The organism is Ramlibacter sp. WS9, assembly GCF_003797765.1.
In the GTDB taxonomy this organism is placed as follows: domain Bacteria; phylum Pseudomonadota; class Gammaproteobacteria; order Burkholderiales; family Burkholderiaceae_C; genus Ramlibacter.
Genome location: NZ_RKMB01000028.1, coordinates 1 through 57,671, shown reverse-complemented (window position 1 = coordinate 57,671; position 57,671 = coordinate 1). Strand labels below are relative to the sequence as shown.

The window sequence follows — 57,671 nt, the reverse complement described above, 5'->3', positions numbered from 1 at the left end:
TTCCTGCGGCAAGGCTTCGCGGCCACGTCGATGGACCAGGTGCGGCAGGAGGCCGGCGTGAGCAACGGCAGCCTCTACCACCACTACCCCACCAAGGCGCTGCTGGCCGACGCGCTCTACGCGCACACGCTGCGCGACTTCCACGCCACGCTGATGACGGCCATACACGGCCGAGCGACCGCGCAGTCGGGTGTGAAGGGCCTGGTGCGCAATTACATCCAGTGGGTGGTGGATAACCCGTTGAGTGCCCGCCTGCTGCATGAATTGCGGCGCAGCGGCTTGGCCGATGTCGGCGAATGGACCACGGCCAACGCCGAAGGCTTCGATGTGCTGGCCACGTGGTTGCGGCAGAAAGTCGATGCCGGCGAGATGCGCGACCTGCCCTTCCCCATCTGGACCGCCGTTGTGTTCTCTCCGGCGATATCGCTGACGCCGCACTGGGCGCGTCAGTCCAAGCCGGAAGTGGTGCCCAAGGTGCGCGCGGCGCTGGAGCATGCGGCGTGGATGGCGGTGGCGCCGTGACTTGAAAGAAGCCAATGAAAATCGTCAACGTCCACCAGCGCCTGCTGTACGCCAGCCCCGAGCAGGTCGGCGCGCTGATCGCTGCACTGTCGTCGCCCGAAGACGTGCTGTGGCCCACCGACACCTGGCCGCGCATGAAGTTCGATCGCCCACTGGGCGTGGGTGCCACCGGTGGCCACGGGCCCATCGGGTACTTCGTCGAAGCCTACGTGCCGGGCGAGTCGATCCGCTTTCGGTTCACGGAACCCAAGGGATTCAACGGCTGGCACGCCTGCGAAGTCCTGGATGCGACGGCCATGCATTGCATCCTGGAACACCGCATCGAGATGAAGCTTGAAGGCACCGCCCACCTGCTCTGGCCGTTCGTGGTCCGGCCGTTGCACAACGCCCTGGTCGAGGATTTGTTGTCGCGGGCCCAGGCCGCGCTGGGCAACCAACCCAAGGTCGTCCCTTGGTCGCCCTGGGTGCGCTTTCTGCGGTGGTGGCACTCGAGCGGAAAGGCGCCGGCGCGGTCCGTGACAGCCAGCTTACGTCCCCTCGCACCGCGCGGCTTTCACGCATTCGACACACGAGTTCGACAAGATCGGCGTTCAGGGAGGACCGATCATGACAATCGCGAAATCGATGGCGGCATCCATCGCAGCCGCGCTGGTGTTGGCGTACCCGAACGGAGCCGCGGCGCAGGCTCGCCCGGCACCGGTTCAGGCCCGGGCCAGCATGGGTGCGTCGGCTGAGCCGCCTGGCTGCGAAAAGGCAGTGAAGGACTATTTGAATGCGATGCGCTTCATCAAGGAAGCATCGGGCGGGGGAATCGCGGGACGGGTTGAACGGGCGTATTTGAACGAGGGAGAAGTGACGCAGATCGCGTCGCAGCAGGGCTTTTGCGCGGCGGCGCAGGCGCTGAGGAACAAGGGGGCGGCGGTTCGCTGAACCGGGCTTCGCTTGGCGTCATATCGCCAATCAACGATTAGTTGATAACATCGTCATTTCACGATAAAATGCATATATCGCTAGGAGGCGATATCATGCGATCACCTCAACCCCTCGCCATCCAGGCAGCAAGCCAGCTATCGGCACATCTCAAGTCGCTTCGCAAGGCTCGCGGCATGACACAGGCCGAACTGGGCCAGCGCATCGGCGTCAAGCAAGTCCGTGTCGCCGATATCGAGCGCAGCCCAGGCGCCATCAGCGTCGAGCAACTGATCGAAGTTCTTCATGCGCTGGACGCGAGACTCCTCCTTTCCAACGCCGAGCCGTATCCGGCCGCTACTACCAGCGCCGCGCACAAAGCCAAAGAACCCGGCCCCAGCTGGTAAGCGCGATGGCTCAACCCAATCTCGATGTCTGGATGAATGGCGAGCATGTCGGCACATGGTTCTGGACGCGCACCGGCACCGCGGGCTTCCGGTATAGCGACACGTGGCTGCGTTCGGAGCATATGCGCCCGCTTTCGCTGTCGCTGCCGATACCGGCCGGCCGACCCGAGATTCACGGCCGGGCAGTGGAGCACTGGTTCGACAACCTGCTTCCCGATAGCGAGCGAATCCGCGAGCGCCTGCGGCGCAGGTTTCGCTCGCCATCCGCCAGCGCCGCCGATTTGCTCGCAGCGATAGGCCGCGACTGCGTCGGCGCCGTACAGCTGCTGCCGGCCGGGAGCCCACCACCCAAGATAGACCGAATCGAAAGCCAACCGCTTACTGAGGCCAAGGTGGAAAGCATTCTGCGCAACGTCACCGCTGACGACCGAGCCGATGACGACGGCGAAGACTTGCGCATCTCCATCGCCGGCGCGCAGGAGAAAACGGCACTGCTTCGCATCGGCCGGCGTTGGCACAAGCCGCTGGGCGCAACGCCGACCACTCACATTTTCAAGTTGCCGCTGGGCCTGGTGGGCAACATGCGGGCGGACATGACTTCGTCGGTTGAGAATGAGTGGGTCTGCGGCCAGCTCTTGGCCGCGCTGGGATTCAACATCGCACCCGCCGAGATGGCCCGGTTCGGCACTCAAAAGGTCCTGATCGTCGAGCGCTTCGACCGGCGCTTGATGGACAGTGGAACCTGGATCGCACGGCTCCCCCAGGAGGACTTTTGCCAGGCGCAAGGCGTGCCTTCTCAATTGAAGTACGAAAGCGACGGCGGCCCGGGCATCGCCGCCGGCCTCAAGCTGCTGTCGGCCAGTGCCGGCGCGCAAGAAGCCAAACTGAATTTCGTTCTGGCCCAACTGGCCTTCTGGTTGATGGCCGCTACTGACGGCCACGCCAAGAATTTCTCCATCTTCCTGGGGCCGGGTGGTGTGTTCCGGATGACACCCTTGTACGACGTTCTGTCGGCGTGGCCCATCATCGGCAACGGCGCCAACCAGCTGTCGCCACGCCGCGCCAAGCTGGCGATGGCTCTGCGTTCGAAAAACGTGCACTACCACTTGCATGAAGTACACACACGCCACTGGCAATTGCTGGCTGCACAGTCGGGCGTGCCCGGGGCATTCGACCGCATGGTCGCACTTGTGCGAGCTGTCCCGGACGCACTGGATACAGTTGAAGCATCGCTGCCCGAGGGCTTTCCGCTCAAGGTGTGGAAGCCCATCCGGGCCGGCGTGCTCGCGCACGCGGCCCGCTTTGGCGGCCCGTTGAAGTGATTCACCGGATAAACGAGGTTCAGGCCCGGTCCTACAAATTGCTGAGCCTGCCGGTTCTTAGGATGAGCCTGTTTGCCATTTGAACAGGAGACATCCATGTCCGACGACACCAGCAAGTCCGGCGGCCAAGACCGCCAGCGCATCAACGTCAACCAGGACTACGAACTGCGCGACTGGGCCAAGAGCATGAACACTACGCCCGAACGCGTGAAGGAAGCCGTGCAAGCCGTGGGCGACCGCGCCGACAAGGTACGCGAGTACCTGAGCGAGCGCAAGTAGCGCCGGCCCGCAGTCCGCGCCTCAGCCCGTCACCGGCGGCCCTGCCAACTGCCCGTCTGTTTTTCGCCGAAAGATCGAGAACGTGCCGCTGGCCTTGGACACAAGCACGCCGTCCTGGTGGATGCTCGCTTCCAGGCTGGCGATGGACTTGCCCTTGTTCACGAGCACCGCGGTGCACACCAGGTCGCCTTCGAACACCGGCTTGAAGTAGGCGATCTTGATCTCGATGGTCGCGCAGATCTCGCCGTCTTCCAGAGACGAGTAAACCGCCGCGCCCATCGCCGTGTCGGCCAGCGTGAACAGCACACCGCCATGGACGACGCCGGTGCTGTTGATGTGGAAATCCTGCACCGCGAGCGAGCAGCGAGCGTGGCCGGCGCTGGCCTCGTCGAAGTGCATGCCGACGTGGTGGAAGAAGCGCGGCTTGCCCGCCATCAGAACCTCGCCACCTGCCCGGCGCCGAAATCCTGGTAGTTGTCGTTGATCACTTCCATCTGCTGCTCCATGTTGATGTCCAGCCTCGCGTTATAGAGCATCAAGGGGCAGCGGCGCTCTGAGCCGGTGCACTGCGCACCATGTTCGTGCTTTTTGTACACAATTTGAACATTAGATTGCGTACAAAGCTGGCACGTCATGTGCATCAGGGGAAGGCATGGACGTTGCCCCCGCCTCCGCCGCCGTTGAACTTGTCGCGCTGACCAAACGCTACGCGCATGACGGCGCGCCTGCTGTGGACGGCATCGACCTGCGCATCTCCAGCGGTAGTTTTTGCTGCCTGCTCGGCCCCTCGGGCTGCGGCAAGAGCACCACGCTGCGCATGATCGCCGGGCATGAGAGCGTGACCACCGGTGACATCCTGCTGGAAAACCGCAACATCACCACCCTGCCCGCCGCGGCGCGCGGCACAGCGATGATGTTCCAGAGCTTCGCGCTGTTCCCGCACCTCAGCGCGCTGGACAACGTGGCCTTCAGCCTCAAGATGAAGGGCGTCGCCAAGGCCGATCGCCACCGGCGCGCGCAGGATCTGCTGGAGCGCGTGGCCATGGGCCACCTGGTGCGGCGCAAGCCCGGTGAGCTTTCGGGCGGGCAGCAGCAGCGCGTGGCGCTCGCGCGGGCCCTCATCACGCAGCCGCGCGTGCTGCTGCTGGACGAGCCGCTCTCGGCGCTGGACCCGTTCCTGCGCATCCAGATGCGCGCGGAGCTGCGCCGCTGGCAGAAGGAACTGGGGCTGACCTTCATCCACGTCACCCATTCGCAGGAAGAAGCGATGGCGCTGGCGGACACCGTGGTGGTGATGAACCAGGGCCGCATCGAGCAGGTGGGCACGCCGCACCAGGTGTACAACGCGCCGGCCACCGAATTCATCGCGCGCTTCATGGGCGGCCACAACGTCATCGACACCGAGGCCGGCAAGGTTGCCGTGCGCAACGACCACATGCTGATCGCGCCTTCCGGCGCGGGCACGGACGCACTGCCCGGCCTTGCCGGCACCGTGACCGACGTGGAGTACCAGGGCACCTATGTGCTGCTGGGCCTGCGGGCGCGAGACGCGGCGGGCATCAAGGACGTGTCCGTGATGCTGCCCGAAGCCCGGTTCGCGGACCAGCCCTATTCGACCGGCGAGGCCGTCCACCTTTCCTGGGCCGCCGGCAGCGCGCATGCCCTGCCGGCATAGGCCAGCCGCACCGCCGTTTTCAGTTCACCGATTCATCACCCGCAAGGAGCGTTTCCCATGTCCGACGACACCACAGCTTCCACTCTCAACGGCCTGCAACGGCGCTCGCTGCTCAAGGGCACGGCCGGCATCCTGGCCACCGGCCTGGCACCTGCCATCCACGCGCAGGAGAAGATCACGCTGCGCTACCTGGGCACGGCTGTGAACCAGGACAAGGCCATCGCCGAGAAGTTCAAGGCCGACACCGGCATCACCATCCAGTACGTGGCCGTCACCACCGACGACGTGACCAAGCGAGCCGTCACCGCGCCGAACAGCTTCGACCTGATCGACACCGAGTACTTCTCGCTCAAGAAGATCGTGCCCACCGGCAACCTGAAGGGCATCGACACCCGGAAGATCAAGAACGCCGACAAGATCACCGCCCTGTTCACCAAGGGTGAAGTCGCCGGCAAGAAGGTGGGCGACCAGGGCACCGCGCCCAAGAAAGTCATCTACCTGGAAGGCGAGAAGAGCAAGAAGTTCTCGGCCACGCCCACGCAGTTCATGACGCTGATCCCCACCGTCTACAACGCCGACACGCTGGGCATCCGCCCCGACCTGATCAAGCGGCCCATCAGCAGCTGGGCCGAGCTGCTCAACCCAGAGTTCAAGGGCAAGGCCGCCATCCTCAACATCCCCTCGATCGGCATCATGGACGCGGCGATGGTGGTGGAGGCGACCGGCAAGTACAAGTACCCCGACAAGGGCAACATGACGAAGAAGGAGATCGACCTGACGATCGCCACCTTGATCGAGGCCAAGAAGGCCGGCCAGTTTCGCGCGCTGTGGAAGGACTTCAACGAGTCGGTCAACCTGATGGCCTCGGGCGAAGTGGTGATCCAGTCGATGTGGTCGCCGGCCGTCACGGCCGTGCGCACCAAGGGCATTGCCTGCAGCTTCCAGCCGCTGAAGGAAGGGTACCGCGCCTGGGCCGCCGGCTTCGGCGTGCCGGCCACGCTGTCGGGCAGGAAGCTGGACGGCGCCTACGAGTTCATCAACTGGTTCCTCGACGGCTGGGCCGGCGCCTACCTGAACCGCCAGGGCTATTACAGCGCGGTGCTGGAGACGGCCAAGGCCAAGATGGAGGCGTACGAGTGGGCCTACTGGATGGAAGGCAAGCCCGCCAGCCAGGACATCAAGAGTCCCAACGGCGACGTGCTGGCCAAGACCGGCGCGGTGCGCGACGGCGGCAGCTACGAGCAGCGGATGGGCGGCATCGCCTGCTGGAATGCGATCATGGACGAGAACGAGTACATGGTCCAGAAGTGGAACGAGTTCGTCGCAGCGTAACTGACCCACCCCCGATGGCCAGTCCCCACCGAAGCATTCCCGCCTGGCTCCAGGCCGGCCCGTTCGCGGCGGTGTTCGTGCTGTTCTTCCTGGTCCCGCTGGCTCTGACGCTGATGGTGAGCTTCTGGGGCTTCAACGAGTACGAGCTGCTGCCTGGATTCAGGCTCGACAACTACTTGTCCATCTTCAAGGGCTGCGGGCATCTCAACGAGCGCGGCGATCTGTGCGTCACGCTGGCCACTTACCTGTCGACGCTGAAGTTCTGCCTGCTGGTCTGGGCCATCACGCTGCTGCTGGGTTTTGCGGTGGCGTACTTCCTCGCGTTTCACGTGCGTTCACCCGGCGTGCAGACGGCCTTGTTCGTCCTGTGCACGGTGCCGTTCTGGACGTCGAACGTGATCCGCATGATCTCCTGGGTGCCGCTGCTGGGGCGCAACGGCCTGGTCAACCAGGTCCTGGTGGGCTCGGGCGTGGCGAACCAGCCGGTCGAATGGCTGCTGTTCTCCAACTTCTCCGTGGTGCTGGCGTTCGTGCACCTCTACACCATGTTCATGATCGTGCCCATCTTCAACAGCATGATGCGCATTGATCGCAGTTTGCTGGAGGCGGCCAGCGACTCGGGCGCTTCCGGCTGGCAGACGCTTTGGAACGTGATCGTGCCGCTGTCGCGCACGGGCATCATCATCGGCTCGATCTTCGTCATCACCATCGTGATGGGCGACTTCGTCACCATCGGCGTGATGGGCGGCCAGCAGATTGCCTCCGTGGGCAAGATCATCCAGGTGCAGACCTCGTACCTGCAGTTTCCGCTGGCCGCGGCCAACGCGGTGATCCTGCTCGCGGTGGTGCTGATGATCATCTGGGGACTGACCCGGCTGGTCGACATCCGCAGGGAGCTTTGATGCAGGCCCGCGTTTCCGACGCCCGCGCCCCCGGTTTCTGGCCGCTGGCCTTCGTGTTCGCGCTGTTCGTGCTGTTCATGTACGGGCCGATGCTCACCATCTTCGTCCTCAGTTTCCAGGGACCGGAAGGCGGCCTGACGTTTCCGCTGCGCGGTGTGTCGCTGCACTGGTTCCACAAGCTGGCCGAGGGGCTGGGCACGGTGGACATAGGCGCGGCCTTCCGGCGCTCGCTGCTGCTGGGCGCCGTGGTGACGGCGTTCACCGTCGCGCTGTCGGTGCTGGCCGGGCTGGCGTTCCGCAAGAGACTGCGTGGCGGCAACGCCCTCTTCTACGTCACCGTGGCCAGCCTGATCATGCCGTCCATCATCGTCTCGCTGGGCATAGGCCTGCAGTTCCGGCTGATCGACAGCGGCGTCAAATCCGCGCTGGCCGCGATGGGCGCGGAAGGCCTGCTCGAGAACTACGGCACCGCGCTGGGCCTCATGACGTCCGCGCTGGGCGCGCATCTCACCTGGACCCTGCCCTTCGGCCTGCTTATCATGTTCGCGGTGTTCAATCGTTTCAACCCCGCGTATGAAGAGGCGGCCCGCGACCTCGGCGCCACGCCGTGGCAGGCCTTCCGCCACGTGGTGCTGCCGCTGATCGGGCCGTCGGTGGTGGGTATCGGCATGTTCGGCTTCACGCTCAGCTGGGACGAGATCGCCCGCACTTCGCAGGCCATCGGCGACGTGAACACGCTGCCGCTCGAACTGCAGGGGCTGACCTCCACCGTGACGACCCCGGCCATCTATGCGCTGGGTACCGTCACGACGGTGGTGTCGTTCCTGGTGATGGGCGTGACTGTCGGCCTGGCCATGTGGCTGGGCCGCAGGCAAGGAAAGGCTTTGCCATGAGCGATGTTCCCACCGCGACAGCCCTCACGGACAACGAGATGTACGAGCGGATGATCTCCGCCATCCTCGATCATCGGCTGCCCCCGGGCACCAAGCTGGTCGAAGACAAGCTGGCGGCGGCCTTCGGGGTGTCGCGCACGCGCGTGCGGCCGGTGCTGATGCGGCTGGCCAACGAGCAGGTTGTCACGCTGATCCCCAACCGCGGCGCCGCGATTGCCCAGCCCAGCGAACAGGAGGCGCGCGAAGTGTTCGAGGCGCGCCGACTGATCGAGCCGCGGCTGGTGGAATTGTTCATCGCCAAGGCCGGCAAGGCCGACATCAAGCGTCTGAGGGCCTGCATCGAGGACGAAGAGGCGGCGCGGCTGGCCGGCGACATGCGCCGCGCCATCCGCCTGTCGGGCGACTTCCACCTGCACATCGCGGAGCGCGCCGGCCACCAGACGCTAGGCCGCATCCTGCGCGAACTCACCTCGCGCACTTCGCTGATCCTCATGACCTACAGCTCGGCCCACGCGAGCGAGCGCGAGGAAGCCACGGCGTGCGGCTGCCGCGAACACCGCACCCTGCTCGACGCCATCCGCCTGGGCGACGCGGCAGAGGCGGGGCGACGCATGCGCGACCATCTGACGCGGCTGGAAGGGCAATTGCGATTCTCGAGCGCCGCCGATCCCGCACCCGACCTGACCACTTTGTTCGGCCAACCGCGCTGAATCCATGCGCGAACTGCTTGTCATCAACCCGAACACTTCGGCATCGGTGAGCGATTTGCTGCAGGGACACGTGCAGGCCGAAGCCGGGCTGCACGTGCGGGTGCGGACCGTCACCGCGCGCTTCGGCGCTCCGTATATCGCCGATGAAGCGAGCTATGCCGTTGCCTCGCACGCAGCGCTGGATGCGTGGGCCGCGGCACTCGCCCAGCCCGGCCCCGCGCCCGACGCGGTGTTGATCGGCTGCTTTGGCGATCCCGGGCTGCTGGCGCTGCGCGAGAGCAGCCCGGCGCAGGTGACGGGCCTGGCCGAAGCAGCCTTCATCGAAGCCGCGCGGCACGGCCGCTTTGCCGTCGTCACCGGCGGCACGCGCTGGGCGCCGATGCTGCAGCGCCTCGCGCAGGCGCTGGGCCACGCACCCGCGCTGGCGGGCATCCACACGGTCGTGCCGACCGGCGCACAGCTGGCGGCCGACCCCGCGGCGGCGCGCGCGCTGCTGGCACAGGCCTGCCGCGACGCGGTGCGCCAGTTGGGGGTGCAAGCCGTCATCCTGGGCGGCGCGGGCCTGGCCGGCATGGCCGCCGGGATCCAGCCCGGCCTGGGTGTGCCGCTGATCGACAGCGTGCTGGCCGGCGCACGCTGGGCGCTGCGCGGCCACGCGCCGCCGACGCCACGCGTGACTGCGGGGTTCGACGTGCCCTGGGAAAACGTGTCGGCGGAGCTGGCGGCGCTGGGGCTGTGAAGAGCTGTAGGTAGAACACCTTCAAGCCGGGGGCGGCTTGCCCGTCATCAGAACCCCGCCACCTGCCCGTCGCGCCGCGAGTCACTGGCGGCGATGTAGCCTTCGCGCTGCGGGTCCCCCGCGCGCCAGATGAACTGGCCGGCGCCGAAGTCCTGGTAGTTGTCGTTGATCACTTCCACCCGGTGGCCGCGCTCGGAAAGCGCTTGCACAGTGGTCTTGTCCATCTGCTGCTCCACATTGATCTCCAGCCCGGCGTTGTAGCGCCAGCGCGGGGCGTCGCACGCCGCTTGCGGATTCTGCTTGTAGTCGAGCATGCGCACCAGGGTCTGCATGTGGCCCTGCGGCTGCATGTTGGCGCCCATCACACCGTAGCTCATGACGGGTTGGCCGTCCTTGGTGAGGAAAGCCGGAATGATGGTGTGGAACGGCCGCTTGCCGGGCGCCACCTGGTTGGGCCCCGGCTGCAGGCTGAACGCGTGGCCGCGGTTTTGCAGGCTGATGCCGAACTGCGGCTCGACGCAGCCGGAGCCGAAGCCCATGTAGTTGCTCTGGATGAAGCTCACCATCATGCCGCTCTCGTCGGCCGTGGTGAGGTAGATCGTGCCGCCCTTCACCGGGTTGCCGGCGCCGAAGTCTTGCGCGCGCTTCATGTCGATCAGCTTGGCGCGGCTGGCGAGGTAGTCATCATCGAGCATCTGTTCGGCCGTGACCTCCATCGACGCCGGCTCGGCGACGTACTTGTAGACGTCGGCAAAGGCGAGCTTCATCGCTTCGATCTGCACGTGCTGCGAGTCCGCTCCGTCCACCGGCATGCCGGCCATGTCGAACTTCTCGAGGATGCCCAAGGCGATCAGCGCGGCGATGCCTTGGCCGTTGGGCGGAATCTCGTGCAGCGTGTGGCCGCGGTAGTTCTTGCCGAGGGGTTGGACCCACTCAGGCCGGTAGGCCGCGAAGTCCTTCGCCGTGATGCTGCCGCCGTTCTCTGCCGCGAATTTTTCGATGGCCTGCGCGATCTCGCCGCCGTAGTAGGCCGCGCCCTTGCTTTGCGCAATAGAACGCAAGCCTCGTGCAGCGGCCTTGAACTGGAACAGCTCGCCGACTTCAGGCGCGCGGCCCCACGGCAGGAACGCCTGCGCAAAACCCGGCTGGCTGCGCAGTTCCGGCGTGGCCGCCGCCCACTTCTGCTGCACGACGACGGGCAAGAGGTAGCCGCGCTCGGCAATCTCGATGGCCGGCTCCATGAGATCGGCGAACGGCAGCTTGCCGAAGCGCTCACTCATCGCGACCCAACCGGCAACCGCACCCGGGACGCTGACCGAGTCGACGCCGCGCTTAGGCGGTGTTGTCACGCCGTCGCCGTACTTGCGCTTGAAGTAATCCGGCGTCCACGTCGAAGGTGCGCGGCCGGACGCATTGAGGCCGTGCAGTTCCTTGCCGTCCCACAGGATGGCGAAGGCGTCGCTGCCCAGGCCGTTGCTCACCGGCTCGCAGATCGTCATGGCGGCCGCCGCCGCAATGGCCGCATCGACGGCGTTGCCGCCTTTCCAGAGCATTCGCAGGCCCGCTTGCGCGGCGAGCGGATGGGACGTGGACACGACGTTGCGCGCGAAGACGGGCAGGCGGGTGGTGGGATAGGGGTTGTGGAAGTTGAAGTTCATGATGTCTATTCGGCGGCGATCTTGCGTTCCTGGATGATCTTCTTCCACTTCGCCATGTCCGTCGCGGCCATGGCGGTGAACTGCTGCGGCGTGCCGCCCACCGGGTCGATGCCCAGGCGCGCCAGCCGATCCTTCACATCAGCCTCTTGCAGAGCCTGGTTCAACGCGGTGTTGACGCGGGCCACCAACTCTGCCGGCATGCCCTTGGGACCGTACAACCCGAACCAGGTCACCGACTCGTAGCCCGGCACCGTTTCAGAAATCGCAGGCAGATCGGGCAGCAGCGGCGAGCGCTTGAGCGACGTGATGCCCAGCGCGCGCAACCGCCCTTCCTTCACGTGCGGCAGGCCGCTGGGGAGCGAGTCGAACAGCAGATCGACTTTGCCGCTCACCAGGTCGGGGATGGCGAGGGCTGTGCCGCGGTAGGGTATGTGGACAAGAAACAGGCCCGCTTGTGCCTTGAAGTATTCGGACGTGAGATGCACGACGGTGCCGTTGCCGCTGCTCGCGTAGTTGAGCTTGCCGGGGTTCTTGCGCGCGTAGTCGATCCATTCCTTCACGGACTTGGCCGGCGCGCTGTTGGGCACGACCATGATGCTGGGCGCATTGCCGACGTGCGCGATGGGCGTGAAGTCCGCCACAGCGTCATACGGCAGCTTGTTGCCGAAGCTCGGACCGATCGAGTGCGTGCTGCTGGTGGCCAGCAGCAGTGTGTAGCCGTCGGCGGGCGCCTTGGCGACGATGTCGGAGCCGATGGTGCCGCCTGCGCCGGGCTTGTTGTCCACCACGATGGTGGTGCCCAGCCTCTCGCCCAGCTTTTGCGAGACGGCGCGGGCGAAGATGTCCGTCGCGCCGCCGGCCGGGAAAGGAACGACGAGGCGGATGGGTTTGTTGGGATAGCTCTGCCCATGGGCGGGTGCGGCCACGGTCAAGCAAGCGGCGGCAGCGAACAGAACCGCGGCGAGGATGGAAGTCTTCATGCTGTGATTATCGAAACCCGCATCGAAAAGCAAAAGCGAAACTTGCTTTATCGTGACGATAGTTTTCCTTTAGCATCGCAGGATGAGCAGCATCCGCGTCCTGCGCACTTTCCTGGCCGTCGCCGCTGAAGGCTCTTTCGCCGCCGCAGCGCACCGCGTGGCCTTGACTCAGGCGGCCGTGGGCCAGCAGATGCGCACCCTCGAGGCCGAATTCCGGCGCCCGCTGTTCCAGCGCCAGGGCAAGTCGGTGGTGCTGTCGGACGAAGCCCGCGCCCTGCTGCCCGGCGTGCGCCGGCTGGTGTCGCAATACGACCAGCTTGTGGCAAGCGTGCCCACGCCCGAACCGATGGCCGGCACCGTGCACCTGGGCGCAATCGTGTCCGCGGTGCGCCCGCTGATCCAGACTACGGTGGCACTGAAGGCGCGGCACCCGAAGCTGGACTTTCATGTGTCGGCCGCCAAGTCCGTCGAACTGCTGGCGCGGGTGGCCGGTGGCGAACTCGATGCGGCTGTTGCAGTGCGCGAGCTGGGGCCCGCGCCGGCCGATCTGGTCTGGACGGCCTTGTACGCCGAGCCCATGGTGCTGCTCACGGGCCGCGCGGTGGAAGACGCAACGCCGCGGCTGCTGCTGCAACGGCATCCCTTCATTCGTTTCGACCGCACGCAACACACAGGCCAGCTCGTGGAGCGCACTTTGCGCAAGTTGCGCGTTCGGCCGCAAGAGCTGATGGAGCTCAATGCCATCGAGAGCGTGGTCGACCTTGTGCGATCGGGGCTGGGCGTTTCCATCTTGCCCTTGCTGCGCGACGCGCGCTGGCAAGCCGACCCGCGCCTGCGCGTGATCGAGCTCCCTGGTGCCGAGGCCCGCACGATCGCGCTGGCGCAACGCAGGGAGCCGTCGAATGCGGCGGTGGTGGCGGCTGTGGTGAAGGAGTTTCACGCGCGCCTGGCCCCATAGGTTTTTGCGCCCGCTACTGGAAAGCGAAGTCCACCTCGGGCGCGAGCCCGCTGACGATGCGTGCCACCGATTTGCCCGAACCGCAGGCATGGGTCCAGCCCAGTGTGCCGTGGCCGGTGTTCAGGAACAGGTTGGCCAGCCGGGTCTTGCCGATCAGCGGCACGTTGCTGGGTGTCGCCGGACGCAGCCCCGACCAGAATTGCGCTTGCTCCAAATGGCCCGCGCCCGGGAACAACTGCTCGACCCGGCGCACGATGGCCTCGCAGCGCACGCGGTTGAGGTCGCGGTCGTAGCCATTGAGCTCCGCGGTACCCGCGATGCGCATCCGGTCGCCGCGGCCATCCTCATGTGACGTATAGCGCGAGAAGACCAGTTTGAATTCATCGTCCGTGAGCGAGACCTGGTACGCCTTGGATGCGTCCTTCACCGGGATGGTCACTGAATAGCCCTTTGCCGGATAGATGGGAAGCTCGATGCCCAGCGGCTTCGCATACACCGGGCTGAGTGAGCCCAGGGCCAGCACGTAGCCGTCGGCGCGCAGCCTCTGGAAACGGCCCTCGCCGTCGGTGGCTTCCACGTGATCGATGCGCCCGCCCGCCTCGCGCAGCGCGGTGATGGTGTGGCTCATCAAGAACTTCACGCCGGCGTCTTCGCACAGCTTGACGAGTTCGCGCGCGAAACGGTTGGCATCGCCCGATTCGTCTTCGGCCGTGTAGGTGGCGCCGGCCAGCTGGGGCCGGATCGAGCCCAGCGCGGGCTCGATGCGCACTGCTTCGTCCGCCGAGATGACGAGACGCTCGCAGCCCAGCGCGCGCATCTGCTCCGCGGGCGCCAGTGCGCCGTCGAACTCTTTCTGGCTCGTGTAGAAGTGCAGGATGCCCTGCGTCCGCTCGTCATAGCGCAGCCCGGTGGCGCGCCGCAGATCCTGCAGCATCTGGCGGCTGTAGGTGCCCAGGCTCACGATCTGCGCGATGTTGTGGCGCGTGCGCGCGGGCGAGCATTCGCGCAGGAACTGCAGGCCCCACATCCACTGGCGCATGTCGGCGCGGATGCGAAACAGCAGCGGCGCATCTTCCTTGCCCAGCCATTGCAGCACCTTCAGCGGCGCGCTGGGGTTGGCCCAGGGCTCGGCGTGGCTCACCGAGATCTGCCCGCCGTTGGCAAAACTTGTTTCGGCGGCGGGCGTGGCCTGCCGGTCGACCACGGTGACTTCGTGGCCAAGCTGGGAGAGGTAATACGCGGAGGTGACGCCGAGCAGGCCGGCGCCGAGCACGATGACTCGCATGAGAGCTTCCTTTTGAACTTGCGTTCATTGGGCCGCTCCCCCTGTCCTTGGTACCTGAGAGCTTCGGCTCGCAGCACACGCTGCGGGCCTTTCTCCTTCGGTGCGCAGCTTGCGCTGCGGCTCTCCAGACGGCAATTCAAATGGTGCAGTACGTGGCCCGGTCAATGAAGATCGAGGCCTACCTGAGCGTTCATGGGAGTTTGCGCCTTCGGTGAAGCGGCTTGCGCCGCCTGCTCTCCTGCCCGGCCATTCTAAACCGTTGCCTGCACAATCCCGCTAACACCTGAGCAATACGCCCCTGACTTTTCCTGCATGAAACGCGAACACATCGAACCTTTCTTCGCGACGCTGCGCGCCGCCAATCCGCTGCCCACCACCGAGCTGGAGTTCACCACGCCCTTTGAGTTGCTCACGGCGGTGCTGCTCTCCGCGCAAGCCACGGACGTCGGCGTCAACAAGGCGACGCGCAGGCTGTTCCCTGTCGCCAACACGCCGCAGGCGATCCTGGACTTGGGACTGGAAAGGCTCGAGGGCTACATCAAGACCATCGGCCTGTACCGCACCAAGGCCGCGAACCTGCTCAAGACCTGCCGGATCCTCATGGACAAGCATGGTGGTGAAATCCCCCGCACGCGTGAGGCGCTGGAAGAGTTGCCCGGCGTGGGCCGCAAGACGGCGAACGTGGTGCTGAATGTTGCTTTCGGCGAAGAGACACTGGCGGTGGATACGCACATCTTTCGCGTCAGTAACCGGACGGGCCTCGCGCCCGGCAAGGACGTGGTGGCGGTGGAACAGGCGCTGATGAAACGCGTGCCCAAGGAATACATGGCCGACGCGCACCACTGGCTGATTCTTCATGGCCGCTACGTGTGCGTCGCGCGCACGCCGCGCTGCTGGGAATGCGCGGTGATCCAGTATTGCGATTACAAGCCCAAGACGGCGCCGCCCCGATGACGCCTGGCGAACCGCTGCGGGGTTTTACAGCTTGCCAATTGCCCGCGTTGCCCGTACGCTCCTTGAAATAAATTGTTACAAAGGAGGGTGGTCATCTTGGCTATTGCAATTACCCCACGGTGGCAGTCACGCCGCTTCGGCCTCGCTCCCGGTACGCCGCTTTTCGACCCGGTCCTCGTTGAAGAGCGCGGCCTGCTGATTGCCGGCGGGCCCGATGCCCTGTCCGTCTTCGCGGTGGGCGACCGGCAGTTCGAATGGTTCACCATCGCGAAAAGGTCGTGGATCACGGGCTTCACCGTCAGCGCGAGTTCGCTGTACGTGCAGGATGGTCCCGTTCTCATCAACTATGACCTGACGCTGGGTAAGCCGTTTTCGGCAGTCAACCTCTCCACAGGCGTGCACTGGTCCATCGACGATGGCGATCCGTGGCCGCCCGACGGCATCTACCCACTCGCCGGCAATGATGGGGTCCTGCTCTCCAAATTGATTGATGCCCGCCAGCGGTACACGCTGTCGCTGATTGCAGCTTCCCCCGTCCAGATTGCGGCACGCGCCGCGGAACTGAGCGCGGCGCAGCTGAACGCGCGCGGCATCGACTATTCTCCGCCGGTCGCGCGCAAGCACCAAGTGGAAGGGCGGCTGTCCAGCCAGGTGTTCTCGCTGTGCATGGACGGCCGGGTGATCGCCGCCAGCACGGCGCTCGAAGACCCGGTTGCAATCCGATCCGATGTGCCGCTTCGCCCCGAGCTGGTCCTCGCCGAGGTTCAGCGCCCGGACGGCAAGGTCGATTGCTTTCTCTACTACGTTACCGCCACCGGCGGCATCAACGCGATCAACGCCACCGGCGATCTCGCGGTACTCCCCGGCTGGCGGGCAACCGCCGCTCCCGTGGCCGGACGCGTCGCCCCGTTGCGCTTCCAGGACGGCATGCTTCTCGGCGGCGGAATCCTCGGCAAGGCGCTTTTTGCCAGGACGCTGGACCCTGCGAAACCACCGCTCATTGAAATGGACGGGCCCGCCGAAGGCTGGCACCAGATCGACATCAGCCCCCGCGAGAAACTGATCCTCGTGAGCGATGGCCAGACATCGCGGCTGGTTTCATACGATCAGGCTGCCAAGACCCGTACCCGATGGAAGCCGGACAAGCGTTCGGAGCGCGATGCGCATGACATGTTCTGGTTCGGTACCGGCGCGGACGCGCTCCCCGCATCCGCAAAGCTGATCCTCGAGATCGAGAAGGCCGCGCCCGGTACCGAGCACAACACCCGTGTGCGCGTCCTGCTGGCAAACACCGTCGATTCGGCCGATCCGGCATGCACGAAAAATTTCCCGCCCGCGGCCGTCGTGCTGGAGCAGGGCAAGCTGGAGAGCGGCCCCACGCCAGCGTGGCTGCCTGTGATCGATGCGATCCCGTGCAGGCCGGTTGTGATGCAACAGAACCTCTACGCGGTCGTGGGCGCCAAGCGGGGCCAAGGGCCCACCGAGGCGTGGACCTACTCGGTGGTGTCGTTCTCGCTCGGGATGCACCTTCCGGCGCTCCTTCTCAAGGCCGAAACGGAACTCGCGAAACTCAGGGACCTGGCGCGCGCGCTCGAGCTGAAAGTGATGCGGATCGACCGCTGGTACGAGTACGTGAGCGGGGGCCGAAGGATTCTTCGCGAAAAAGGCCCGTACCCCGTCGTGAACGCGAAGCTGGCGTTCCAGCTCACACCCGGCGGGCCGGTAGAGGCCAACACCAATGGTGAAGGCCTGGTGCGATTCGACTCCGCGTATGCCGGCGCAAAGATCACCGTGATCAACGGCCCTGGCGGCTGCACGTCGGCAACGCTCACGCCGGCCGGCGCCACGACGATCGAAATCTCGACGATGAGAGAGTGACGGGCATAGACACATGACCATTGCATTGACTCCGCGGTGGCAGTCCCGCCGCCTCACCGTCGCGCCCGGCGCGCCACTCTTCGATCCGGTGCTGGTCCAGGAGCGCGGCCTGCTGATTGCCGGTGGGCCGGATGCCCTGTCCGTCTTCGCGGTGGGCGACCGGCAGTACGAATGGTTCACCATCTCGAAAAAGTCGTGGATCACGGGATTCGCCGTGAGCGCCAGTTCGCTGTATGTGCAGGACGGCCCGGTTCTCATCAATTACGACCTGACGCTGGGCAAGCCGTTCTCCGCGGTCAATCTCTCCACGAGCGTCCACTGGTCCATCGACGATGGCGAACCATGGCCGCCAGCCGACATCTACCCGCTCGCCGGCAACGATGCGATGCTGCACGGTGAGTTGATCGCGGCGCGCGAGGCGCATGCGTCGGCACTGCTCTCGGCCTCGCCAGACCAGGCGGCGGCGCGCACCGCCGCATTGCAGACGGCGCAGCTCAATGCCCGAGGCATCGATTTTTCGCCGCCGGTCGTGCGCAAGTACCAGGTGGAGGGGCGGCGCTCCGGCCAGGTGTTTTCGCTGTGCATGGACGGCCGCGTGATCGCGCTCGATACCGCACTGGAAGAACCGGTTTCACTCGGCTCCGATGTGCCGCTTCGCCCCGAACTGGTCCTGGCCGAAGTTCCGCGCTCCGGCGGCAATGTGGACTGCTTTCTCTACTACGTCACCGCGGTGGGCGGCATCAAGGCGATCAGCGCCACTGGAGACCTCGCGGCACTGACCGGCTGGAGCGCGACTGCCGCTCCGGTCGCCGCCCGTGTCGTGCCGCTGCGCTTTCGGGATGGGATGCTTTTGGGCGGCGGCATATTGGGCGCGGCATTCTTCGCGCGAACGCTCGATGCGGCCAAGCCGCCGTTGCTGACGTTGGACGGCCCTGCCGAGGGCTGGCGCGACTACGACATCAGCCCAAAGGACAAGCTCCTGCTGGTGACCGATGGCGTGAAGTCGCGGCTGGCGTCTTACGACCCCACCGCGATGAGCCGCCTGCGATGGAAGCCGGACAGGGTTTCCGAGCGCGACGCGCATGTCGTGTTCCTGGCGACCGGAGCAGGTGGTTGCTGCACCGAAACGGCGTCGCCCAAGCTGATCCTGGAGATGGAGAAGCTTGCTCCCGGCAATGAGCACACCACGCGTGTGCGCGCGCTGCTGGCTAACACTGTCGACACGACCGATCCGGCGATGACATCCAACTATCCTCCCCCGGCCAGCGTGCTGGACCAAGGCAAGTTGGAGAGCGGACCGAACCCGGCGTGGTTGCCGGCCATCGACTGGCTGCCCTGCAAGCCGGTCGTCGCACAACAGAACCTCTATGCGGTGGTGTGCGCCAAACCGGCTTCCGGGGCCTGGACGTACTCTGTGGCTGCGTTCTCGCTCGGCCCCCAACTTCCGGGTCTCCTTTCGAAGGCCGACACGGAACTCGCCAGGCTTCGCCGGCTCGCGGTCGCGCTGGAACTGCAGGTGAACCGTAGAGACGGATTTCCAGTGAAGCCCGACCAGGCCATTCGCGACTCGTACCCCTATCGAGACGCGAGGTTGATGTTCGAGCTCACACCCGGCGGAAGGCGGGAAGCCAAAACCAACGCGCAAGGCGTCGTGCGATTCGATGCGGCACACGCGGGTGCAAGCGTCACCGCCATGGTCCCCGGCTCTTCCAGTTGTACCTCGGCGACGCTCACGCCGGGCGAGGCGAAGACCATCGTCATCTCGATATCTCCAGCGTAATCCCTATACAACGACCACCCACAGGGACATGACCATGAACGAAGAACTCGAACTGCTGGCTCCGATGGCCGTCCCGCCCAGGTGGACCTTCACGCCGCCTGCGCCGATGTCGCAGCCGCTGGTGGTGGCCGGCGACAAGCTCATCGGCGTCTCGTTGAGCAACGTCTTCGCGGTCGACATCCACACCGGCCAACTCGCCGAAGCGGGAACCAATGTGCCGTGGTCCCTCGACCTGGCGGGCCGCAAGGGGCGCAACCCGAACGTGACCACGTCCAAGGGCGTGGTCTACATGATGGACGACGACTCGTTGCTTGCCGTCGGCCTTGGCGACGGCAAGGCGATCGCCACCTGGCCGAAGTTGAAGAAGAAGGATCCGAGGAACCCGAATGTTCCCGTGATCCCCCAGGTTCCGGGTTGCAAGCGCTTGATCGCCAGCAACGGCAAGCTGGTCGCCGTGAGCACCAACCTGGCAGGCGCGACGCTGATCCGCGGCTTCGATCCGCTGACCGGCGAGCTGCTGTTCGGCCCCTTCGAACGCACCGAGAAAAGCGCCGGCATGGTGGCCTACGGATCGAAGACCGCGTTCTTCGTGGCGTCGGGCCAGCTCGTGGCCCTGAATACCGATTTCGGTGATCTGCGCCGCTGGAAGTTTCCGGAGCAGCCGCAGAACAACCTGGAGCTCGATGGCTCGAGCGAGCCCCTCGTCGCTGGCAACATCGTGTTGGTGCCGGGCAAGGCGCTGCATGCCGTGGGCATCACGCTCGGCGACGAGAAGTACAAGATCACCGCGACGGCAGGCACCGCGGTGCACTGGTACACGCCGGTCACAGAAATTCCGAAGGCGACAGCCGCGGCCACGCAGGCCGCCAACCTCAGGGCGGTGCGCCCCCTGCTGGGCGACGCGCTCGGCACGAAGGCGCTGCACGCCGCGGTCGCGCGGGTCGCCGGGGGCATTGCCGTTGCCGTGAACAAGGGCGGAGACATCGTCGGCTTCCGTGTCGCCGACGGCGGCGAGGTCTGGCGCAAGCGTGTGACGCTCCCCGGCCCTCCCATGCTGATCGACGGCGTGGTCTACCTCACGACGGACGAGGGCAAGATCATGCGCCAGTTCGACGCCAAGACGGGCGAAGCCAAGCTGCCGTTCGACCTGGTGACGCGGGCCGAGGGGCGGCCCGCGTCCATCGCGAACGGCAGCATGTTCAGCGTCAATGAAAGTGGCCAGATCGAGGCACGCGAGTTCGCCGTGCAGCACGCCGCGTACTTCGACGGCAAGAAGTCCCACATCAAGGTCAAGTCCTCCGGCTCGCAATACGACTTCGGCACAGGCGACTTCACCGTGGAAGCGTGGTTTCGCAGCACGACGGGCGGCGAGATCATTTCCAGCTACCCGACCAACAACGACCCGAACGCCCACGGCTTTCGCCTGCAGCTCGCGGAAGGCCAGGTCCGCGTCGCGGTGCTGAACCGCGATGGGACCAGCCGGCACGTCGGCCGCACGAGCGACACCGGGGCGGACGACGGCCAATGGCACCATGTGGCGTTCGCGCGGCGCCTGGGCCAGTTCGTGGTCACGCTCGATGGCGTGTCCCAAGTCGTGAACCTGGCCGCGACGCGGGCCGACAACCTGGCCATCGGCGGCAACTCGGTGCTCACGATAGGCGCCTACATTTTCCCGAACATTCCCGCCCGCTGCTTCTTCCGCGGCCAGATCCGCGAGGTCCGCGTCTGGAACCACGCCGTCGATGTCGTCAACATCGCGATGAACCGCGACGTGGAACTGACCGGCATGGAAGCGGCGCTGAAGGGCCTGTGGCGGCTCGATGAAGACCAGACCCGCACGAAGAAGGCCCCCACCAACATCGCTCACCGCAACCGCGAGGCGGCCGAGTTCGTCAATCCCGATTCCCGGGTGACCGACCTCACGATGGACCAGTCGGCGTTCCCCTACCTGCTGCACGAGCCCCAAAAGCAGTGGCCGTACGCGGGCACGTGGGGTGCGCGCGGCGTTTACGCGGCCACCGGCTCCCCCACGACGAGCAGTGACGGCGTCGTCGCGTTCTCTACATCCAACGCCATCTACGCGGTGGACGCGCACGATGGCCACCGCATCTGGGGCATGGACGTCAAGGCCAGCACATCGGAGCCGGTTGCCGACGGCGGGAGCTTCCTCGTCCTGACGCAGGAAGACTCGCTCGTGCGCGTCGATTCGAAGAGCGGCGGCAAGGTGCAGCTGGAGGCCTTCGCCGACCTGCCGCATGACAGCAACGAAAAGTGCGCCGCGCCCGCGGTCAGCCAAAAATACGTTGCAGCGGCCACTGCCGGGCCGTCGCCCACGGTCTCGATCTGGGATCGCACCGCGCCCAAAGGCAGAACCACCAAGCTCGCAGGAGCCGTGGTGCGCCTGGAATTCGCCGAATCGGGGCTCGTGGTGCTGACCAAAGCCGCCAACGGCGCATTGACGCTGCATCTCCTCGACCTGGTCACAGCCGCCGAAGTCGGCAAGCGGGCGGTCGCGACGGAAGCCTTCTGCGCCGCCGGCACCTGGATCTTCGCGACCAGCGGCAACGCGGTGGTGAAGCTGGCGCGGGCCGCGCTGGGCGGGCCGCCGCTGGCCACTTCGGCTGCGCTGGACGGCGCCATCACGGGCCTGGCCGCGTCTGCCGACGACGACTTGCTGGTTGCCACCACGGCCACCGGACGGGCCTGCCGGATGACGTTGGGCGCGCTTGCGCAAACATGGAACAAGCCCGTGCCCGCAGGCCCGGTTGCCGGCCGCACCGCCGTCAACCCGCCGGTACTCGACCCGGGTGGACGCGTCATCTGCACGTCCACCAGTGGCTCGGTCGTCGCCTTCGACGACAACACGGGGCAGGTCGTGGGCTTGTATTCAATGCAGCACAGCCCGCTGGGGCGTCCCATCGTCAATGCCGGCGGAACGGTCTATACCGCCTGCCAGGACTCCAGCGCGAACGACATCGCCGAAAACGTGGACGGCGCGATGCACAGCCTCGTTCTGGGCGAGACCACCGTCATGCGGCTGAACGTCGACGAGCGCGGCAAGGGTGTGCGCAGCGCACAGCACGCGGTTGTCGAGGTGCTGGACGACTCGGCAACACTCGATGTGCTCGAAGTCCACGAGAGCTGCGTCGAAGCCTGGATCAATGCCCCCCGGCTGGCGGGCAACGACGGCATCCCTTCCGGCGGCGGGATCGTGAGCATCCTTCCCTCAGCCACGGCGAAGGCTGCGTTCGACATCAACCTGTGGCTCGACCCGGACGGCACGCTGCACTACTCCTCACGCACCAAGGACAACGGCGCCTGGAGCGGCCTGCACTACACGGTCGCGACCACGCTCCTCGACGGGAAGTGGCACCACATCGCCGCATCGCGCACGCCGCCGGCATCGGCCGCGGCCAATGCCACCGACCGCGTGCTGATCTACATCGACGGCGTGCTCGTGGAGGCAACGCGCGCGGCTGCGCCGGCGGCGCCGGCCGCGCTGTGCAAGGGCCTGAAAGCCTACATCGGCGCGAGCGCCGCGGCGGACCTGTCCGCCACGCAGCCCTTCCACGGCATGATCGCCGAGGTTCGCGTGTGGGACACCTTCCTTGTCGCGACGGAGATCACATCGCGCATGCACGTGAAGCTGCGCGGCGACGAACCATCGCTCATCGCCTACTGGAATTTCGATCATGGCACGGTGCACGACAGCGCCGTGCAAGGGCACGACGGTGTGCTCGCGAAGCCCGTGACGGACCCGGTGTGGTGGATGACGGATCTCCCTTTCACGCAGCCCTCTTACCCGCAGATCACCAGCGCGGCAAAGATCACCAGCGAGGATGAAGCCACGGCCAAGAGCTACGCGCTCACGTTGAAGGTGTTTGCCGCCAACGGCACCGGCATGGCGGGCCAGAAGGTGCACCTGTGGTACGTGAAGAAGAAGGACACCGATCCCGCGAGCGTCATCATCGGCGGCACGGAGGTCCAGGGCGTCGCCTCGGCGGATGAACCCCACCCGCTCCTGCGCGCCGCGCACCTGGCCAAGGCATGGGCGGGCACCACGCTCAGCGACGGCACGCTGCCGGTCACGATCGTGAGCTCCGCCGCCGGCCATGGTCCCGCGATCGACATGTGGACCGAGTTCATGCCGCTGAACGAACGCTTCCACGTCAATGTGCTGCTGGACAACCAGAAGCTTTCCAAGCCCGCGCCGCCCAAGCTGACGGCCCAGGCCAAGCTGATCCAGGACTACCACTACACCGCGGGCAACAAGATCAACCACGAGCGCGACCGCTCGACCTGGCGCACGGTCATCCGCGCCGCCAGCGCGGCCGACCGGCCGCGGCCCAGCGAACCGATCACGCTGTGGGCTTCGGAGCCGTTGACTTTCGAGGCGAACTCGAAGGAGTACTCGGTCAACAAGGACAACTCGGTCACCATCAACACCGAGCTGGACGGCGAGCTCACCCTGGTGATGCCCGCCGAGGAGTTGACCGCGCCGACCTTGTATGCCCGCGCCGGCTTCATGCACCGCGAAGACCGCATCGTGATCAACCCCGACCAGGACGCGCATACCCAGCTGGCGGCCATCAAGGACACGGACCTGTCGACGGAACGCACCACCAACTGGAAGCGCGAGGAAGACAGGAAGCCGGAGGACAAGCAGTCGCTGCTCCCCGCGGACGCGAAGGGGGAAGCTCCCAAGGTCGCGAACGCGGTGCGCCAGGTGGCGCAGGCGGTCAAGCCCGCGAACGAAAATGCGAAGCCGAAGCCGCACATGCTGCGCATGACGCCAGCGCGCGAGAAGCTGCTGCGGATGCGGCCGATGCCGGAGCACGAGCGAAACGGGTTGCTCCAGGCGGGCCGCAACGGGGCGTGGCGCCAGCCCATGCTCGCGGCAATGGAGCAACCGAAGCCGGTCGCGAAGTCGGACGTGGTGGTGCCCCGCCGAACGCTTGCCGGCATGGCGCGCATGGCGCCGGTGGACCCGGAGGCCTTCCGCGATTCGCTCCATGGGGCCCTGGGCTTCGTGTTCGAGAAGGGAGCGCAAAAGCATCGCGTGAACTATCGGCAGCTCACGACACAGCAGGAAGTCGATGCGGCGCGCGGCAAGGCGACGCCCGTGCTGCTGCATGCCCCGGTGCTCGGCGGGTTCTTCGACGACCTGTGGGACGGCGTGAAAGACGCCGCGAATGCTGTTGCCGACGCGGTGACGAAAGTGGTGGTGACCATCACCGACACGATCAACCTTGCCGTGACGACGATGATCAACGGCATCGAGAACATCGTGCACTCGGTCGTGAAGAGCGTCTCGGATGCGCTCAACGCCATCGCCAACTTCTTCGAGCAGATCGGGGCGGAGATCGCGAAGGTGATCGCCTTCCTGCGCGCGTTGTTCGATTGGGGCAACATCATCAAGACGCACAACATCCTGAAGGACATCTTCAACGCGTCGCTCACGATCTCGTCGAACAGCCTCAAGAACACGGCGCCGTTCGTGAGCACGGTGAAGAAGCTCGCCGGCGTGCCGCTCGCGCCGCAATTCGCGGGCTCGAAGAGCATGAATGCCATCATCAATTCGGAGCCCGAGAAAGAGTCGGCCATCGCGGCGAGCGCCAACAGCGTCCAGGGCAAATCGATGACGCAGAAGACGACCACCACGCCGCCCACTTCAGTCAGCGCAGTGAGCCGCGCGATGCCCGACCCGAGCCCGAAGGCGGACGACTCGCTCCAGTCCATCCTCTCGGCGCTGCCCAGGCTGGCGGACTCGATCCTCGATCTCTCGCCCGAAGACCTGTTCAAGCAGCTGACGGAAATCGGCAAGGGCCTGGCCGCCAAGACCCTGGTGAGCTCCGCGGAATCGATGGCGGGCCTGATGGGCGTGCTCGCGACCACGATGGACTGGACGAAGGACGTGCTCAACACGCACATCGACATCCCCTTCATCAGCGAGCTGTACAAGTGGGTGACGGGCAGCCCCCTCACGATCATGAGCGTGCTGTGCCTGGCGCTGGCGATTCCCGTGAACGTCGCCTACGCGATCTATACGCTGGCCAGGGGCAACGCGCGCTTCTTCTTCGACGACGGGAAGAACATCGCGAAGAACATGCAGGACGCCGCCGACGGCAAGAAGCTGGCGCTGGATGCGCCGGGCGCCGAGGAGGTTCCCGGAACGCCCGGCACGCCGGAGTTCCTGTTTCTCGTCGCGCGGTCGGTGGCCTGTGTGGCGGACATGCACGTCGATGCGATTTTCATGACGAACCATGGGCGCGGCCGGGACCCGAGCGTGGAGGAGCAAGCCCACCTCGGCATCGTCAACGTGATCCAGGGCGTTGCCGGCACCATCGCGCTTTCGATCCAGACCTTCTGCACGCAGCCGGCTTTCGAGAAGCGGGTGCGGGCGGTCGTCGGCTCGCGTTCGACGGACTTCGTTCCGCGGTACATCGAGATCGTCTACACCGTCTATGGCATCAGCATGGCGCTGCGGGCGAACAAGCTGCGTGCCGGCATCATGTTCTACAAGGACGGGCCCAGCGCGGGAGGCGGGGCGCTCAGCAACATCAAGGACAAGGTGGAGTACCCGATTGCCATTGCCGCCTCGATCGCCGCCTACGGCCTGCTGATCTACCAGGTCTGCAACCTCGTGGAGCGCTACCCGGAAATCAAGAGCTATGGCAACGCCAAGGTCGCGGACCAGTACCGGGCCCTGGCGACGCGCGACATTCTCGGCATGGCGGGAATCATGTTCGAGTTCATGTACACACAGGCGGGCGCGAAGAACCTGCGGGAACGCTTCCCGGGCTCCTCATCGCCGATGTTCTTCGCGGCAACGGCGACGCGCTACGGCACCAACATCGCCGGCATCGTGATGCACGGCATCGCGGCCTACACGTATGGGGATGTCGACGACTCCAAATAGCACTGTTACAGTGCTACGGCTCAGCTAAAACGGGGACAGGCTCCGCCTGTTCCCCCTTCTTTGATCCTCTGTTTTTTTTGAGGTGGCATCATGATCGTTCCAGTCGTCTCCTGCAATTGCAGGCTTGGTTCAGGCAACGGCAAAAACGGGGGCAGGTCAGCATGACGTTGCCCGTACTGATCAAGGCATCGCCGACGATGACGTCGGTGGCGGAAGGCGCAACCAACCCCGCCGGCATGACGGTTGCTGCGCTCGCGGTCGATGAAACCTTCATCGACGAGAACGGCCGCCCAAGCGTCGAGGCCATCGCCATCGAGGCGGTCAATACCAGCCTGGGCACGTGGCAGTACAGCCTGAACGGTGGCACCGACTGGCTCACCATCCGGGCCGACCTGATCAACAGCAGCACGAACACGCTCGCGTTGTTGTTGGGTCCCACGGACATGATCCGGCTGCTGCCCTTCGGCGACCTGAACGGAAGCATGGCCGACGCCGTCACCTTCCGATCCTGGAACATGGGCACCGGCAGCGCCGGCAACTATGTCGTCACCACGCCTGGCGTGGAGTTCTTCAGTTTCGACAGCGACACGGCCAGCATCACGGTCACCGCCGTGAACGACGCACCCACTTTCGCGCCGGTCCAGGGCACGGGCAAGGCCATCATCCCGGTGGGCGGCAGCGACGACGAAGGCCGCAGCGTCACCGTCCAGCCCGACGGCAAGATCATCGTGGCGGGCCGTAGCTTGAACGGCAACAACGACTTCAGCCTGGTGCGCCTGAACGCCAATGGCAGCCTGGACAGCACGTTTGGCGGCAGCCCCGCCCCGGGCAAGGCCATCATCCCGGTAGGCGACGGCGACGACGTTGGCTACAGCGTCACCGTGCAGCCCGACGGCAAGATCATCGTGGCGGGCAATACCTCCAACGGCATCGACAATGACTTCAGCCTGGTGCGCCTGAACGCCGATGGCAGCCTGGACAGCACGTTTGGCGGCAGTCCCGCCCCGGGCAAGGCCATCATCCCGGTGGGCGGCGACGACCAAGGCCAAAGCGTCACCGTGCAGCCCGACGGCAAGATCATCGTGGCGGGCTATAGCGACAACGGCAGCAACTATGACTTCAGCCTGGTGCGGCTGAACGCCAATGGCAGCCTGGACAGCACGTTTGGCGGCAGCCCCGCCCCGGGCAAGGCCATCATCCCGGTGGGCAGCAGCTATGACTATGGCTACAGCGTCACCGTGCAGCCCGACGGCAAGATCGTCATGGCGGGCTCTAGCATGGACGGCAACTATGACCTCAGCCTGGTGCGCCTGAACGCCGACGGCACCCTGGACACTTCGTTCGGCGGTCCCGCGACGAACACGCTGGGCGGCACGGCCTCGTTCACCGAAGGCGGTGCCGCGGTGGCGCTCGACACCTCGGTCGCGATTTTCGATGTCGAATTGGCGGCGCTGGACGCTGGTGCTGGCAACTACGCAGGCGCTTCCGTCACGCTGCAGCGCACAGGCACTCCGAATGCCGACGATGTGTTCTCGGCACTGGGCAACTTGAGCCTGGCAGGCGGCAATGCGGTACTCGACGCCGTGACCGTGGGCACTTTCACCCAGGCCGGTGGTGTGTTGACCATCACCTTCAACACCGATGCCACGCAAGCGCGCGTCGACGAAGTGCTCTCCAGCCTGGCCTACGCCAACACCAGCGATGCGCCGCCCGCCAGTGTCGTCATCGACTACGTCTTCGACGACGGCAACGACGGCAGCCAAGGCTCCGGCGGCGCATTGAGCACCACCGGCAGCGTCACGGTCAACATCACCGCCGGCGACGACACGCCGACGCTGAACCAGGCCATCGCCGACCAGCAAGCCACCGAAGACACCTCGTTCAGCTTCCAGTTCGCAGCGGGCACCTTTGTCGATCCCGACGGCGACGCGCTGACCTACAGCGCCACGCTGTTCGGCGGCGGCGCCCTGCCCGCCTGGTTGACGTTCGACGGCACGACCCGTACGTTCAGCGGCACGCCGGGCAACGGCGACGTGGGGACGCTCAGTGTCACGGTCACCGCGAGCGACGGCGCCGGCCCCACGGCCAGCGACACCTTCGACATCGCGGTTGCAAACACCAACGATGCGCCGACCGGCGGCGCGACCATCTCCGGCATTCCCGGGTTGGGCCACGTCCTCACCGCGGTGACCACCACACTGGCCGATGCCGACGGACTGGCCCCCCTGCACTACACCTGGCTGCGCAACGGCGTGGCCATCGCCGGGGCGCCCGATGCGGTCACTTACAAGGCGGGGCTCGCGGACTTCGGCGCAACGCTCAGCGTGCGCGTCAGCTACACCGATCTCGGCGGCACGGCGGAAAGCGTCATCTCGGCGCCCACGTCCCTCATCGGCCTGGCCGGACCTCCGCCCGGCATGAACCCGGTGAGCGGCGGCACCTTCCTGAATATCCTCAAAGGCACCGCGGGTGGCGACTGGTTCACCGGCGGCCTGGGCATCGACTGGGTAACCGGCGGCGCGGGCGACGACATCTACTTCGTCAACAGCCTCCTGGACTTCGTGGTCGAAGCACCGGGCGGCGGCACGGACCTCGTGATCTCTTCCGCGCTGGCCTGGATCCTGCCGGCGAATGTGGAGAACCTGCTGCTGAACGGGCCGCTCGCATACATCGGCACCGGCAATGCCTTGAACAACGTGATCGTGGGCAGCGCCGGGGCCAACAACCTGTACGGCCTGGACGGCGCCGACACGCTGAGGGGGCTCGGCGGCGCGGACTGGCTCGAAGGCGGCAATGGCGACGACGTGCTCGTCGGCGGGTTGGGCCGCGACACGCTGGTGGGCGGCGCGGGGCGCGACGTGATGGTGTTCGACGTAGCGCCCGGCACGGCCAACGCAGACACGATCCGTGGCTTCAGCGCGCCCGCCGACACCATCGAACTGGTACGCGATGCGGGCTTCCAGGCGCTTGCCGGCCCGGGCACGCTCGCGGCCTCGGCCTTCGTGATCGGGCGATTCGCGTTGGGCGCAGAGGACCGCATCATGTACGACCGCGCCAGCGGCAACCTGTACTACGACGCCGACGGCACGGGTGCGATCGGCGCCGTGCAGATCGCGACCCTCATGGGTTCGCCGGAACTCACGAACCAGGACATCGTGGTCGTCTGACGCGCACAGTGTTGTCATGCCGGACTCGATCCTGCATCAGGCGTCGAGCCCCGCGCAGGGCGCCCGGTTGGTGCGGATCGCGTTGTTGAAAATGCCCTGTAGAGGGGTTGCGGCGCGGGCGCCGCTTTGCGATCATGAGGGATGCTTGGAGGTATCTGATGAGAGCAGCATCGATCGCGACAGCGCTGGCACTGGCATGCGCCTGTGCATCCGCGCAAAGCCCCAATCCTTACGAGGGCATCTGGAAAGCCACATGGGATGGGCGCATCCGGCAGTTCGAAGCCACGGTTGTGATCAAGGGCGACGCGGGCACATGGAAGACTTCCGCGCGCGACCGCAACGACCCCTGCGTCGGGCTCGAAGTGCCCATCGTGGTGTCCGAAGCATCGCCCCAGCTGCTTGTGTTCAAGGCTGACTTCGACAAGGTCATCGCCGGATGCTCCGGCTTCACCGTGTCCGTCACGCCCAGGGGAAGCGAACTCGAAGGCAAACGTGGAGCCTTCGCTGTGCGGATGGTGCGCAACTGATCTGGCGACAAGGCGAGGTTCACAGCCCGCGCCATCCCCCGCCCAGCGCCTGGATCAACGCCACCGCCGCGACCTGCCGGTCGGACTGGGCCTGCACGACGGCGCGCCGCGCGTTCTGCGCGGTGACCTGCGCATTGACCACCTCGGTAAAGTTCACCTGCCCCGCCTGATAGCGGTTGAGCACCTGCTGCTCCACGAGGTTGGCCGCTTGCGAGGCCTGCTGGCGCAAGACCAGTTGACGGTCCAGGATGCGCGCCGCGACCAGCTGATCCTCCACGTCCTGGAACGCCGCGAGCACGGTTTGCCGGTAACGCGCGGCCGCTTCGTCGAGACCGGCGCGCGCGCCTTCGACCCGTGCGCCCGTGGCGCCCGCATTGAAAATCGTCTGCGCAAGCGATGCGCCCAACGACCACACCAGCGCAGACGCACTGAACAGGTCGCCGATGCTCGCCGCGCCCAGGCCGACGCTGCCCGACAGGCGCAGGCTCGGGAAGTATGCCGACTGCGCGATGCCGATCTGCTCGTTGGCCGCCGCCGCCCGCCGCTCTGCCGCCGCGATGTCGGGGCGGCGCTGCAGCAGAGTCGAAGGCACGTCGAACGGGATGGCCGGCACCACGCCCACCCACACCGGCCGCGGCGCGAGGCTGAAGTTGGCCGGCGCCTTGCCGACGAGCACCGCGATGGCGTGCTCCAGAACCGCGCGCTGGCGCTCCAGGCCCAATTGTTCGGCTTTCGCGTTGGCGAGCTGCGTCTCGGCCTGCAACACGTCCGTGCGCGCCACGATGCCCGCGTTGTAGCGGTTCTGCGTGATCTTCATCGTGCGTTCGTAGCCGGCGATGGTTTCGGCTTGCAGGGCCATCGCCGTGTCGAGCTCGCGCAGGTTGAAGTAGTTCACGGCCAGCTCGCCTTGCGATGAAAGCTTCGCCGCCTGCAGATCGGCGAGGCTGGCTTGTGCCCCGGCACGTGCGCTGTCGACGCCGCCGCGCAAGCGCCCCCACACATCGGGTTCCCAGCTGCCGCCGATGCCGACCGAGTAGCTGCCGCGCGTGGGCGTGTCGCCGCGCCCACCACTGCGGTTGCTGCTGGCGTCGAGCGACACCGTGGGGAACAGCGACGCGCGCTGTTCGGCGACGAGCGCGCGTGCCTGTGCGTAGCTGGCCACGGCGGCGGCGACGTTCTGGTTAGACACTTCGACTTGCGCAGCCAGCGCGTTGAGGTCGGCGTCATTGAACAGCTCCCACCACGGCCCGCGCTCCAGCATGTCCGCCGGCACGGCCTTGACCCATTCACCGCGGCCCTCCTTGAAAGCAACAGGCGTTTCGATGCCGGGGCGCTGGTAGGTCGGGCCGACGGCACAGCCCGCGAGCATGGCCACGAGCAGGAGCGAGAGTTTGGCGTTGTTCATGTTGTTTGGGGCTCCGCGTGCCGGCCGAGTTGGCGCTCGAGCGGACTGCGGCGGCGCAGTTTGTCGAGCAGCAAATAGACCACGGGCGTGGTGAGCAGCGTGATCACCTGGCTAGCGATCAGGCCGCCGATGATGGAAATGCCGAGCGGCCGGCGCAGCTCCGCGCCCTCGCCGAAGCCGATGGCCAGCGGCAGCGCGCCGAGCGCTGCCGCGAGCGTGGTCATAAGGATTGGGCGGAAGCGCAGCAGGCAGGCTTCGCGCACGGCGTCGTACGGCGAGAGTCCGCGCGATCGTTCCGCGTCGAGCGCGAAGTCGATGATCAGGATGGCGTTCTTCTTCACGATGCCGATCAGAAGGAACAGCCCGATCAGCGCGATGATGGAGAGGTCCATCTTGAACAGCAGCAACGCCAGCACCGCGCCGATGCCCGCCGAGGGCAGCGTCGACAGCACGGTGATCGGGTGCACCAGGCTTTCGTACAGGATGCCCAGCACGATGTAGATGACGACCAGCGCCGCCAGGATCAACAAAGGCTGCTCCTTCTGCGAGTCCTGCGCGGCGCGCGCCGTGCCCTGAAAACTGCCGCGCACGTTGATGGGCATGCCGATCTCGGCTTCGGCCTGGCGCACCGCGTCCTGCCCATCGGCCAGGTTGCTGCCCTCGGCGAGGTTGTATGAAATCGTCGTGGCCAGTTCGGCGTCCTGGTGATTGACGGAGCTGGCTGTGGGCCGCTCCGAGAACCGCGCGATGGCCGACAGCGGGACCATCGTGTCCATGCTGCTGTTCACGGCCTGGCCCGTAGACTGGTCGCGCAGGCCCGGGTTGACGGCACTGCTGCTGGCGGCGGTGGTTGTCGTTCCGCTGGCCGTGGAGTTGAGCGGCGTCGTCACGTCGCCTGTGGTTCCGCGCGCCGGCACGTAGATGTCCTTGAGCGCCTCCGGACTGCGCGTGTACATGGGCGCCACGCCCAGGATCACCTTGTACTGATTGAGTTCGTCGTAGATGGTGGCAACTTGCCGCTGCCCGAACCCGTTGTAGAGCGCGTTGTCGACGTCGCGCGAGTTGATGCCCAGGCGCGCCGCCGAGTCCTTGTCGACCTCGACATAGCTTTCGACACCATTCTCCTGCTGGTCGGTGTCCACATCGGTCAGCGCCGGCTGGCGCTTCATGGCTTCGGCCAGCTTGGTGGCCCAGCTGCGCAAATCCGCGATGTTGTCGCTCTTGAGCGTGTACTGGTAGGTGCTGTTGCTTTGGCGCCCGCCCATGCGCAAGTCTTGCACCGGGTTCAAGAAAAGGCTCACACCGGTGATCTGGGCCAGTTGCGGCCGCAGGCGCGCGATCACGGCCTGGCCCTTGTCGGTGCGCTCTGAGCCGCGCTTCAGGTTGACGAACAGGAAGCCGCCGCCCGCTCGGCCGCCGCCGGTGAAGCCCACGACCGTGTCCACCGCCGGATCGGCGCGGATGATGTTGACCAGTTGCCGCAGCTTCTCCTGCATGGCCTGGAACGAGATGCTCTGGTCGGCCCGCAAGCCGCCCTGGATCTGCCCCGTGTCCTGCTGCGGGAAGAACCCCTTGGGCACCATGACGAACAGGTAGACGTTGAGGCCGATGATCAAGCCCAGGATCAACAGCACCAGCCACTGCGCACCCAGCGCCCAGTCCAGGCTGTGCTCGTAGCCGCGCTGCACCGACGCGAACCCGTGCTCGAAGAAGCGGGCGATGCGCCCCGGCTGCTTCTTGTGGGCGTCGGGCCGCAGCAGCCACGCGCACATCATCGGCGTGGTGGTGAGCGAGATCACCAGCGAGATCATCACCGCCGCCGACAGCGTCACCGCGAACTCGCGGAAGAGCCGCCCCACCTGCCCGCCCATGAAGAGCAGCGGGATGAACACCGCCACCAGCGACAGGCTGATCGACAGCACGGTGAAGCCGACTTCACGCGCGCCCAGCAGCGCGGCCTGGAAGCGGTCCATGCCGGCTTCGATATGCCGGCTCGTGTTCTCCAGCACCACGATGGCGTCGTCCACCACGAAGCCTGTGGCCACCGTGAGTGCCATCAGGCTCAGGTTGTTCAGCGAAAAGCCCAGCAGGTACATCACGCCGAAGGTGCCGAGCAGCGAGACGACGGTGGCAACGGCCGGGATGATGGTCGCGCGCACGCTGCGCAGGAAGGCGCTGACCACCAGCACCACCAGCACGATGGCGATCAGCAGCGTCACTTCGACTTCATGCAGCGACGAGCGGATGGAATGCGTGCGGTCCGTCGCCACCTGCAGCTTGATGTCGCTCGGCAGTTGCTCCTGAAGTTCGGGCAGCAGCGCGCGGACCTGGTCCACCGTCTCGATGGCATTGGCGCCCGGCTGCAAGGTGATGAGCACGACGACGGAGGGTTCACCGTTGAACAGGCCCAGCGTGTTGATGTTCTCGACGCTGTCGCTGACTTCGGCCAGGTCGCCAAGACGGATCGCGGCGCCGTTGCGCCAGGCAACGACCAGGCCGCGGTAGTCGCTGGCGGTAGGCCGCTTCTTGTCGGTGGGGCCCGCGCCTGTGTAGATCTGGAGCTGCCGCCCTGCGCCTTCGATCGTGCCCTTGGGGCGGTTCGCGCTGCTGGCCTGCAGGGCGGCACGCACGTCCTCGCTGCTGACGCCGTAGCGGCTCAACGCGAAAGGCAGCAGGTCCACACGAACGGCAGGCAGTGACCCGCCCCCCAGCTCCACGTCGCCCACGCCCTGCACCTGCGCGATCTTCTGCTGCACGACGTTGGAAACGGCATCGTAGATCTGCCCCGGCGACCGCGTCGGCGACGTCAACGCGAGGATGACGACCGGCGCGGCGGACGGGTTGGCCTTGCGATAGGTCGGGTTGCTGCGCAGCGTGGACGGCAGATCGCCACGGGAAGCATTGATCGCGGCCTGCACTTCACGGGCCGCCGCGTCGATCTTGCGATTGAGGTCGAACTGCAGGCTGATGCGCGTCGAGCCGTTGCCGCTGTTGGACGTCATCTCGTTCACGCCGGCGATGACCCCTAGCCTGCGCTCCAGCGGTGTCGCGACGCTGGTGGCCATGGTGTCGGGGCTGGCACCCGGCAAATTGGCGCTGACGGTGATGACGGGAAAGTCCACCTGCGGCAGCGGCGCGACCGCGAGCATGAAGAACGCCGCAATGCCCGCCAGCGCGATGCCGATGGTCAGCAGCACGGTGGCAACCGGGCGGCGGACGAAGGGTTCGGACAGGTTCATGCGAGACCCTCACCCCTGCCCTCTCCCGCAAGCGGGAGAGGGGGTAATTCGCTCCCTCTCCCTCCGGGAGAGGGCTGGGGTGAGGGCTGCTTGCGCCGCCACTTCCTGCCCAACGCATCGAACCCCAGATAAATCACCGGCGTCGTGAACAGCGTCAGCATCTGGCTCACGATCAGCCCGCCGAAGATGGCCAGGCCCAGCGGGCGGCGCAGCTCGGCGCCCTCTCCCCAGCCCAGCATCAGCGGCACCGCGGCGAACAGCGCGGCAAGAGTCGTCATCAGGATCGGCCGGAAGCGCAGCAGCGCCGCCTGATGGATCGCCTCACGCGGGCTCTTGCCCTCGTGGCGCTCGGCCTCAATCGCGAAGTCGATCATCATGATCGCGTTCTTCTTCACGATGCCGATCAGGAGGATGATGCCGATGATGCCCACCACGCCCAGGCCCTGCCCGGTGACCATCAGCGCCAGCAACGCACCGACGCCGGCGGAAGGCAGCGTGGACAGGATCGTCAGCGGGTGGATGTAGCTTTCGTACAGCACGCCCAGCACGATGTACACGCACACCACGGCCGCGAGGATCAGCCACAGCTGGTTGGACAGCGAAGATTCGTACGCGCCCGCGGCGCCCAGGAACGTCATGGTCACGCCCGGCGGCAGCTTGAGTTCCTTGGCAGCCGCGCGGATCGCGTCGACCGACGTGCCGAGCGAAACGCCCGGCGCCGTGTCAAACCCGATCGTCGTCGCCGGGTACTGCGCCACGTGCGTGATCTGCAGCGGCGCCCGGCGCTCAACGATGCGCGCGACCGCGGACAAAGGCGTTGGGTCACCCGATGAGGTCTTCAACTGCACCATGCCGAGCGAAGCGACGGACGCATTGGCATCCGGACGCGCTTCCAGGATCACGCGGTATTGGTTGGTCTGGGTGAAGATGGTCGAGACGATTCGCTGGCCGAAAGCGCTGTACAGCGCGGCATCGATGTCGGCGGCGGAGATGTTGAGGCGCGCCGCCGTGTCGCGGTCGATGTCCACATAGACGGCGGCGCTGGACGCATCGGCATCGCTCGTCACGTTGCGCACCTTGTCGAGCGTCTGCAGTTTTTGGACCAGTTGCCCGGCCCATTGCACGACCGTGGCGTTGTCGGCCGCTTCGAGCGCCAGCCGGTACTGGGTCGGCCCCGTTTCGGCATCGATCGTCAAGTCCTGCGTGGGCTGCAGGTACATCGTGATGCCAGGCACGCGCTGCGCGCGCTGGCGCAAACGGTCCATCACCTTCTGCTGGTCGCCGTGGCCGGACTTCAGGTTGATCAGCATACGGCCCGTGTGAAGCATGGTGTTGTTCGCGGCATCCACGCCGACGAAGCTGCTCAGCGTCTCGACGTCCGGGTCTTCCATCAGTGCGCGCGCAGCTTCCTGCTGCATCGCGGCCATCGCGGTGTACGAGATGGACTGCGACGCTTCCACCCGTGCTTGCAGCTGCCCCGTGTCCTGCGTGGGGAACAGGCCCTTGGGAATCCAGATGTACATCAGCACCGTGAGCACCAGCGTCGCCAACGCCACCACGAGCGTGGCCTTCTCGCGTTCCAGCACCCATTGCAGCCAGACGTCATAGCGCGCGACGATGCGATCGAAGCCACGCTGCATCTTGCCGCCCCACCCCGTTTCGCCGCCGGGGTGCGCGGTGAGCCAGCGCGCCGACATCATCGGCACCAGCGTCAGCGAGACCACGGCGGAAATCAGGATGGTGATGGCCAACGTGACGGCGAATTCACGGAACAGCCGCCCCACCACATCGCCCATGAACAGCAGCGGGATCAGCACCGCGATGAGCGACACCGTCAGTGAAATGATGGTGAAGCCGATCTCGCTCGCGCCCTTCATCGCCGCCTCCATCGGCGGCTCGCCCTCTTCGATGTGGCGCGAGATGTTCTCGATCATGACGATGGCGTCGTCGACGACGAAGCCGGTGGCGATCGTCAGCGCCATCAGGCTCAGATTGTTCAGGCTGTAGCCCAGCAGGTACATCGCGCCGCAGGTGCCGATGAGGGAGATCGGCACGGCCAGGCTGGCGATCAGCGTCGCGCGCGGGCTGTGCAGGAACGCGAAGATCACCAGCACCACCAGCACCACGGCCAGCACCAGCTCGATCTGCACGTGGTGCACCGACGCGCGGATGCCCGTGGTGCGGTCGCTCAGCACGTCCACGCGCATCGCGCTGGGCAGGCCGGCGGTGAGCTCGGGCAGGCGTTGCTTGATGCCGTCGACGGTGGCGATCACATTCGCGCCCGGCTGGCGCTGCACGTTGAGGATGATGGCCGGCTTCAGCTGACCGTTGACCACAGCCCAGGCGCCGAGCTTCACGTTCTCGGCGCTTTCCACCGCTTTCGCGATGTCGGAGAGGCGCACCGGCGCTCCGTTCTTGAACGAGACGATCAGCTTCTGGTAGTCGGCCGCCGCCACCAGCTGGTCGTTGGAGTTGATGGTGTACGCGCGGGTCGGCCCGTCGATGCTGCCCTTGGCGCTGTTGGCGTTGGCCGAGGTGATGGCCGTGCGCACGTTGTCGAGCGTGAGGCCATAGGAAGCGAGCGCGCGCGTATCGACCTGGATGCGCACCGCCGGCCGCTGCCCGCCCGACAAGGTGACCAGGCCCACGCCTGTCACCTGGCTGATCTTCAGCGCGAGCCGCGTGTTGGCGATGTTCTGCACGTCCGTGAGCGGCAGCGTGTCGGATGTGATGGCCAGCGTGAGCACGGGCGCATCCGCCGGATTGACCTTGGCGTACACGGGCGGCGCCGGCAGGTCGGCCGGCAGCAGCGAGCCGCCGGCGTTGATGGCGGCCTGCACTTGCTGCTCGGCCACATCGAGCGCCAGGCCCAAGCCGAATTGCAGGGTGACCATCGACACGCCCGCGGCGCTGGTCGAACTCATGCGCGAGAGTCCCGGCATCTGCCCGAACTGCCGCTCCAGCGGTGCGGTGACGGTCTGCGCCATCACCTCCGGGCTGGCGCCGGGGTACAGCGTCTGCACCTGGATGGTCGGATAGTCGACCTGCGGCAGCGCCGACAGTGGCATGAAGCGGAAGCCCACCATGCCGGCCAGCACGATGGCCAGCATCAGCAGCGAGGTGGCGACCGGCCGCAGGATGAAGGGACGCGATGGAGACATCAGTGCCCCCACGCTTGCGGCTGTGCCGCTGCGCTGGCGGTGCTCACGCTGCTCACTGACTGCTTCCCCCGCCTTCGCGCCGCCGCTGCTGCATCGTTTGCCAGCGCTCCAGCGCCTGCGGGTCGCCGCGGTCGATGGCCTCCAGGAAGCGCTTGCGGCGCTCCAGTTGTTCCGGGTCGCCCTTGGCGGAGTCGAGCATGCGCTCGCGCTGCTCTGGGGTGGGTTTGGCGCCTGCGCCCGCTGGTGGTGCCGCTGTGGCTGCCACTGCCGTGGCGGGCGCCGCTGCGGCTGCACCTGCCGCGGCCGGCGCCGCGTCGCTGCGACGACGCCGTTCGCCGCCCGCACCGGAGGCACCGCCCACCGCACCCATCAACGCGGGACTGGCCGGCGAGGAAGCGTCGCCCGCGGGAGCTGAGGCTCCCGGCGCCGCGCCTTCAGCCCCGCGTCTGCGGCGGCCCTCACCGGTTCCGCGGGCGCCGCCGCCCGGCGCATCGCCCGGCAACACCACGCGCGAACCGTCACGCAGCCGGTCCGCGCCTTCGGTGATCACGCGCTCGCCGATCTGCAGGCCCGTCGCGATCTGCACCTTGTCGACCGTCGCCTGGCCGCGCGTCACCGGGCGCAGCGCCACGGTCTTGTCGTCCTTGAGCACGAAGACATACTCGCCGGTGCTTCCGTTGCGCACAGCGGCCACCGGCACGACGACGGCGTCCTTGATGACGCGCACGCTCAGCTGGATGTTGACGAACTGGCTGGGGAAAAGCGCCTGCCTCGTGTTGTTGAAGCGGGCCTTGGCGCGCACCGTGCCCGTCTGGGTGTCGACCTGGTTGTCCAGCGAAGTGAACACCCCCGTGTCAAGCACCGTCTGGCGGGTGCGATCGAACGCCTTGGCTTCCATGAACGCGCCCGCGTTCTGCTGGAGCGCCGGCGCCTGGTCCTGCGGCACCGCGAACTCCACATCGATCGGCGAGATGGCGGTGATCAGCGCCACGCCGTTGGCGTCGCTCGCACTCACCACGTTGCCCACGTCGACCGCGCGCAGGCCGACGCGCCCTGCGAGCGGCGAGACGATGCGTGTGTAGCCCAGGTTCAGGCGAGCCGTGCCTTCGTTGGCCTTGGACATCACCACGGCCGCTTCGAGCTGCTTGACCAGCGCAGCCTGCGTGTCCACCTCCTGGCGGGCGATCGAGTCCTGCTGCAGCAACGTGCGAAAGCGCTGCAGCGTGACCTTGGCCGCTTCGAGCTGTGCTTCATCGCGCAAGCGCTGGCCGGACGCCTGCTGCAGCGACATTTCGAACTGGCGCGGGTCGATGAGCGCGAGCAGGTCGCCCTTCTTGACCATCTGCCCTTCCTTGAACGCCAGCTGCTGCAGCACGCCGGAGACCTGGGGCCGCACGCGAACTGTCGCTTGCGGCACGACAGTGCCCAGTGCGTCGATGACGATGGGGATGTCCGCGCGCTCGGCGACGGCGATGCCGACGGTGGTCGCCGGACCGCGTCCGCCACGGCCGCCGCCAGCTCCGCCAGGTCCACCCGGCCCGCCGGGGCCCGCGCCCCCACCCGCGCCGCCTGCACCTGCGCGCCCGCCCTCTGCGACGGCGGTTTTATCCGGATGTGTGAGGTCCCACGCAAGCCAGCCGATGCCCGCGACAACGGCAATCGCGATCACGCTTCCGATGAGGGTTGCGCGGCGGCTGAGGCGCCGGCGCTCAGGCACTGCGTTGGGGTGGGGTTCGGTCGGCTCGGGGACTCCGGGCGGCTGCGCATCCATTCGCTGTCCTTGTTGAGGGGCGCTAACAGGCCCCAGCCGGCGCCAAGACCGCGCGTCCGGTGGTGTAGAGCGTGAGGCAAGCCGCGCGGAAGAGCCATCGGCTTGCAACGCAAGCCAATGTAGGCGCAGTCCTGCCCGTGATCGGGAAATTTACTGAGGTTTACCGGACTTTTACCGGCGCTTTTCAGCGTGGGGTTTCAGAGGGGTTTTCAGCGCGGAAGAGGCAGCGGCTTGCCCTCGGCGGTGGCGGGCGGCGCAACATGCAGGAGCCCTGCAAGCGTGGGCGCAATGTCCACGACCTCCACGGCACTGTCGACGCGTCCCGCCTTGACCCACTTCGGGCCGTAGACAAGGATAGGAACCTGGGTGTCGTAGGGATGGGGCGAGCCATGCGTGGCCACCGAGCCGCTGCTCGAGCCGAACATCCAGCCCGGCTTGAGCGTGAACTGGACTTCGCCCGACACGTCAGGATGCCAGGCCCGGCGCGAAGCCTCGAAGAACTTGCTGCCCGCGCGGCTGCCCGAAAGCAGTTCGCGACGCGTGTACGCGGTCTCGAAGCCCGGTTCCAACAGCAGCAGGCGACGTGCCTCTTCGGCCACGGCGTCCAGGTCCTGCTGTTTTTGTGCCACCAGCCTTTTGTCGATGAGGAGCGAAGCAGAGGAACTGCCGATCACCCATTTGCCTTCGCCGAAGCGCTGCACCATGCCCGCATTGATGCGCACCAGCGACTGGGCAAAGACGATGCGGCCCGCGTCCACGCCGCGGGCCTGGTTGTATTCGGGCGCAGGCATGAAGCCATGGTCGGCCGTGAGCACCGCGATGTAGTTGTCCTTGCCCACCGTGGCGTCCAGGTCGCGGAAGAAGGCTTCGAGCATCCGGTCGAGGTGCAGAAAGTGGTCGTGCGAAAGGCGGGACTCGGCGCTCCAGCGGTGGTTGACGTAGTCATGCCCTGAAAGGCTGATCGACAGGACGTCCGGCGAATCGTCCCGCCCCAGCTGCTCGCCGGCGATGGCGGCGCGCGCGAATTCGAGCGACAGCATGTCCGCGAAGGGGCTGCGCAGCAGCGCGCTGTAGTAGGCCGGGCCCGGCGCGTCGTCGGCGGCCACACCCATCATCATCGGCAGCTTGCCGCCGCTGGCGCCGTACCAGGGTTGGCTGTCCGCCACCGACCGCGCGTACGCCGCCTCGGGCAGCATCGGCTTCCACTCCGTCTTGAAATGCCGGTCGGCCAGCTTCTTCGCGTTGAAGTCGTTGACCCAGGCCGGATGCTGCGGCATGTAGAAGGTGGTGGATGCGAACTGCCCCGTCGCGCCCATGTACATGTACGCCGTGCCCATCTTGCCCGCCGGCAGGATCGCGCCGCGGTCCTTGCCCGAAATGGCGATCACCTTCGACCGCGAATCCGCGCGGCGCAGCACGTCGCCGACCGTTTCCACTTTCAGGTTGCGGGGACTGGTGCCGTCCAGCGCGTTCGTCTTATGCCCGATGTAGGTGGCGCTGGTGTCGCCCGTGTTGTAGACGGCGTTGCCGGTCGCCGGGTCGCGCCACTCGTTGCCGATGATGCCGCTGCGATGCGGATACGCGCCGCTGAGCATGGTTGCGTGGCCGGCCGCCGTCACGGTGAACGCGTGCTTGTAGTGCGCGTCGGCGAACCAGGCGCCCCGGTCGAGGAACCGCGCGAAGCCATCGGGCGCGAGCTGGTCGCGGTAGCCCAGCACCTGGCGCTGCGGCAGGCCATCCACCACAAGGAAGACGACGAGCTTGGGCTTGTCCTGCGGCGCAGGCGTGCCGGCACAACCTGCCAACTGTGCGGCCAGCAGGGCCGCCAGTGCGGCAGCCAGGACGAAACGGGAGGTGCGTGCGGTTTTCATGGGCGATAGGCTAACCCAGCCCCATGCCCCGGCCATCGGGGTTGTCCCGCGACGGCTCAATGGCGCCGCGGCGAGTACACGCCGCTGGCGATGTAGATTCCACCCATCATCAAGGTCCGCACCTCGACGTCCTTCAAGCGTGCGGCCAGCCGGTCCCAGGGGCGACCCAGCCCTTCCAGCGAAGTTACCGAGTACATCGCCGCCAACATCACGAAGCCGTTGGCCGGCCAGGCCCAGGGCGGTGCCCACTGCAGTCCGGACGCGACCACCCGCGCCCCGGGCTCAAGGTGCGACAGCACGTTGTCGACCGCGGCCTCGTCGCGCAGCACATCGTGTGTGAAATGAAACAGCGCCGCGTCGGCCCGCACAGGCACCCGCGCCGTCGCGGCCGGGGCACAGACCAGGTCGACGTTGCGCCAGCGGTGCTGCTCCACGCGTTGCTGCGCCTTCGCCAGCATCTCGGGGCACTGTTCGATGCCGACGATGCGCCCGCCCTCGCCGATCCGGTCATGAAACAGCTGGAACGAGAGGCCGGTGCCGCAGCCGACGTCCAGCACCGTGTCGTTGCGAGCGAGGCGCAGGCAGGCCACTGCATCGTTGCGGATGGGCTCGAAGAGGGCCAGTTCGCGGTCGTACCGGTCAGCCCGCCGGCGGTACTGCTCGAGCGCGGCGGCGCGCCCTTCGGGGGCCACCGCGGAACCGGTTTTGCCGGGCCGCTGATGGCGCCCCCTTGAGGAGGGGGCGCCGGAGGCGCTTCGGGGGTGGGTCATTTAATGCGTGATGACGACCAGCACGCTGCAGGGCGCGTGCTCGATCAAGGCCCCGGAGATCGAGCCCCGCCACCAGCGTGCGGCCCAGCTGTCCAGGTGCTTGTGCCCGACGACGATCAGGTTCGCTTCGATCTTGCGGGCGTACTTGGTGATCTCGTCGATCGCTTCGCCCACCAGCACCTCGCCTTTGGCGACAGAGCCGACATCCGCCAGGCGACGCAAGCCATCTTCGAGCACTGCCCGGTGCTTCTTCTTCTCGCGCTCTTCCAGTTCCATGTCGTAGACGCCGCCCTCCAGCCCCACGAAGCTCATGGCCGAAGGCATCACCGCGATGAGGAAGAGTTCCGACTGACTCCAGTTGGCCAGGTCCTGGCAGTCGAGAAGGGCCTTCTGCCCTGCATCGGAGCCGTCGTAAGCGAGGAGGATTCGTTTGTACATGAGGCTCTCCCGTTGTGATGGGGTGCGAGACGAGCCAAGCATAGACCGTGCAACGCCCGCTTACAACAGGTGTTGCTGGGAGATTGCCCCAGGATTGCCCTACATCACATGGCGACGGCCATCCCCAGGTAAAAAGCGATCTCGCACAGTTGCTGCGTGGCGCCCAGGCAGTCACCGGTGAACCCCGCGAGACGGCGCGCCAACAGGAGGCGCACGCCCCACAGCGCGATCAAGGAGAGAATCAACGCGACCGCGGCCGCGGCGGTCGACACCAGCACGGCAGTGCACATCCAGGCCGCGACGCACCAGATTGCAGCCGCCAGCAAACCGCGGCGGCCGATCTGCCGCGCCACGGGAAGCGACTTCGACGTGGCCGCATGTCCGACATGCACCAACGTGGCGACGATGCCCAGGCTGAGGCCGCGCGACACCACATGGCCGCCCATCAGCGCCGCGATCGCCGCGACCCATCCGGCACCGATGCCGACGCTGCTCAGCAGGAATATCTTGGCCAACAACGCCAGGATCACTGCCAACGCGCCGGACGGACCGAGCCGTGAATCCTTCATGACTTCAAGCGCTTGCTGTGCGCTGCCGGCCGCCAAGCCGTCTGCCGTATCCGCCAAGCCGTCTTCATGCAGCGCGCCTGTCAGTAGCACCGTCGCAATCGTTGACACCACGGCCGCCGCCATGTGCGCGAAGCTGGAAGGCGGAAGCAGCAACAGCATTGCGGCATAGAAACCCGCCCCAACGATGCCCACGACCCAGCCCGCACCGGGAAAGTGGGCCAGGCTCGCGCGCTGCAAGGTCTCGTCGAATCCCGTCCAGTCCAGCACGCGGCGCGGCATCGGCACGCGCGTGAAGTACTGCAGTGCCAGCACCATCGCGCGCACCGATGGCGCCAGCTTGTTCACGCCGGCCCTGATACGCCGGCGGACTCGAAGCTCGCCATGTCGCGCAGCAGCGCGCATGCGGAAACGAGCAGCGGCCATGCGAGCGCGGCGCCCGAGCCTTCCCCTAGCCGCATTCCCATGTCGAGCAACGCCCGCGCCGGCTGGCTGGCGTTCGGGCCGAGGTGACGAAGCATCAGCGCGTGGCCGCATTCGCCGGAGCGGTGCGCAAAGACGCAACGCTGCGTGACGTGCGGCTGCAGCTTCGCCGCCACCAGCACGGCCGCTGTGGAGATGAAGCCGTCCACCACGATCACTCGCCGCTGCGCCGCGGCTTCCAGCACTGCCCCCACCATCGTGGCGATCTCGAAGCCACCGAAAGCCGCCAGTGCTTGCAGGGGTTGCGTGGCGTGCGCGTGGAAGTCGAGCACCTCTTGCAGCACGCGCCGCTTGCGCTCGATGCCTGCATCGTCCAGGCCGGTGCCTGCGCCCACGCACTCCAACAATTCCTGGCCGGTCAGCCGCGCCAGCAGCAAGGAAGCGGCCGAGGTGTTGCCTATGCCCATCTCGCCGAGCAGCAAGGCATTGCCCGGAAGGCTGCGCACCACGTCGCGGCCGTTCGCGATGGCCTCGTCGCATTGCGCAGCGCTCATGGCGGGGCCGACGGAAGAATCCGCGGTGCCGGCGGCGATCTTCCGGATCAACAGGCCTTCTCGCGGTGCGAAGTCGCGTGCCACCCCGCAGTCCACCACGGTGAGCGCCAGGCCGTGTTGCCGCGCCAGGATGCTCACTGCGGCGCCACCCGCCAGGAAGTTCTCCACCATCTGCCAGGTCACGTCACTCGGGTAGGCCGACACACCGCGCCCGGCGAGTCCGTGGTCCGCGGCGAAGACGACGAGTTGCGGCTGCGCGAGTTGCGGTGACTCCGTGTCCAGGATCAGCCCGATCTGCAAGGCCAGGGCTTCCAGGCGGCCGAGCGAGCCCAGCGGCTTGGTCTTGTGGTCGAGCTTGTGCTGCAGGCGTTGTGCAAGTGCTTCGTTCGAAATGTCGGGGATTTGCATGAGGTGTGTCATTGCGGGCTCGACCCGCAGTCCAGGTTTACGGCACGCCCCGATGGACCCCGGATCAAGTCCGGGATGACATTCGGGGCGAAGTGTTTGTCGATGAAATCCGCCAGCCCGTCGAACACGCTGTCCAGCGTCGGCGCTTCGGCGCCAAAGAGCGCATGCAAAACGGCCGGGTCTTCGAACAGCCCGTGCAGGTAAACGCCGAGGACGTTGCCCTCGTCGTTCTGCCACGCCAGGCCATCGGGCATGGCGATGCGGGCGGGCGCCATGCCCGCGTGCTGCGCGGTACGGCCGTGGTGAATCTCATAGCCTTGCACGTCGAGATTCGACAACGCCGACCATCCGCCGGCCAATGCTGAAAACCGGCTGCGCGTCTTCTTCACCAGCTTGTCGGTTTCGAAGACCGTCACCAGAGGGAGCAATCCCAGCCCTGGGCCGTTGCCGTCGATGGCGTGCGGATCGATCAGCGCCTCGCCCAGCATCTGCAAGCCGCCGCAGATGCCCAGCACGGCACCGCCGCGCTGGGCATGCTGCGCGATCGCACGGTCCAGGCCCTGCGCGCGCAGCCAGGCCAGGTCGCCGCTGGTGTGCTTGGAGCCGGGCAGGATGATCCAGTCGGCCTGCGCCACGTCGGCGGACGAGCGCGCCCATACGAGGCGCACACCCGGCACGTTCTTCAGGGGCTGGAATTCGTCGAGGTTGCTGATGCGCGGGTAGGCGATGACGGCGATGGTTTTGTCGGGCGGACAGCCCTCACCCCTGCCCTCTCCCAAGGGGAGAGGGTGAAAGAAGCCGTCCTCCTCAGGAAGGCCGTGGTGCCACCACATCGGCAACGTGGCCACGGTGGGGATGCCCGTCAGCTCCTCCAGCCTTTGCGGCCCGGGTGCCAGCAGCGAAGCGTCGCCCCGGAACTTGTTCAGCACGAATCCCGCGATCAATCGATGCAGCGATTCATCCAGCAGCGCCCAGGTGCCGTAGAGGTGCGCGAATGCACCGCCGCGGTCGATGTCGGTCACCAGCAGGCAGCGCGCGTCGGCGTACTCGGCCACGCGCATGTTGACGATGTCGGTCGCCATCAGGTTGATCTCGGCCGGCGAGCCCGCGCCTTCGATCACCACCACGTCGTTCTGCGCGCGCAATTCGTCGATCGCTCGGGTGATCTCTGGCCACACATGCGCGCTCCGCTCGTGCCACGCCATGTGTGTGAGTTCGTCGCTCACTTGTCCCAGCAACACCACCTGGCTGTGCGTGTCGCGTTCCGGCTTGAGCAGCAACGGGTTCATCAGCACGCTGGGCTCGGCACGCGCGGCGAGCGCCTGGAAATACTGCGCGCTGCCGATCTCGCCTCCACTCACGACCCGTGCGTTGTTGCTCATGTTCTGCGCCTTGAAGGGCGCGACCTTGAGGCCCTGCCGCGCGTACCACCGGCACAACGCGGTGGCGAGCCAACTCTTGCCCGCGCCGCTGGTTGTTCCCAGCACCATGACGCAGCGGGCGGTCACCAGGGCATCTCCCAGGCCAGCAGGAAGATCGCGACGCAGCTCGAGGCCAGCATCATCGCCACCGCCTGGCTCGACAACCTCAGCGCCCTTGCCGTCGCTGCCGCGTCGGGTGCGCGGCCCGCTTCGTTGAGCGCGTACACACCGGGTTTGGACAGGCGCGCGCCCAGCGCCAGCGCCATCGCCGCCATGGGCCAGCCGCTGTTGGGCGATGGCGTCGCCGCCGCTTCGCGCCGAAGCCGTACAAGCGGCAAGCCACCCGCCGGCGCGGCGATCAGCAACGCGGTGATGCGCGCGGGAATCCACGACATGACGTCGTCGGCGCGGGCGGCCCACTTGCCGGCCCATTCCCAGTCCATGCCGGCGCGAAAGCCCTTGTAGCCCCACATCGCGTCGGCGGTGTTGGCGAAGCGGTAGACCACAGCCCCTGGCAAGCCGAACACCAGGAACCAGAACACCGGCGCCACCACCGAATCGTTGAGGTTCTCAGCCAGCGACTCGATCGCGCTTTCGCGCACCTGCGACTCGCTCAACTGCATCACTTGGCGGCTCACCAGCCGCCCGACCTGCAGGCGGCCGGCGTCGAGCGAACGCCCCAGCGCCGCTTCGACGTTCGCCACTTCGACGCGAAGCATCCGCCACGACAGCATGGGCTTGAACAGCGCGCCGATCAGCAACCCGGCCAGGGCCTCATTCAATTGCAGCAGTGCCCATTGCAGCAACCAGGCGATCAGCCCGACGATCGCGGCGCCGCCGTACCAGGCCAGAGCGCCCGACCAGAACGCGCGCCAGTTGGGGGAAGGCAAGGCTTCGCGCGGCGCGATCCAGCCCCCCATCCAGCCCAGGTACTTGCCCATCCACGTGACCGGATGCCAGCGCGCCCCCGGCTCGCCGAACCAGCGGTCCAGGCAGAACGCGAACAGCAGCGCGATCACAGCGGTCCAGGCGGTCATGGGTTGGGCTGCTTCAAACAATGGGGGTCAGATTCCAATTAATTGCTCATTCGTTCGGCAGCGACACCCACTGGCCCGCCAGCGAATGAATGGCAACGCGCTGCTGGAACACATTCTCCAACGCACGATGCGTCGCGCCATCCGCGCACGCGCCCTGATGAACGATGCGCCCGGCATCCATCACCACCATCTCGTCGGCGTGCAGCGCCATCGTGATCTCGTGCAGCACGCTCACCGCCGTGCCGCCGCGCTCGACGTGGCGGCGGACGATGCGCAGCCAATCCGCCTGGTGCGGCGGGTCGAGGTTGGCCAGCGGCTCGTCCATGAGCAGCAACGGTGCTTGCACCGCCAGCGCCCGCGCCAGCAGGACGCGCTGGCGCTCGCCGCCCGAAAGACTGCCCAGCGTCCGGCCGTGCCAGTCCCAGCACTGCGTTTCCTGCATCGCGGCTCGCACAGCCGCGTGGTCCTGCGCGTTGGAAGCGCCGAGCCAGGGCTGGTGCGGCAACCGCCCGAGCATCACCACGTCCTGCGCCAACAGGTCTTCGGCGCCGCCCTCGTTCTGTCCCAGCCAGGCCAGCGTGCGTGCGCGCGCCTTGTGCGTCCATTCGCGCGCATCGCGCCCCTGCAACTGCACGCGGCCCTGGTACGGCAGCAACTGCGCCAGCGATTTCAAGAGCGTGGTCTTGCCCGCTCCGTTCGGGCCCACGATGGCTGTCCAGCGGCCCGCGGGCAACGCCAGCGTGACCCCATGCAGAACCTCGACGCCGCCAAGGACGACCTGCAAGCCGTCAGCGCGCAGTGCGACGTTCGCGGCCGTCATATCGGCCTCCTGTGCATCAGCCAGAGCAGGTACCCGCCGCCCAGCACCGCCGTCAGCACGCCCACCGGCAGTTCCTGCGGCGCGAGCAGCCAGCGGGCCAACACGTCCGCGGCCAGCAGCAGCACGCCTCCGGTGAGCGCGGCGAGCGGCAGCAGCCACCGGTGCGTGGGCTTGGCGGCGGCGCGCACCAGATGCGGCGCGACGAGGCCGATGAACGCGATCAGGCCGACCTGCGCCACGGCGGCCCCCGTCGCGAGGGCCATGGCGCCGACCATCATCATGCGGACCGGCATGAGCGCCACGCCCAGGCTCGCGGCGGTGGTGTCGCCGAGCGACAGCGCATCCAGCGCCCGGCTGAAAACGACTGCGATCGCAAGGCAGAGCGCGAACAGCGCGGCCATCAAGCCGACGCTGGCCCAGCCCAGAAAGCCGGTGGTGCCCAGCAGAAAACCCTGCATCGCCCGCATGATCTCGGGCGCCCAGAACATCACCAGCGCCGCGAACGCACCGAACACCATGCCGACCACGATGCCGGCCAGCAGCAGGCGCAACGTGTGCTGCACGCCTTTGGCGAGGCCGAGTGTGACCAGCACCGCGGCGACGGCGCCCGCGAAGGCCGCGCCCGTCATGCCCAGGCGCGCGACCCATCCCGAAGCGGCGAGCGGGGAAGCCCCGATCAACACCAGCAGGATCGCCACGCCCAGGGCCGCGCCGGTAGCGCTGCCCAGCAGATAGGGATCGGCCAATGGATTGCGGAACAGGCCTTGCGCAATGGCCCCGGCGAGGCCCAGCAACGCGCCCGCGAGCCACGCGCCGAGCGTGCGCGGCAGGCGGATGTCCCAAAGGATCGCGGCGGACGCTTCGCCGGTGCGGTGCCAGAGAGGCTCCCAGCCGAGGCTGCCGACGGCTACGCCGGCGATGCAGAGGAGCGCCGTCGCAAGCAAGAGGGAAATTGCGAGGCTCAGAGGGGAGCGCAACTTGGTCACGTGCCCTCACCCCCGCCCTCTCCCAGAGGGAGAGGGAGTAATTCATGGGCAGCGCGGGGCGTAGTCACTTGCCCGACCGCCCTTGCAAGCAGTCGACCATGATCTTCGCGGCTTGCGCCATGCGCGGGCCGGGCCGCACGAGCACATCGCCCTGCGCGCGGTCGTACGTGCAGACGCGCCCATCGCGCACCGCCCGGATGCGGTCCCAGCCGGCGCGGCTGGCGATGGGGGGCGATGCATGGTCGGAAATCATGATCACTTGCGGGTCCGCCCGCACGACGAACTCGCCGTTGAGCTTGGGGAATGGCCCGAGCTGACCCGGCACGACGTTGGCCGCGCCCACGCGCGCCAGCACTTCGCCGATGAACGAGGCCTCGCTCGCGGCGTACGGGCCGGTGTCCACTTCGATGTACACCTTGGTGCCGCGCAGCGAGGCGGGCAGCCGGCCCGCCTGCGCATCGACCTCTGCGTCCAGGCGCTGCCAGCGCGCGTGCCCGTCGCTCACGCCCAGCAGCAGTGCGAGCTGCATCCAGACGCGGCGCAGGTCGGCGAAGTTCTTGGGCTCCAGCGTCAGGACTTTGATGCCCAAGCCCTCGAGCCGCCCGACGGCCCGTGACGAGGATGCGAGCAACACGACATCGGGCTTGAGCGCCACGATCATCTCGATGTTGGCGTCCTCGAGCCCGCCCACGTGCGGCAGCTTGCGCACTTGCGCCGGCCAGTTCGAGAAGTCGTCCACGGCCACGAGCCGGTCGCATGCGCCCATCTCGCAAATCACTTCGGTGAGCGACGGCAGCATGACGACGATGCGTTGCGGCGGGCGAGGCAGTTCGACGGCGACGCCGCGGTCGTCCACGACCTGGACGGCCTGCACGTGCGACGCCAGCGCCCACAGAAAGAGCAACAGCCACTTCGTCATGACGCGCCCTTGAGCGTGAGCGGAAGGCCGGCCGACATCAGCGTGACGCGCTCGCACGCGGCTGCGGCCTGCTGGTTCAATCCGCCGAGCGCATCGACGAACGCGCGCGTGTCGCGGCCCAGCGGAATGACGCCGAGACCGATCTCGTTGCTGATGAGGATGATGGGACCGGCGCAGGCTTTCAAGGCTTGGGAGATGGTTGGCGTGCGTGCCCCCACCCCCGCCCTCTCCCGATCCGCTCCCACCGCCGGCATCAACTGCGCCGTCAACCACAACGTCAGGCAATCCACCACGATCAATGTGTCGGCCCGGCTGTGCTGGCCGATGGCATGTGCCAGCTCCACCGGCTCCTCCACCGTTTCCATGCGCGGAACACGCACCGCGCGATCACGGCGGTGGCGGGCGATGCGCTCGCGCATCTCGTCGTCCCAGGCTTGCGCGGTGGCGATGTAGACCGCGCGATGCGTGGTCGATTGCTCCAGCCAAGCCGCGGCCAGCGATTCAGAACGCGCCGTCTTGCCGCTCTTCTGGCCGCCCAAAATCAGTTCACTGCGCGCGACACGAAGTTCAGCCATGGGACCCCGCGTCGCCGGGCCGCCCCAAGGCGCGGGACGCCCCCTCGGGGGGCAGCGCAGCGGCTTTGGCCGCAAGCGTGGGGGCCACATTCTTGCTCCACTCCATGACGATGCGATGCAACTGCTCCGCGCCATCGGTCAGCGCGGCCGGCCCGGGCTGCAGGATGTCCGCGGACTTGATCTCGAACAGCTGCCCGTGCTTCACTGCGTTCACGTCCTGCCATCCGGGCCGCGCCGCCACTTTCTCGGCGCGGAACTTCTTGCCGCACCACGAGCCGATGATGATGTCCGGATTGCGCCGGACGATCTCCATGCCGTCGCCGATGATGCGGCCCTTGCCCAAAGCCTGAACAGACAACTCAGGAAAGCAGTCGTCGCCGCCGGCGATGCCGACCAACTGCGACACCCAGCGGATCGCGCTGATGTGCGGCTCGTCCCATTCCTCGAAGAACACCTTCGGCCGGCGCGGCAAGGCCTTGGCCTGTGCCTCGATCGCGGCCAACCCGTCGCGCATGCCCTGCAGCAATTCGAGCCCGCGGTCCGGCTGCCCCACCATCGCGGCCACCTGGTACAGCATCGAGAAGATCTCCTCGACACTGCGCTGGTTGAACACCGTCACCTGCACACCCTTGCGGATCAGCTCGGCGGCGATGTCGGCCTGCAAGTCGGAGAAGCCGAACACGCAGTCCGGACGCAGGTCGAGGATCTTTTCGATCTTCGCGGACAGGAACGCGCTGACCTTCGGCTTCTCTTCACGGGCGCGGCGTGGCCGCACCGTGTAGCCCGAGATGCCCACGATGCGCGCTTCCTGGCCCAGCAGGTACAGCCACTCCGTCGTCTCCTCGGTCAGGCAGACGATGCGTTGGGGCCCGTAGAGCAACATGGCCGTCCCGCTCAGAAGCTGGCTCGCAGCGAAGCCGTGACGGCCCGCCCTGCTTCCGGATAGATGGTGCGCGTCACGCCGCCAGCGCAGCCGAAGGCCTGCGTGTAGTGCTTCTTGTCGAAGAGGTTGTTCACGCCCAGCGCGAATTCCAGCTGCTGCCATTGAAAGGCGTAGCGGACGTCGGCGGTGGTGTAGGCCGGCATGGAGCAGGCATTGTTGAAGTCGGGATGCTGTGAGGATACCCACTTCACGCCGCCGCTGACACGGTGTCCTGCGGCGGGAGTCCAGTCGGCGCGCACGGCCAGTGATTTGCGCGGCACCAGCGGCACGTCGTTGCCCGCATAGGTGCCCGAGCGGAAGGTGGCCTGGCGCAGCGCGGCGTTCACGCGCAGGCCCAGCGTCTTCGTCAAGGCGTGATTCGTGTCCAGCTCCAGCCCTTGCCGGCGCGTCGGGTCGAAGTTGACGTTGGCGCCGAAGAAGCTGCCCACCGCGTTCGGATCGAACCCGATCTCGTTGTCCAGCAGGCTGCGGTAGATACGCACTTCAGCCTTGCCCGCCGCGTATGCCCAGCGCGCGCCCAGTTCCACGTCGCGGCTGGTCTGCGGCTTCAGGATGACGCCCGGCGAGGTGAAGCCGAACTCGTCGACGTTGGCCAGCCGGTAGCTGCGGCCCGCGCGCGCGTAGGCGGTGACGCCGGACGTGAACGGGTGGCTCACACCGAACTCCCAGGCGTGCTGCTTGTCGTCCGTGGCGACTCCCGCCGAGCTGTTGTCCTTCGCGATCTTTTCGGTGCGGGCACCGGCGGACAGGCGCGTGCCGCCGGCCAGCGTCACGTCGTCCTTGAGGTAGAACGCGCGCGATTTCTGGTTGGCCGTGGAGCCGAAGTCGCCCAGCACCTCGCGCGTCCAGCGCGCATGGTCCGCGCCCAGCACCAGCTGGTTCTTGAGGCCGCCGAGCGTCCCTTCATGGCGCGCGCGAATCGAATAGTTCGTCGCGTCAATGTCGTAGTCGTACGGAAAGCCGCTGTTCAAGCTGGTGAGGTTCTTCTCGCGCCGGCCCGCGTCGGCCGCGATCTCCCAGCCGCCCAGTTGCGCCTGCGCGAACACGCCGGCACGCTCGTTGCGGATGCTCGCCTTGTCGTCCGGGTACCGGGTCTGCTGCGGATTGGCTTCGTATTGCGCCAGGCTCAGCCCGCCGGGCAAGCCGGTGTCCAGCGAATCGCGAGCGAAGCGCACGCCCAGCCGCAGCCAGTCGTTGGACCATTGGCCCGTGGCCGAAAGCGCCTCCGACTCCGAGCGGAAGTTGTCGCGATGGTTGTCGGCATTGCGCTTCTGGCCCGCGACGTCGAGCGAGAAGCCGCCTCCCGCCACCGTGGCGTTCGCGCGCAGGTCGCGCAGCCCGTAGCTGCCGGCAGCGCCGTAGATCGAAGCCGCGTTGCGCCGCTCCTTGCCGCTGCCGGCCTTGGTCGTGATGATGATGACCCCGCCGGTGGCGCCTTCGCCGTAAAGCACGGAACCGCCACCGCGCAGCACTTCGATGCGCTCCACGGATTCGATCGGGATGCCGGCCAGGCGAGTGCCGCCCAGGTCGGCTTCCGAAAAGCGCAGGCCGTCGACGATGACGACCTGGTTGTTGTCGGCGGTGGCGCCGAAGCCGCGCAGGTCGAGGCTGTATTCGCCGCCCCCGTAAAAGTCTTGCCGGCCGACGACGCCCAGCACGCGCATCAGCGCTTCGTTGATGGTGGAAGCGCCCGAGGCGCGGATCTCATCGGCCGTGACCACACTGATGCCCAGGGGCAGCGCCTGCGCCGGCTCGGCGAAGCGCGTGGCGGTGACGGTGGTTTCGGGCAGCGAGATGGCTTGCGCGACGGTCTGGGCGAATGCGCCCGGCCATGCGGCAGCGAACGCCAGGGTGAGCGCGGAGCCGCGCGGCGAGAAAAAGCGAGAGTTCATGAATTAGCGGACACGTTTCAAAACCCGTACCGGCTTCCCCGCCAGTACATTGGGCGTCACGGCCACGCAACTCCATTTTGGAATGGCGCGGCCACCGTGTTGGCCGGTATCCGGGCTGGCGGGTCGACTTCCATCGCCTTCCCAGACGCGCTGTTCAGGCGCGTCCAGTGGCTTTGCGTGATGGAAGCGGAATTTCCATGGAAATTCGTCCGCTTACCGTTGCGGGGGCAGCGCAGGTTAGCTCGGGCCTTGGGTGCCGTCGCCTCCTGCTTCCCGTTGAACTGCGGCATGCGAACCACACCGCGAGCACCAACGCTGGACATTTTAGGTTGAAATCTGTCACAAAACCCTACAATCGAAACCCTATGCCCAGTGCCTCCCAAATCGACCAGCTGGCTGAACGCGTCGAGCGGCTGCTCGTGCGCTACGAGGAACTGCAGCGCACCAACACGCTGCTGGCCGAACAGGTCGAGGTGCTCACGCATGAACGCGACTCGCTGAAGTCGCGCCTGTCCGCGGCCCGCGCGCGCGTCGACGCCCTGCTCGAACGCCTGCCTGACATCAAGAGCGCTGCATGAGCGCTGCGCCGAACCGCTTCAAGCAAGCGAAGGCCCCCTCGGGGGGCAGCGCATTACACGAAGTGAAAAGCGTGGGGGTCTGAATGGTTACCAAGCAAGTCGAGGTCCAGATCATGGGCCAAAGTTATCTGCTGGCGTGCCCCGAGGGCGGCGAGCAGCGCCTGCTCGAAGCAGTGGAGAAGGTCGACACCGCCATGTGCAAGATCCGCGACGCCGGCAAGGTGAAGGCCCGTGACCGCATCGCCGTGCTGGCAGCGCTGAACCTCGCCTTCGACGTCAGCGATCGCAACGTGCCGGCCTTCCAGGCCTCGAGCTTCGCGCCGTCGGAATTTCCAGTTCAAGGCAACGGCCACGACGCACACGACCCGCGCCTCGCCAGCTTGATCCAGCGGCTGGACGGCGCGCTGAGTGGCGACGGTAGGCTGATCTGATCCGGGGCCGGAGTGATAACTCCGACACAGTTCACCTCGTTTCGCCCTTGTCAAGTTCTCTTTAATTCATTGCGGCAATATTTTTTTCGTGCCTCCTTGGGCCTCGCGAAGACCTACAATGACCTCGTGTCTGCAGTGCGTGCCGGGCTTTATATTTCCTTGAACCAATGCTCTATGAGCCCGGGCTTGGAACATCTCTTGGCTAGCGTGATCGTCTCGCGTCAGACGAACCCAAAGCCAAGCTGACCTCGCCCACCTGAACCCCGGTTCAGGATGCCGGTCCGGTGGCACTTGCAGACGCCTTTTTTTGCCCTAGGATGGCGTCACATCCGAAGGGCCACATGTCAGAGTCCGAAGCCAGGTTCAACGTCCTGCGGCAATCCGCCGACTCGCGGGCTGCCGCCGCCATCGAAGACCTCGTGCGCGACGGCGCCGATCACGACCTGCATCGCATCAACGTCCTCGACTTCGCGGCCTCCAACGCCCTGCCGGTGGACCGCGCGCTCGACGCCTTCCTTCACGCCACCCGCCTTGGCATGTTCGAGATGTCCTGGAACGTGCTGTGCCCGGGCTGCGGCGGCGTACTGACCGCCAACACCAGCATGAAGACGCTGCACCAGCAGGACTATCCGTGTGCCTTGTGCGCGTCGGGCTACGAGCCGTCGCTGGATGAAATGGTCGAGGTTGCATTCACCGTCAGCCCGCGCCTGCGCAAGATCGCCGCGCATTCGCCCGAGACCCTGTCCATGTGGGATTACGTGCGACAGATCTATTGGAGCTCGGGCATCGAGTTCCCCGAGGATGCACCCACGCGCGATGTGCTGGAGAAATTCATCGTGGATTGGGTCGAGCTGGGCGCCGGCGAAAAGGCGACCATGTCGATGACGCTGCCCGAAGGATTCATCATCGTCTTCGAGCCGGTGACGCACGCCGCGCATTTCCTGGACGTGCAAGGCGAGCCCACGCGCGACCGGCAGGAACTCGGCGTCGTGTTCAACAGCGTGCAAGCGCCCACCGGAACGTCGAAGATGCGGCCGGGGCCGCTGCGGCTGACGCTGGAAAACCGCACCTCGTCCCGCGTGTTGCCGGGCCTGTACCTGGCGGGAGACGAACTCCACCACCTGCTGGGCAAGCGCAAGAAGTTTCTGACGGCGCGCACGCTGCTCACCAACCAGACCTTCCGCGAGCTGTTCCGCGCGGACATGCTGGATATCGACCAACGCCTGAAGATCACGAGCCTCACCTTCGTGTTCACCGACCTGAAGGCATCCACAGAGCTCTACGAGCGCGTCGGCGATCTCGCGGCTTATGACCTCGTGAAGGCGCACTTCGCGGTGCTGAACCACGTGATCGCGCAGGAATCCGGGGCGGTGGTCAAGACCATCGGCGATGCGGTGATGGCCTCGTTTCCAACACCCGATCGCGGCATTGCCGCCGTACTGGCCATGCGTGAGGCGATGAAGGCGCTGAACGCCTCGCGGCAGAGCGAAGACCTGCTGCTGAAGATCGGCATCCACGAAGGGCCCTGCCTGGCCGTCACGCTGAATGACCGGCTCGACTATTTCGGCCAGACCGTCAACATGGCGGCCCGCGTCCAGGGCCTTGCCATGTCGCATTCGATTTTCGCGACGGCGCCGGTGGTCCACTACCCGGAAGCCGCGCGTTTGCTGGCCGCCGCCGGCCTGACGCCGGTTGCGCAGCGCTGCACGCTGCGCGGAATCGCGGATGAACTGACGGTGTACGAAATCCCCTGATCCGGCGGCCCCCGGCCCGCCCGGCGACAATCGCAAGGCGGATGCCGATCGAACCTCTCCTCATTGTCGAACTCACCCTGCTGGGGATGGCCACCGGCTTTCTGGCGGGCCTTCTGGGCATCGGCGGCGGCATGCTGATGGTGCCGTTCATCACCATCATCCTCACAGGCAAGGGCTTTCCGCCGGAGTACACGGTGAAGATGGCGGTGGCGACGTCGCTGGCCAGCATCTGCTTTACCTCCCTGTCGTCCGTGCGCGCGCACCACCGCCGCGGCGCGGTGCTCTGGCCCATCGTGTGGCTGCTCGCGCCCGGCATCCTGCTGGGGGCGCTCATTGGCGCACAGGTGGCCGTGGCGCTGCCGGGCAAAGTGCTGTCCATCCTGTTCGCCGTGTTCGTCGCCTTCTCGGCCACGCAGATGTTCCTCAATCGGCGGCCCAAGCCCACGCGCACGTTGCCGGGGCGCCTGGGCACGTTCGGCATGGGCGGCGTGATCGGCCTCTTGTCTTCGCTGGTGGGGGCCGGCGGCGCGTTCGTCTCGGTGCCCTTCATGACCTGGTGCAACGTCAAGATCCACGACGCTGTCGGCACGTCGGCGGCGCTGGGCTTCCCGATCGCCTTTGCGGGAACGCTCGGCTACATCTGGGCCGGCCAGGGGCTGCCGCAGATGCCGCCGGGATCGTTCGGCTACCTGTACCTGCCCGGCCTCGTCGTCGTCTCACTCGCCAGCATGACCTTGGCGCCCGTGGGTGCCCGCACGGCCCACCGCATGGACATCCAGCCGCTGCGCAAGCTGTTCGCCGTGGTGCTGTACATCCTGGCGGCGTACTTCCTCCTGCGTTGAGCATAATCGGCAGCGCCCAACTCCAGTACCCCATGAGAATTGCGATCACCGGCCAACAGGAATTCGGCAAGGCCGTGCTCGAGGCTTTCCTCGCGCGCGGCGACCAGATCGTCGGCGTGTTTTGCGTGCCCGAGAAAGTCGGCGCCAAGCCGGACGTGCTGCGCGAGGCGGCGCACGCACTCGACTTGCCAGTGTTCCAGTTCAGCAGCCTGCGCAGCGGCTTCGCGCAGGACACGCTGCGCAAACTCGACGCCGACATCGGCATCATGGCCTACGTGCTGCAGTTCGCGCCGGAGGCGTTCGTCAACATTCCCCGCTTCGGCACCATCCAGTTCCACCCCTCCCTGTTGCCACGGCACCGCGGGCCTTCCTCCATCAGCTGGCCCATTGTTCTCGGCGACACCAACACCGGCATCACCGTCTTCCGCCCGACCGATGGGCTCGACGAAGGCCCGGTCATCCTGCAGAAGTCGTGCCCCATCGGGCCCGACGAGACGCTGGGCGAGCTGTACTTCAACAAGCTGTTCCCCATGGGCGTCGCCGCGCTGCTCGAAGCGGCGGACCTGGTGTTTTCGGGGCGCCACGCCGAACATGCGCAGGACGAGTCGCAGGCGAGCTACGAAGGCTGGTTCCACGAGGAAGAATCCCGCATTCACTGGACCCACCACGCCGACCAGGTCTACAACCTGATCCGCGCGTGCAATCCTGCTCCCGGCGCGTGGACGGTGCTGAATGGCGAGCGCGTGTGGATCTACGACGCACGCAAGCACCTGGTCCGCACGCATGGCGATGTGCGCGGCAAGCCCGGCGAGATCGCGTCGGTCGACGATCACTCGATCAGCATCAATACCCACGGTGGCCGCATCGAAGTGCTGAAGCTGCGCCCTGAGGGCGGAAAGAAGATGGCCGCGGGCGACTACGCCCGCTTGCGCGGGCTCGTGGCTTCCGCCAGTTGAATCTTGTCATGCCGGACCCCGGATCGAGTCCTCGGGCAATCCATATGGACATGGCGGGGCGGGATCGGGGCGGCGGGGCACTCTGCGCTGCGAATGTCCCCCGTCGCGGCCAGCC

General features: G+C 66.7%; 46 protein-coding genes and 3 riboswitches (1 of these 49 running past the window's edge). Of the genes, 24 read left to right on the top strand and 22 right to left on the bottom strand.

The features are described 5' to 3' along the window. The 6 genes from EEB15_RS27750 to EEB15_RS27730 all read left to right on the top strand — a co-directional run. A protein-coding gene (locus EEB15_RS27750; protein WP_141513212.1) for a TetR/AcrR family transcriptional regulator crosses the window boundary here: on the top strand, window positions 1–522 show its 3' portion. 51 nt of this gene lie to the left of the window's left edge; 522 of the gene's 573 nt are visible here — the last part of the coding sequence; the start codon falls outside the window, past its left edge; it ends in the stop codon at window positions 520–522. A gap of 14 nt (window positions 523–536) precedes the next feature. Then, window positions 537–1,256, top strand: coding sequence for an SRPBCC family protein (locus EEB15_RS27745; RefSeq protein ID WP_199236651.1), 720 nt, complete (start codon window positions 537–539; stop codon window positions 1,254–1,256). A gap of 43 nt (window positions 1,257–1,299) precedes the next feature. After that, the gene (locus tag EEB15_RS33840) at window positions 1,300–1,452 is read left to right on the top strand and encodes a hypothetical protein (protein WP_158290257.1); all 153 of its coding nucleotides are present in this window, start codon (window positions 1,300–1,302) and stop codon (window positions 1,450–1,452) included. A gap of 95 nt (window positions 1,453–1,547) precedes the next feature. Next, window positions 1,548–1,838, top strand: coding sequence for a helix-turn-helix domain-containing protein (locus tag EEB15_RS27740; RefSeq protein WP_141513211.1), 291 nt, complete (start codon window positions 1,548–1,550; stop codon window positions 1,836–1,838). A gap of 5 nt (window positions 1,839–1,843) precedes the next feature. Then, complete coding sequence (locus EEB15_RS27735) at window positions 1,844–3,160, top strand: HipA domain-containing protein (RefSeq protein WP_141513210.1); 1,317 nt, start codon at window positions 1,844–1,846, stop codon at window positions 3,158–3,160. A gap of 96 nt (window positions 3,161–3,256) precedes the next feature. Further along, window positions 3,257–3,439 (top strand): DUF3606 domain-containing protein, encoded by a 183-nt coding sequence (locus EEB15_RS27730; protein WP_141513209.1) that lies wholly within the window; start codon window positions 3,257–3,259, stop codon window positions 3,437–3,439. A 21-nt stretch (window positions 3,440–3,460) separates the two neighbouring features. On the opposite strand, the gene EEB15_RS27725 is transcribed toward EEB15_RS27730, so the two are convergent. Beyond that, a complete protein-coding gene (locus EEB15_RS27725; RefSeq protein ID WP_141513208.1) occupies window positions 3,461–3,874 on the bottom strand; it encodes a PaaI family thioesterase in 414 nt (137 codons plus the stop codon). Next, the gene (locus tag EEB15_RS33835) at window positions 3,874–4,035 is read right to left on the bottom strand and encodes a hypothetical protein (RefSeq protein WP_158290256.1); all 162 of its coding nucleotides are present in this window, start codon (window positions 4,033–4,035) and stop codon (window positions 3,874–3,876) included. Before EEB15_RS33835 ends, EEB15_RS27725 begins: the two co-directional genes overlap by 1 nt. Window positions 4,036–4,091: 56 nt before the next feature. Here EEB15_RS33835 and EEB15_RS27720 point away from each other — a divergent pair, with 56 nt between their 5' ends. From EEB15_RS27720 to EEB15_RS27695, 6 genes are read left to right on the top strand one after another with little or no spacing between them, the layout of a single operon-like run. Next, complete coding sequence (locus tag EEB15_RS27720) at window positions 4,092–5,114, top strand: ABC transporter ATP-binding protein (RefSeq protein WP_141513207.1); 1,023 nt, start codon at window positions 4,092–4,094, stop codon at window positions 5,112–5,114. Between the two features lie 57 nt (window positions 5,115–5,171). Then, on the top strand, window positions 5,172–6,446 hold the full coding sequence (locus tag EEB15_RS27715) for a PotD/PotF family extracellular solute-binding protein (protein ID WP_141513206.1): 1,275 nt from the start codon (window positions 5,172–5,174) through the stop codon (window positions 6,444–6,446). Window positions 6,447–6,460: 14 nt separating this feature from the next. Next, window positions 6,461–7,348, top strand: a complete 888-nt coding sequence (locus EEB15_RS27710; protein ID WP_141513205.1) for an ABC transporter permease — start codon at window positions 6,461–6,463, stop codon at window positions 7,346–7,348. Beyond that, a complete protein-coding gene (locus EEB15_RS27705) occupies window positions 7,348–8,241 on the top strand; it encodes an ABC transporter permease (protein WP_141513204.1) in 894 nt (297 codons plus the stop codon). The genes EEB15_RS27710 and EEB15_RS27705 overlap by 1 nt, the downstream gene beginning before the upstream one ends. Continuing rightward, window positions 8,238–8,951, top strand: a complete 714-nt coding sequence (locus EEB15_RS27700) for a GntR family transcriptional regulator (RefSeq protein ID WP_141513203.1) — start codon at window positions 8,238–8,240, stop codon at window positions 8,949–8,951. The genes EEB15_RS27705 and EEB15_RS27700 overlap by 4 nt, the downstream gene beginning before the upstream one ends. A gap of 4 nt (window positions 8,952–8,955) precedes the next feature. Then, window positions 8,956–9,690 carry an aspartate/glutamate racemase family protein gene (locus EEB15_RS27695; RefSeq protein WP_141513202.1) on the top strand — a complete coding sequence of 245 codons (735 nt, stop codon included), beginning with the start codon at window positions 8,956–8,958 and terminating at the stop codon, window positions 9,688–9,690. Window positions 9,691–9,737: 47 nt separating this feature from the next. On the opposite strand, the gene EEB15_RS27690 is transcribed toward EEB15_RS27695, so the two are convergent. Further along, window positions 9,738–11,348 (bottom strand): gamma-glutamyltransferase family protein, encoded by a 1,611-nt coding sequence (locus EEB15_RS27690; protein WP_141513201.1) that lies wholly within the window; start codon window positions 11,346–11,348, stop codon window positions 9,738–9,740. A 5-nt stretch (window positions 11,349–11,353) separates the two neighbouring features. Beyond that, window positions 11,354–12,328 carry a tripartite tricarboxylate transporter substrate binding protein gene (locus tag EEB15_RS27685; protein WP_141513200.1) on the bottom strand — a complete coding sequence of 325 codons (975 nt, stop codon included), beginning with the start codon at window positions 12,326–12,328 and terminating at the stop codon, window positions 11,354–11,356. Window positions 12,329–12,410: 82 nt separating this feature from the next. Between EEB15_RS27685 and EEB15_RS27680 the strand changes: the two genes are divergently transcribed. After that, window positions 12,411–13,286: a LysR substrate-binding domain-containing protein gene (locus EEB15_RS27680; RefSeq protein ID WP_141513199.1), complete on the top strand. Its 876-nt coding sequence runs from the start codon at window positions 12,411–12,413 to the stop codon at window positions 13,284–13,286. Window positions 13,287–13,299: 13 nt separating this feature from the next. Here the strand turns inward: EEB15_RS27680 and EEB15_RS27675 are convergent, their stop codons facing one another. Next, window positions 13,300–14,571: a D-amino acid dehydrogenase gene (locus EEB15_RS27675; protein WP_141513198.1), complete on the bottom strand. Its 1,272-nt coding sequence runs from the start codon at window positions 14,569–14,571 to the stop codon at window positions 13,300–13,302. Window positions 14,572–14,602: 31 nt separating this feature from the next. After that, window positions 14,603–14,709, bottom strand: a riboswitch (glycine riboswitch). 14 nt (window positions 14,710–14,723) lie between these two features. Then, window positions 14,724–14,822: riboswitch (glycine riboswitch) on the bottom strand. Window positions 14,823–14,883: 61 nt separating this feature from the next. On the opposite strand from EEB15_RS27675, the gene nth reads away from it, so the two are divergent. From nth to EEB15_RS27630, 6 genes are all read left to right on the top strand, one after another. Further along, the gene (gene nth / locus EEB15_RS27670) at window positions 14,884–15,525 is read left to right on the top strand and encodes an endonuclease III (protein WP_141513197.1); all 642 of its coding nucleotides are present in this window, start codon (window positions 14,884–14,886) and stop codon (window positions 15,523–15,525) included. Window positions 15,526–15,621: 96 nt separating this feature from the next. Continuing rightward, the gene (locus EEB15_RS27665) at window positions 15,622–17,403 is read left to right on the top strand and encodes a hypothetical protein (RefSeq protein ID WP_141513196.1); all 1,782 of its coding nucleotides are present in this window, start codon (window positions 15,622–15,624) and stop codon (window positions 17,401–17,403) included. A 13-nt stretch (window positions 17,404–17,416) separates the two neighbouring features. Continuing rightward, a complete protein-coding gene (locus EEB15_RS27660) occupies window positions 17,417–19,183 on the top strand; it encodes a hypothetical protein (protein WP_141513195.1) in 1,767 nt (588 codons plus the stop codon). A gap of 34 nt (window positions 19,184–19,217) precedes the next feature. Beyond that, window positions 19,218–26,102, top strand: a complete 6,885-nt coding sequence (locus tag EEB15_RS27655) for a LamG-like jellyroll fold domain-containing protein (RefSeq protein ID WP_158290255.1) — start codon at window positions 19,218–19,220, stop codon at window positions 26,100–26,102. A 161-nt stretch (window positions 26,103–26,263) separates the two neighbouring features. Beyond that, window positions 26,264–29,269, top strand: coding sequence for a putative Ig domain-containing protein (locus EEB15_RS33830; RefSeq protein WP_158290254.1), 3,006 nt, complete (start codon window positions 26,264–26,266; stop codon window positions 29,267–29,269). A 158-nt stretch (window positions 29,270–29,427) separates the two neighbouring features. Further along, a complete protein-coding gene (locus EEB15_RS27630; RefSeq protein ID WP_141513191.1) occupies window positions 29,428–29,796 on the top strand; it encodes a hypothetical protein in 369 nt (122 codons plus the stop codon). Between the two features lie 19 nt (window positions 29,797–29,815). On the opposite strand, the gene EEB15_RS27625 is transcribed toward EEB15_RS27630, so the two are convergent. The 17 genes from EEB15_RS27625 to EEB15_RS27545 form a co-directional block, all read right to left on the bottom strand. Further along, a complete protein-coding gene (locus EEB15_RS27625; RefSeq protein ID WP_141513190.1) occupies window positions 29,816–31,201 on the bottom strand; it encodes an efflux transporter outer membrane subunit in 1,386 nt (461 codons plus the stop codon). Next, window positions 31,198–34,440 carry an efflux RND transporter permease subunit gene (locus EEB15_RS27620; RefSeq protein WP_141513189.1) on the bottom strand — a complete coding sequence of 1,081 codons (3,243 nt, stop codon included), beginning with the start codon at window positions 34,438–34,440 and terminating at the stop codon, window positions 31,198–31,200. Before EEB15_RS27620 ends, EEB15_RS27625 begins: the two co-directional genes overlap by 4 nt. Then, a complete protein-coding gene (locus tag EEB15_RS27615; RefSeq protein ID WP_141513188.1) occupies window positions 34,437–37,601 on the bottom strand; it encodes an efflux RND transporter permease subunit in 3,165 nt (1,054 codons plus the stop codon). Before EEB15_RS27615 ends, EEB15_RS27620 begins: the two co-directional genes overlap by 4 nt. Window positions 37,602–37,653: 52 nt before the next feature. Next, entirely contained in the window at window positions 37,654–39,372 is a 1,719-nt protein-coding gene (locus EEB15_RS27610; protein ID WP_141513187.1) for an efflux RND transporter periplasmic adaptor subunit, read from the bottom strand. 209 nt (window positions 39,373–39,581) lie between these two features. Beyond that, on the bottom strand, window positions 39,582–41,243 hold the full coding sequence (locus tag EEB15_RS27605; RefSeq protein ID WP_158290253.1) for an alkaline phosphatase family protein: 1,662 nt from the start codon (window positions 41,241–41,243) through the stop codon (window positions 39,582–39,584). A gap of 56 nt (window positions 41,244–41,299) precedes the next feature. Then, window positions 41,300–42,013 (bottom strand): trans-aconitate 2-methyltransferase, encoded by a 714-nt coding sequence (locus EEB15_RS27600; protein ID WP_141513185.1) that lies wholly within the window; start codon window positions 42,011–42,013, stop codon window positions 41,300–41,302. Then, complete coding sequence (locus EEB15_RS27595) at window positions 42,014–42,451, bottom strand: universal stress protein (protein WP_141513184.1); 438 nt, start codon at window positions 42,449–42,451, stop codon at window positions 42,014–42,016. Window positions 42,452–42,555: 104 nt separating this feature from the next. Then, window positions 42,556–43,365 carry an adenosylcobinamide-GDP ribazoletransferase gene (locus EEB15_RS27590; protein ID WP_233259643.1) on the bottom strand — a complete coding sequence of 270 codons (810 nt, stop codon included), beginning with the start codon at window positions 43,363–43,365 and terminating at the stop codon, window positions 42,556–42,558. After that, a complete protein-coding gene (cobT, locus tag EEB15_RS27585) occupies window positions 43,362–44,402 on the bottom strand; it encodes a nicotinate-nucleotide--dimethylbenzimidazole phosphoribosyltransferase (RefSeq protein ID WP_141513182.1) in 1,041 nt (346 codons plus the stop codon). Before cobT ends, EEB15_RS27590 begins: the two co-directional genes overlap by 4 nt. A gap of 8 nt (window positions 44,403–44,410) precedes the next feature. Continuing rightward, a complete protein-coding gene (locus tag EEB15_RS27580; RefSeq protein ID WP_141513181.1) occupies window positions 44,411–45,910 on the bottom strand; it encodes a cobyric acid synthase in 1,500 nt (499 codons plus the stop codon). Next, window positions 45,907–46,860 carry an adenosylcobinamide-phosphate synthase CbiB gene (gene cbiB / locus EEB15_RS27575; protein WP_141513180.1) on the bottom strand — a complete coding sequence of 318 codons (954 nt, stop codon included), beginning with the start codon at window positions 46,858–46,860 and terminating at the stop codon, window positions 45,907–45,909. Before cbiB ends, EEB15_RS27580 begins: the two co-directional genes overlap by 4 nt. Window positions 46,861–46,906: 46 nt before the next feature. Further along, a complete protein-coding gene (locus EEB15_RS27570; protein WP_141513179.1) occupies window positions 46,907–47,680 on the bottom strand; it encodes an ABC transporter ATP-binding protein in 774 nt (257 codons plus the stop codon). Then, window positions 47,677–48,666, bottom strand: coding sequence for an iron ABC transporter permease (locus EEB15_RS27565; protein ID WP_141513178.1), 990 nt, complete (start codon window positions 48,664–48,666; stop codon window positions 47,677–47,679). Before EEB15_RS27565 ends, EEB15_RS27570 begins: the two co-directional genes overlap by 4 nt. 64 nt (window positions 48,667–48,730) lie before the next feature. Further along, on the bottom strand, window positions 48,731–49,585 hold the full coding sequence (locus EEB15_RS27560) for an ABC transporter substrate-binding protein (protein ID WP_141513177.1): 855 nt from the start codon (window positions 49,583–49,585) through the stop codon (window positions 48,731–48,733). Continuing rightward, window positions 49,582–50,160 carry a bifunctional adenosylcobinamide kinase/adenosylcobinamide-phosphate guanylyltransferase gene (locus EEB15_RS27555; protein WP_141513176.1) on the bottom strand — a complete coding sequence of 193 codons (579 nt, stop codon included), beginning with the start codon at window positions 50,158–50,160 and terminating at the stop codon, window positions 49,582–49,584. Before EEB15_RS27555 ends, EEB15_RS27560 begins: the two co-directional genes overlap by 4 nt. Then, on the bottom strand, window positions 50,153–51,043 hold the full coding sequence (locus EEB15_RS27550) for a cobalamin-binding protein (RefSeq protein WP_141513175.1): 891 nt from the start codon (window positions 51,041–51,043) through the stop codon (window positions 50,153–50,155). The genes EEB15_RS27555 and EEB15_RS27550 overlap by 8 nt, the downstream gene beginning before the upstream one ends. A gap of 11 nt (window positions 51,044–51,054) precedes the next feature. Further along, window positions 51,055–52,995: a TonB-dependent receptor gene (locus EEB15_RS27545; RefSeq protein WP_141513174.1), complete on the bottom strand. Its 1,941-nt coding sequence runs from the start codon at window positions 52,993–52,995 to the stop codon at window positions 51,055–51,057. 83 nt (window positions 52,996–53,078) lie between these two features. Beyond that, window positions 53,079–53,324: riboswitch (cobalamin riboswitch) on the bottom strand. Window positions 53,325–53,360: 36 nt separating this feature from the next. Between EEB15_RS27545 and zapB the strand changes: the two genes are divergently transcribed. The 5 genes from zapB (at window position 53,361) to EEB15_RS27520 (ending at window position 57,556) form a co-directional block, all read left to right on the top strand. Continuing rightward, window positions 53,361–53,573 carry a cell division protein ZapB gene (gene zapB / locus EEB15_RS27540; RefSeq protein WP_141513173.1) on the top strand — a complete coding sequence of 71 codons (213 nt, stop codon included), beginning with the start codon at window positions 53,361–53,363 and terminating at the stop codon, window positions 53,571–53,573. Window positions 53,574–53,656: 83 nt separating this feature from the next. After that, on the top strand, window positions 53,657–54,004 hold the full coding sequence (locus EEB15_RS27535) for a cell division protein ZapA (protein WP_141513172.1): 348 nt from the start codon (window positions 53,657–53,659) through the stop codon (window positions 54,002–54,004). A gap of 341 nt (window positions 54,005–54,345) precedes the next feature. Further along, a complete protein-coding gene (locus EEB15_RS27530) occupies window positions 54,346–55,758 on the top strand; it encodes an adenylate/guanylate cyclase domain-containing protein (protein WP_141513171.1) in 1,413 nt (470 codons plus the stop codon). Between the two features lie 41 nt (window positions 55,759–55,799). Then, the gene (locus tag EEB15_RS27525; protein ID WP_141513170.1) at window positions 55,800–56,600 is read left to right on the top strand and encodes a sulfite exporter TauE/SafE family protein; all 801 of its coding nucleotides are present in this window, start codon (window positions 55,800–55,802) and stop codon (window positions 56,598–56,600) included. Window positions 56,601–56,632: 32 nt separating this feature from the next. After that, window positions 56,633–57,556, top strand: a complete 924-nt coding sequence (locus tag EEB15_RS27520; RefSeq protein WP_141513169.1) for a methionyl-tRNA formyltransferase — start codon at window positions 56,633–56,635, stop codon at window positions 57,554–57,556. The last annotated feature ends 115 nt before the right edge of the window (window positions 57,557–57,671 follow it).

Excerpts from the sequence above, each read along its gene's own strand:
- EEB15_RS27745 (WP_199236651.1), top strand. The coding sequence starts at position 537 with ATGAAAATCGTCAACGTCCACCAGCGCCTGCTGTACGCCAGCCCCGAG.
- EEB15_RS33840 (WP_158290257.1), top strand. The coding sequence starts at position 1,300 with ATGCGCTTCATCAAGGAAGCATCGGGCGGGGGAATCGCGGGACGGGTT.
- EEB15_RS27740 (WP_141513211.1), top strand. The coding sequence starts at position 1,548 with ATGCGATCACCTCAACCCCTCGCCATCCAGGCAGCAAGCCAGCTATCG.
- EEB15_RS27735 (WP_141513210.1), top strand. The coding sequence starts at position 1,844 with ATGGCTCAACCCAATCTCGATGTCTGGATGAATGGCGAGCATGTCGGC.
- EEB15_RS27730 (WP_141513209.1), top strand. The coding sequence starts at position 3,257 with ATGTCCGACGACACCAGCAAGTCCGGCGGCCAAGACCGCCAGCGCATC.
- EEB15_RS27725 (WP_141513208.1), bottom strand. The coding sequence starts at position 3,874 with ATGGCGGGCAAGCCGCGCTTCTTCCACCACGTCGGCATGCACTTCGAC.
- EEB15_RS27720 (WP_141513207.1), top strand. The coding sequence starts at position 4,092 with ATGGACGTTGCCCCCGCCTCCGCCGCCGTTGAACTTGTCGCGCTGACC.
- EEB15_RS27715 (WP_141513206.1), top strand. The coding sequence starts at position 5,172 with ATGTCCGACGACACCACAGCTTCCACTCTCAACGGCCTGCAACGGCGC.
- EEB15_RS27710 (WP_141513205.1), top strand. The coding sequence starts at position 6,461 with ATGGCCAGTCCCCACCGAAGCATTCCCGCCTGGCTCCAGGCCGGCCCG.
- EEB15_RS27705 (WP_141513204.1), top strand. The coding sequence starts at position 7,348 with ATGCAGGCCCGCGTTTCCGACGCCCGCGCCCCCGGTTTCTGGCCGCTG.
- EEB15_RS27700 (WP_141513203.1), top strand. The coding sequence starts at position 8,238 with ATGAGCGATGTTCCCACCGCGACAGCCCTCACGGACAACGAGATGTAC.
- EEB15_RS27695 (WP_141513202.1), top strand. The coding sequence starts at position 8,956 with ATGCGCGAACTGCTTGTCATCAACCCGAACACTTCGGCATCGGTGAGC.
- EEB15_RS27690 (WP_141513201.1), bottom strand. The coding sequence starts at position 11,348 with ATGAACTTCAACTTCCACAACCCCTATCCCACCACCCGCCTGCCCGTC.
- EEB15_RS27685 (WP_141513200.1), bottom strand. The coding sequence starts at position 12,328 with ATGAAGACTTCCATCCTCGCCGCGGTTCTGTTCGCTGCCGCCGCTTGC.
- EEB15_RS27680 (WP_141513199.1), top strand. The coding sequence starts at position 12,411 with ATGAGCAGCATCCGCGTCCTGCGCACTTTCCTGGCCGTCGCCGCTGAA.
- EEB15_RS27675 (WP_141513198.1), bottom strand. The coding sequence starts at position 14,571 with ATGCGAGTCATCGTGCTCGGCGCCGGCCTGCTCGGCGTCACCTCCGCG.
- nth (WP_141513197.1), top strand. The coding sequence starts at position 14,884 with ATGAAACGCGAACACATCGAACCTTTCTTCGCGACGCTGCGCGCCGCC.
- EEB15_RS27660 (WP_141513195.1), top strand. The coding sequence starts at position 17,417 with ATGACCATTGCATTGACTCCGCGGTGGCAGTCCCGCCGCCTCACCGTC.
- EEB15_RS27655 (WP_158290255.1), top strand. The coding sequence starts at position 19,218 with ATGAACGAAGAACTCGAACTGCTGGCTCCGATGGCCGTCCCGCCCAGG.
- EEB15_RS33830 (WP_158290254.1), top strand. The coding sequence starts at position 26,264 with ATGACGTTGCCCGTACTGATCAAGGCATCGCCGACGATGACGTCGGTG.
- EEB15_RS27630 (WP_141513191.1), top strand. The coding sequence starts at position 29,428 with ATGAGAGCAGCATCGATCGCGACAGCGCTGGCACTGGCATGCGCCTGT.
- EEB15_RS27625 (WP_141513190.1), bottom strand. The coding sequence starts at position 31,201 with ATGAACAACGCCAAACTCTCGCTCCTGCTCGTGGCCATGCTCGCGGGC.
- EEB15_RS27620 (WP_141513189.1), bottom strand. The coding sequence starts at position 34,440 with ATGAACCTGTCCGAACCCTTCGTCCGCCGCCCGGTTGCCACCGTGCTG.
- EEB15_RS27615 (WP_141513188.1), bottom strand. The coding sequence starts at position 37,601 with ATGTCTCCATCGCGTCCCTTCATCCTGCGGCCGGTCGCCACCTCGCTG.
- EEB15_RS27610 (WP_141513187.1), bottom strand. The coding sequence starts at position 39,372 with ATGGATGCGCAGCCGCCCGGAGTCCCCGAGCCGACCGAACCCCACCCC.
- EEB15_RS27605 (WP_158290253.1), bottom strand. The coding sequence starts at position 41,243 with ATGAAAACCGCACGCACCTCCCGTTTCGTCCTGGCTGCCGCACTGGCG.
- EEB15_RS27600 (WP_141513185.1), bottom strand. The coding sequence starts at position 42,013 with ATGACCCACCCCCGAAGCGCCTCCGGCGCCCCCTCCTCAAGGGGGCGC.
- EEB15_RS27595 (WP_141513184.1), bottom strand. The coding sequence starts at position 42,451 with ATGTACAAACGAATCCTCCTCGCTTACGACGGCTCCGATGCAGGGCAG.
- cobT (WP_141513182.1), bottom strand. The coding sequence starts at position 44,402 with ATGCAAATCCCCGACATTTCGAACGAAGCACTTGCACAACGCCTGCAG.
- cbiB (WP_141513180.1), bottom strand. The coding sequence starts at position 46,860 with ATGACCGCCTGGACCGCTGTGATCGCGCTGCTGTTCGCGTTCTGCCTG.
- EEB15_RS27570 (WP_141513179.1), bottom strand. The coding sequence starts at position 47,680 with ATGACGGCCGCGAACGTCGCACTGCGCGCTGACGGCTTGCAGGTCGTC.
- EEB15_RS27560 (WP_141513177.1), bottom strand. The coding sequence starts at position 49,585 with ATGACGAAGTGGCTGTTGCTCTTTCTGTGGGCGCTGGCGTCGCACGTG.
- EEB15_RS27555 (WP_141513176.1), bottom strand. The coding sequence starts at position 50,160 with ATGGCTGAACTTCGTGTCGCGCGCAGTGAACTGATTTTGGGCGGCCAG.
- EEB15_RS27550 (WP_141513175.1), bottom strand. The coding sequence starts at position 51,043 with ATGTTGCTCTACGGGCCCCAACGCATCGTCTGCCTGACCGAGGAGACG.
- EEB15_RS27545 (WP_141513174.1), bottom strand. The coding sequence starts at position 52,995 with ATGAACTCTCGCTTTTTCTCGCCGCGCGGCTCCGCGCTCACCCTGGCG.
- zapB (WP_141513173.1), top strand. The coding sequence starts at position 53,361 with ATGCCCAGTGCCTCCCAAATCGACCAGCTGGCTGAACGCGTCGAGCGG.
- EEB15_RS27535 (WP_141513172.1), top strand. The coding sequence starts at position 53,657 with ATGGTTACCAAGCAAGTCGAGGTCCAGATCATGGGCCAAAGTTATCTG.
- EEB15_RS27530 (WP_141513171.1), top strand. The coding sequence starts at position 54,346 with ATGTCAGAGTCCGAAGCCAGGTTCAACGTCCTGCGGCAATCCGCCGAC.
- EEB15_RS27525 (WP_141513170.1), top strand. The coding sequence starts at position 55,800 with ATGCCGATCGAACCTCTCCTCATTGTCGAACTCACCCTGCTGGGGATG.
- EEB15_RS27520 (WP_141513169.1), top strand. The coding sequence starts at position 56,633 with ATGAGAATTGCGATCACCGGCCAACAGGAATTCGGCAAGGCCGTGCTC.